General features: G+C 68.5%; 50 protein-coding genes (2 of these 50 running past the window's edge). 15 read left to right on the forward strand and 35 right to left on the reverse strand.

All coding sequences use genetic code 11. The annotated features are described in order from the left end of the window. From hslU to OXU32_05100, 17 genes are all read right to left on the reverse strand, one after another. Nucleotides 1-713, reverse strand: partial view of an ATP-dependent protease ATPase subunit HslU gene (hslU, locus tag OXU32_05020; GenBank protein ID MDE0073329.1) — the beginning only. Its footprint begins 799 nt before the window's first position; 713 of the gene's 1,512 nt are visible here — the first part of the coding sequence; it begins with the start codon at nt 711-713; the stop codon falls past the left edge of the window. Continuing rightward, nucleotides 713-1,273 (reverse strand): ATP-dependent protease subunit HslV, encoded by a 561-nt coding sequence (gene hslV, locus OXU32_05025; protein MDE0073330.1) that lies wholly within the window; start codon nt 1,271-1,273, stop codon nt 713-715. The genes hslU and hslV overlap by 1 nt, the downstream gene beginning before the upstream one ends. Before the next feature lie 188 nt (nt 1,274-1,461). Further along, entirely contained in the window at nt 1,462-2,373 is a 912-nt protein-coding gene (locus tag OXU32_05030) for a tyrosine-type recombinase/integrase (GenBank protein ID MDE0073331.1), read from the reverse strand. 22 nt (nt 2,374-2,395) lie between these two features. Then, nucleotides 2,396-5,065 carry a type I DNA topoisomerase gene (topA, locus tag OXU32_05035; GenBank protein ID MDE0073332.1) on the reverse strand — a complete coding sequence of 890 codons (2,670 nt, stop codon included), beginning with the start codon at nt 5,063-5,065 and terminating at the stop codon, nt 2,396-2,398. Continuing rightward, nucleotides 5,062-5,649, reverse strand: a complete 588-nt coding sequence (locus OXU32_05040) for a shikimate kinase (protein ID MDE0073333.1) — start codon at nt 5,647-5,649, stop codon at nt 5,062-5,064. Before OXU32_05040 ends, topA begins: the two co-directional genes overlap by 4 nt. After that, nucleotides 5,642-6,841 (reverse strand): chorismate synthase, encoded by a 1,200-nt coding sequence (gene aroC / locus OXU32_05045; protein ID MDE0073334.1) that lies wholly within the window; start codon nt 6,839-6,841, stop codon nt 5,642-5,644. The genes OXU32_05040 and aroC overlap by 8 nt, the downstream gene beginning before the upstream one ends. A 132-nt stretch (nt 6,842-6,973) precedes the next feature. Beyond that, a complete protein-coding gene (locus OXU32_05050) occupies nt 6,974-8,428 on the reverse strand; it encodes a hypothetical protein (GenBank protein ID MDE0073335.1) in 1,455 nt (484 codons plus the stop codon). Further along, entirely contained in the window at nt 8,425-8,931 is a 507-nt protein-coding gene (locus OXU32_05055) for a hypothetical protein (protein ID MDE0073336.1), read from the reverse strand. Before OXU32_05055 ends, OXU32_05050 begins: the two co-directional genes overlap by 4 nt. After that, a complete protein-coding gene (gene pilO / locus OXU32_05060; protein MDE0073337.1) occupies nt 8,928-9,542 on the reverse strand; it encodes a type 4a pilus biogenesis protein PilO in 615 nt (204 codons plus the stop codon). Before pilO ends, OXU32_05055 begins: the two co-directional genes overlap by 4 nt. Further along, nucleotides 9,539-10,165, reverse strand: a complete 627-nt coding sequence (locus tag OXU32_05065; protein ID MDE0073338.1) for a PilN domain-containing protein — start codon at nt 10,163-10,165, stop codon at nt 9,539-9,541. Before OXU32_05065 ends, pilO begins: the two co-directional genes overlap by 4 nt. Then, nucleotides 10,162-11,199: a type IV pilus assembly protein PilM gene (pilM, locus tag OXU32_05070; GenBank protein MDE0073339.1), complete on the reverse strand. Its 1,038-nt coding sequence runs from the start codon at nt 11,197-11,199 to the stop codon at nt 10,162-10,164. Before pilM ends, OXU32_05065 begins: the two co-directional genes overlap by 4 nt. 4 nt (nt 11,200-11,203) lie before the next feature. After that, nucleotides 11,204-12,331, reverse strand: a complete 1,128-nt coding sequence (locus OXU32_05075; protein MDE0073340.1) for a hypothetical protein — start codon at nt 12,329-12,331, stop codon at nt 11,204-11,206. Then, a complete protein-coding gene (locus OXU32_05080; protein ID MDE0073341.1) occupies nt 12,328-13,005 on the reverse strand; it encodes a hypothetical protein in 678 nt (225 codons plus the stop codon). The genes OXU32_05075 and OXU32_05080 overlap by 4 nt, the downstream gene beginning before the upstream one ends. Nucleotides 13,006-13,057: 52 nt before the next feature. Next, nucleotides 13,058-13,432 (reverse strand): hypothetical protein, encoded by a 375-nt coding sequence (locus tag OXU32_05085; protein ID MDE0073342.1) that lies wholly within the window; start codon nt 13,430-13,432, stop codon nt 13,058-13,060. Next, on the reverse strand, nt 13,429-13,857 hold the full coding sequence (locus OXU32_05090) for a type II secretion system protein (GenBank protein MDE0073343.1): 429 nt from the start codon (nt 13,855-13,857) through the stop codon (nt 13,429-13,431). The genes OXU32_05085 and OXU32_05090 overlap by 4 nt, the downstream gene beginning before the upstream one ends. 99 nt (nt 13,858-13,956) lie before the next feature. Beyond that, nucleotides 13,957-14,955 carry a DUF5715 family protein gene (locus OXU32_05095; protein MDE0073344.1) on the reverse strand — a complete coding sequence of 333 codons (999 nt, stop codon included), beginning with the start codon at nt 14,953-14,955 and terminating at the stop codon, nt 13,957-13,959. Nucleotides 14,956-15,224: 269 nt separating this feature from the next. Further along, nucleotides 15,225-15,839, reverse strand: a complete 615-nt coding sequence (locus OXU32_05100) for a superoxide dismutase (protein ID MDE0073345.1) — start codon at nt 15,837-15,839, stop codon at nt 15,225-15,227. 146 nt (nt 15,840-15,985) lie between these two features. Between OXU32_05100 and OXU32_05105 the strand changes: the two genes are divergently transcribed. After that, nucleotides 15,986-17,188: a DNA polymerase IV gene (locus tag OXU32_05105; GenBank protein ID MDE0073346.1), complete on the forward strand. Its 1,203-nt coding sequence runs from the start codon at nt 15,986-15,988 to the stop codon at nt 17,186-17,188. Between the two features lie 25 nt (nt 17,189-17,213). Here OXU32_05105 and OXU32_05110 read toward each other — a convergent pair whose 3' ends face one another. The 6 genes from OXU32_05110 to sprA form a co-directional block, all read right to left on the reverse strand. Then, nucleotides 17,214-18,845 carry a sodium:alanine symporter family protein gene (locus OXU32_05110; GenBank protein ID MDE0073347.1) on the reverse strand — a complete coding sequence of 544 codons (1,632 nt, stop codon included), beginning with the start codon at nt 18,843-18,845 and terminating at the stop codon, nt 17,214-17,216. A gap of 263 nt (nt 18,846-19,108) precedes the next feature. Then, nucleotides 19,109-20,020: an archaetidylserine decarboxylase gene (gene asd / locus OXU32_05115; GenBank protein MDE0073348.1), complete on the reverse strand. Its 912-nt coding sequence runs from the start codon at nt 20,018-20,020 to the stop codon at nt 19,109-19,111. 9 nt (nt 20,021-20,029) lie between these two features. Then, on the reverse strand, nt 20,030-21,097 hold the full coding sequence (locus tag OXU32_05120) for a type II secretion system F family protein (GenBank protein ID MDE0073349.1): 1,068 nt from the start codon (nt 21,095-21,097) through the stop codon (nt 20,030-20,032). Between the two features lie 87 nt (nt 21,098-21,184). Continuing rightward, nucleotides 21,185-22,324, reverse strand: a complete 1,140-nt coding sequence (locus OXU32_05125; GenBank protein MDE0073350.1) for a type IV pilus twitching motility protein PilT — start codon at nt 22,322-22,324, stop codon at nt 21,185-21,187. Beyond that, nucleotides 22,321-23,001, reverse strand: coding sequence for a helix-hairpin-helix domain-containing protein (locus OXU32_05130; protein MDE0073351.1), 681 nt, complete (start codon nt 22,999-23,001; stop codon nt 22,321-22,323). Before OXU32_05130 ends, OXU32_05125 begins: the two co-directional genes overlap by 4 nt. Before the next feature lie 125 nt (nt 23,002-23,126). Further along, on the reverse strand, nt 23,127-29,219 hold the full coding sequence (gene sprA / locus OXU32_05135; GenBank protein MDE0073352.1) for a cell surface protein SprA: 6,093 nt from the start codon (nt 29,217-29,219) through the stop codon (nt 23,127-23,129). A 96-nt stretch (nt 29,220-29,315) separates the two neighbouring features. Here sprA and OXU32_05140 point away from each other — a divergent pair, with 96 nt between their 5' ends. Together OXU32_05140 and OXU32_05145 are read left to right on the forward strand one after the other, a co-directional pair. Further along, nucleotides 29,316-30,740, forward strand: a complete 1,425-nt coding sequence (locus OXU32_05140) for an LptF/LptG family permease (GenBank protein ID MDE0073353.1) — start codon at nt 29,316-29,318, stop codon at nt 30,738-30,740. Continuing rightward, nucleotides 30,737-31,849 carry an LptF/LptG family permease gene (locus OXU32_05145; GenBank protein ID MDE0073354.1) on the forward strand — a complete coding sequence of 371 codons (1,113 nt, stop codon included), beginning with the start codon at nt 30,737-30,739 and terminating at the stop codon, nt 31,847-31,849. The genes OXU32_05140 and OXU32_05145 overlap by 4 nt, the downstream gene beginning before the upstream one ends. A 77-nt stretch (nt 31,850-31,926) precedes the next feature. On the opposite strand, the gene OXU32_05150 is transcribed toward OXU32_05145, so the two are convergent. Both OXU32_05150 and OXU32_05155 read right to left on the reverse strand, forming a co-directional pair. Beyond that, nucleotides 31,927-33,984, reverse strand: a complete 2,058-nt coding sequence (locus tag OXU32_05150; protein MDE0073355.1) for an Ig-like domain-containing protein — start codon at nt 33,982-33,984, stop codon at nt 31,927-31,929. Between the two features lie 84 nt (nt 33,985-34,068). Further along, complete coding sequence (locus tag OXU32_05155; GenBank protein MDE0073356.1) at nt 34,069-34,374, reverse strand: hypothetical protein; 306 nt, start codon at nt 34,372-34,374, stop codon at nt 34,069-34,071. 384 nt (nt 34,375-34,758) lie between these two features. Here OXU32_05155 and OXU32_05160 point away from each other — a divergent pair, with 384 nt between their 5' ends. Beyond that, nucleotides 34,759-35,985 carry an ATP-binding protein gene (locus OXU32_05160; protein MDE0073357.1) on the forward strand — a complete coding sequence of 409 codons (1,227 nt, stop codon included), beginning with the start codon at nt 34,759-34,761 and terminating at the stop codon, nt 35,983-35,985. A gap of 10 nt (nt 35,986-35,995) precedes the next feature. Beyond that, a complete protein-coding gene (locus OXU32_05165) occupies nt 35,996-37,315 on the forward strand; it encodes an ArgE/DapE family deacylase (GenBank protein MDE0073358.1) in 1,320 nt (439 codons plus the stop codon). A gap of 57 nt (nt 37,316-37,372) precedes the next feature. Here the strand turns inward: OXU32_05165 and OXU32_05170 are convergent, their stop codons facing one another. From OXU32_05170 to OXU32_05190, 5 genes are all read right to left on the reverse strand, one after another. Then, on the reverse strand, nt 37,373-37,945 hold the full coding sequence (locus OXU32_05170) for an NAD(P)H-dependent oxidoreductase (protein MDE0073359.1): 573 nt from the start codon (nt 37,943-37,945) through the stop codon (nt 37,373-37,375). Between the two features lie 43 nt (nt 37,946-37,988). Beyond that, nucleotides 37,989-39,044: a proline racemase family protein gene (locus OXU32_05175; GenBank protein ID MDE0073360.1), complete on the reverse strand. Its 1,056-nt coding sequence runs from the start codon at nt 39,042-39,044 to the stop codon at nt 37,989-37,991. A gap of 301 nt (nt 39,045-39,345) precedes the next feature. Beyond that, nucleotides 39,346-40,779 (reverse strand): sodium/solute symporter, encoded by a 1,434-nt coding sequence (locus tag OXU32_05180; protein ID MDE0073361.1) that lies wholly within the window; start codon nt 40,777-40,779, stop codon nt 39,346-39,348. Nucleotides 40,780-40,891: 112 nt separating this feature from the next. After that, a complete protein-coding gene (locus OXU32_05185; protein ID MDE0073362.1) occupies nt 40,892-41,602 on the reverse strand; it encodes a hypothetical protein in 711 nt (236 codons plus the stop codon). Next, a complete protein-coding gene (locus OXU32_05190) occupies nt 41,593-42,822 on the reverse strand; it encodes a membrane dipeptidase (GenBank protein ID MDE0073363.1) in 1,230 nt (409 codons plus the stop codon). The genes OXU32_05185 and OXU32_05190 overlap by 10 nt, the downstream gene beginning before the upstream one ends. A gap of 245 nt (nt 42,823-43,067) precedes the next feature. Between OXU32_05190 and OXU32_05195 the strand changes: the two genes are divergently transcribed. Together OXU32_05195 and OXU32_05200 are read left to right on the forward strand one after the other, a co-directional pair. Further along, nucleotides 43,068-43,652 (forward strand): TRAP transporter small permease subunit, encoded by a 585-nt coding sequence (locus tag OXU32_05195; GenBank protein MDE0073364.1) that lies wholly within the window; start codon nt 43,068-43,070, stop codon nt 43,650-43,652. After that, complete coding sequence (locus OXU32_05200; GenBank protein ID MDE0073365.1) at nt 43,653-44,975, forward strand: TRAP transporter large permease subunit; 1,323 nt, start codon at nt 43,653-43,655, stop codon at nt 44,973-44,975. It begins immediately after the preceding gene. Here the strand turns inward: OXU32_05200 and OXU32_05205 are convergent, their stop codons facing one another. The 3 genes from OXU32_05205 to ilvA all read right to left on the reverse strand — a co-directional run bounded on the left by OXU32_05205 (nt 44,976) and on the right by ilvA (nt 48,964). Beyond that, the gene (locus OXU32_05205) at nt 44,976-46,094 is read right to left on the reverse strand and encodes a TRAP transporter substrate-binding protein (GenBank protein ID MDE0073366.1); all 1,119 of its coding nucleotides are present in this window, start codon (nt 46,092-46,094) and stop codon (nt 44,976-44,978) included. A 265-nt stretch (nt 46,095-46,359) separates the two neighbouring features. Next, complete coding sequence (locus OXU32_05210) at nt 46,360-47,628, reverse strand: serine hydrolase (GenBank protein MDE0073367.1); 1,269 nt, start codon at nt 47,626-47,628, stop codon at nt 46,360-46,362. A 124-nt stretch (nt 47,629-47,752) separates the two neighbouring features. After that, nucleotides 47,753-48,964, reverse strand: coding sequence for a threonine ammonia-lyase (gene ilvA, locus OXU32_05215; protein MDE0073368.1), 1,212 nt, complete (start codon nt 48,962-48,964; stop codon nt 47,753-47,755). A gap of 254 nt (nt 48,965-49,218) precedes the next feature. Between ilvA and OXU32_05220 the strand changes: the two genes are divergently transcribed. After that, complete coding sequence (locus OXU32_05220) at nt 49,219-50,475, forward strand: hypothetical protein (GenBank protein ID MDE0073369.1); 1,257 nt, start codon at nt 49,219-49,221, stop codon at nt 50,473-50,475. Nucleotides 50,476-50,641: 166 nt separating this feature from the next. Then, on the forward strand, nt 50,642-50,938 hold the full coding sequence (locus tag OXU32_05225; GenBank protein MDE0073370.1) for a hypothetical protein: 297 nt from the start codon (nt 50,642-50,644) through the stop codon (nt 50,936-50,938). Between the two features lie 5 nt (nt 50,939-50,943). On the opposite strand, the gene OXU32_05230 is transcribed toward OXU32_05225, so the two are convergent. Next, nucleotides 50,944-51,732, reverse strand: a complete 789-nt coding sequence (locus OXU32_05230) for a nucleoside-binding protein (GenBank protein MDE0073371.1) — start codon at nt 51,730-51,732, stop codon at nt 50,944-50,946. A gap of 213 nt (nt 51,733-51,945) precedes the next feature. On the opposite strand from OXU32_05230, the gene OXU32_05235 reads away from it, so the two are divergent. Then, a complete protein-coding gene (locus tag OXU32_05235) occupies nt 51,946-52,989 on the forward strand; it encodes an endonuclease/exonuclease/phosphatase family protein (protein ID MDE0073372.1) in 1,044 nt (347 codons plus the stop codon). Between the two features lie 84 nt (nt 52,990-53,073). Here OXU32_05235 and OXU32_05240 read toward each other — a convergent pair whose 3' ends face one another. Next, nucleotides 53,074-53,343, reverse strand: a complete 270-nt coding sequence (locus OXU32_05240; GenBank protein MDE0073373.1) for a hypothetical protein — start codon at nt 53,341-53,343, stop codon at nt 53,074-53,076. A 194-nt stretch (nt 53,344-53,537) separates the two neighbouring features. On the opposite strand from OXU32_05240, the gene OXU32_05245 reads away from it, so the two are divergent. The 5 genes from OXU32_05245 to OXU32_05265 all read left to right on the forward strand — a co-directional run. After that, complete coding sequence (locus tag OXU32_05245; protein ID MDE0073374.1) at nt 53,538-54,638, forward strand: hypothetical protein; 1,101 nt, start codon at nt 53,538-53,540, stop codon at nt 54,636-54,638. A 6-nt stretch (nt 54,639-54,644) separates the two neighbouring features. Further along, nucleotides 54,645-54,866, forward strand: a complete 222-nt coding sequence (locus tag OXU32_05250; protein ID MDE0073375.1) for a hypothetical protein — start codon at nt 54,645-54,647, stop codon at nt 54,864-54,866. 92 nt (nt 54,867-54,958) lie between these two features. Further along, entirely contained in the window at nt 54,959-56,203 is a 1,245-nt protein-coding gene (locus OXU32_05255; protein ID MDE0073376.1) for a hypothetical protein, read from the forward strand. A gap of 71 nt (nt 56,204-56,274) precedes the next feature. Continuing rightward, entirely contained in the window at nt 56,275-56,847 is a 573-nt protein-coding gene (locus OXU32_05260; GenBank protein ID MDE0073377.1) for a nitroreductase family protein, read from the forward strand. A gap of 77 nt (nt 56,848-56,924) precedes the next feature. Beyond that, nucleotides 56,925-57,671: the 5' end (the start) of a HAMP domain-containing sensor histidine kinase gene (locus OXU32_05265; GenBank protein MDE0073378.1), read on the forward strand. The gene runs 891 nt beyond the window's last position; 747 of the gene's 1,638 nt are visible here — the first part of the coding sequence; it begins with the start codon at nt 56,925-56,927; its stop codon lies beyond the right edge, outside the window.

Raw genomic sequence — 57,671 nt, forward strand, 5'->3', positions numbered from 1 at the left:
GCCTGGCTGACCTCCACCTCGACTTCCCGCTCCTCGAGCTGCCCGTCCCGCAGCAGGCTGCGGAGCTTCTCGCGGGTGCGCTGCCGACGCATGATGAGGCGCTCGTCCTCCTCGCTCAGCTCCTCGCCGGCGGCATGCTCCTGCACGCCATGAGGACCGGCGACGAAGACCTTGGGAACGCCGTCGGCGACCACCACGGGTCCCGCCGGAGGGGTGCGCCCGTCCATGGGCGGAAGCAGCAGGTCGAGAAGCTGTTCCTCGACCCGGCGCTCGGCTTCTTCCTGGACGCTGTCCTCGCGCTCGGCGCGCACCATGTTCACCGAGGTGTCGACCAGGTCGCGGATCATCGATTCGACATCCCGGCCCACGTATCCCACCTCGGTGAACTTGGACGCCTCGACCTTGACGAAGGGCGCGCCCGTCAGCCGGGCCAGGCGGCGGGCGATCTCGGTCTTTCCGACACCGGTGGTGCCCATGAGGATCAGATTGTTGGGCAGGATCTCGTCCCTCAGTTCGTCCTCGACGCGCTGCCGGCGCCAACGATTGCGCATCGCGATGGCGACCGCGCGCTTGGCCTCCTCCTGGCCCACGATGTACTTGTCCAGCTCCGTCACGATCTGGCGGGGCGTGAGCTGCTCGAGCCAGTCGGGCACGGCGTCGGTCTCGGCCGCGGCTGCGGAAGGCGCCGTGGGCTCCGTCGTTGAAACAGCCATCACAACCTCTCGGACTCGGACCCCAGGTCCAGAACCGTAATCTCTTCGTTGCTGTAGACGCAGATTTCGCCGGCGATCGCCAGGCTGGCGCGCACGATCTCCGAAGCGGAAAGCGGGGCATGCGCCCTGAGCGCGCGAGCCGCGGCCAGGGCATAGGCGCCTCCCGAGCCGATCGCCACCACCTCGTCGTCGGGTTCGAGGACGTTGCCGTCTCCTCCGATCAGGAACAGGTGTTCGGTGTCGGCCACCACCAGCAGGGCATCCAGGCGACGCAGCGCGCGATCCGTGCGCCAGTCCTTTGCCATTTCCACGCAGGCGCGCGTCAGGTTGGAGGGGAACTGCTCCAGCTTGGCCTCCAGCGTTTCGAAGAGCGTGAACGCGTCCGCGACCGCCCCCGCAAACCCGGCGAGGAAGCGGCCGTCCTTGAGCGTACGGACCTTGCGGGCCGCGGTTTTCACGATGGTGTCCCCCATCGTGACCTGACCGTCGGCCCCCATGGCGACCTGGCCCCCCTTGCGGACCGCGAGCACGGTGGTGCCGTGGAAACTCTGCGTGGTCATGTGTTCTCGGGTCTGGTGAGGGAAGGAAGCCGCGAAGCCCCATGTGCGAATGGGAGGATCAGCGAGCGAAAGATGCATCCAGTCATGCCAAGAGTACACCCGGACGAGGAGCGGGTGCGGTCGATGGCATCCGGGAATCCGCGCGAACGGGGGTCCCGACGGGTCAGGCGGGCTCGGGTCCCGCCGCGTCAGGCACGCGGGTGCGCGCCGCGGTAGATGCGCTTGAGTCGTTCCCTGGATGTGTGCGTGTAGATCTGCGTCGTGGAAAGCGAGATGTGGCCCAGCAGTTCCTTGACCGACACCAGATCGGCACCGGAGTCGAGGAGATGGGTCGCGAAGCTGTGCCGGAGCGAGTGAACGGAAAGCCCCTCCGCCTCTGCCCCGCGTTCCAGCGCACTTCGCACGACATACTGGATGGAGCGCCGCGAGAGGCGGCGGCCGTGGCGGCCTACGATGGCGGCGCGGCGGTCGCCGTCGTTCAGCGATACCACGCGCTCCCGGTGCGGTTCGTAGCGCCTGAGCGCCCGGACCGCGGCCCCGGTCAGCGGGACGATGCGCTCCTTGCGGCCCTTCCCCATCACGCGCACGCGGTCGGAGATCAGGTCGATGCGGTCGCGATCGAGCCCGTGGAGCTCGGCCAGGCGCACCCCGCTTCCGTAGAGGATCTCCAGGATGGCCAGGTTGCGGGTGCCGAGAAAGGTGTTCTCGGCCGCGCGCGCCTCTGCAACACGGAAGACGGCCTCCGCGTCGGCCTGCGACATGTGTCCGGGAAGGCGCTTGTCGGCGCGGGGCGTGCGCAGAGCGCGCGCGGGATTGCTCTCGATGTGTCCTTCGAGGTGCAGGAAGCGAAAAAGGGAGCGGAGCGCCGAGAGCTTGCGCCCGGAGGTGCGCCGGGAAAGCCGGCGGCGGCGGCAGTGTCCGAGGAAGCCCCGGAGGGCGAGTCGGTCGACGTCGGTCCAGTTCCAGCCGGCATGCCCGGTGTAGTCGGCGAAGAAGCGCTCGAAGTCCCGAATGTCGCGCCGGTAGCCGGAGACCGTGTTCGGGGAGAGTTGTCGTTCGTCGGCCAGCGACCGCAGAAACTCGCCGGCCTCCGGACTCACGCTCACGCGGCCCCGCGCCTCCTCACCGCCGCCTGCGGGTCCGGGCGGTTCTGGTGCGGCGGCCGCCCTTGCCGGCGGCCTTGCGCGCGGCGGCCCGGGCCAGCAGATCGAGCGCCTCGTCGACTCCGAGGGACTCGGGACTCCGGCCCTTCGGGATGCTGGCGTTCACCTTGCCGTCCGTGACATAGGGCCCGTAGCGCCCCCTGTAGATGTTCAGGGGTTCGTCCGTCTCCGGGTGCCGGCCTGCGACCGCGAGCACGGGCCTGCGCGGCCTGACCTCCAGGAGCTGGAGCGCTTCCCCCAGCGTGATTTCGAACGCCCGCTCCACCGAGTCGAGGTTGCGGTAGGTCTTCGCCCGGTTGACGTAGGGACCGTACCTGCCCAGCCCGGCCTTCACCGGCTGCCCCGTCCCGGGATCCTCTCCCAGCATGCGGGGAAGTGACAGCAGCCGGAGAGCGAAGCCCAGATCGACCTGTTCGGGTGACATTCCCTTCGGGAGGCTGGCTCGCTTCGGCTCCGCATCGTCTTCACCCAATTGAACATAGGGGCCGAACGGGCCGTTGCGGGCGTAGACGTTGAGTCCGGTTTCGTCGTCCCGCCCGAGCGGGCTCCTGCCGCGCAGCCGCGCCTCGATCAGTTCCGAGGCCTTTTCGGGAGTCAGTTCATCGATGAGCAGGTCCACCGGGAGCGTCGCCCTTGGGCTGTCCTTCGCCTTGCCGCGCTGGAGAAAGACATGCTGCTTGCCGATGCGCACGAGGAGGGGATCGCCCGTAGCCGGGTCGTCGCCCACGGCCAGGGCGGGATAGTCGATGCGGGGAAGTTCTTCCTCGATCCGCCTCTCCAGGCCGGGCGCGCCGTCGCCATCGCCCCGGAAGAAGTCCGAGAGGAAACGCACGTGATCGACGGATCCGCCGGCGATGCGGTCGAGGGCATCCTCCATTCCTGCCGTGAACTTGAGATCCACGTAGTGCGGGAAGTGGTCGCGCAGCAGATGTGTGACGCACAGGCCCACGTAGGTGGGCACCAGGACGCCCTTCTTGCGGATTGCGTAGTTGCGCTCGCGGAGCTTGGCGAGTGTGGGTTCGTACGTGGAAGGTCGCCCGATGCCTTCCTCCTCGAGCTTGCGCACCAGCGTCGCCTCCGAAAAGCGCGAGCGTGGCTGCGTGCGGTTGCCCAAGGGCTTGACTTCGATGACGTCGATGCGCGCAGCCGGCTCGTCCCCGGAGGGAGGGTTCGCCGGCGCGGGCTCATCTCCGCCCACGGTCTGACCCTCCACCAGCCGAGGCAGGATGACGTCCTTGCGACTCGTGCCCCACACCCGCAGGAACCCGTCGAAACGCACCACCGTGCCGACCGACTGGAAGACGTGGCCGTGTTCGCCCGCGTCCACCCTGAACTCGATGATGGTGCGGGCTATGCGGGCGTCGGCCATCTGCGAAGCCACGGCGCGCCGCCAGATCAGCCCATACAATTTGAGCTGGTCGGCGTCCAGTATCCCGCGGAGCGACTCGGGAGTGCGGCGGATCGAGGTCGGGCGGATGGCTTCGTGCGCTTCCTGTGCGCTGCGGGAGCGGGTCGCGAACTGACGCCGCTGATGGTAGCTGGCCCCGAGCTTTTCGCGGATGAACCCGGCAGTTTCCGCCAGCGCGGCCTGGCTGAGGCTCACGGAGTCGGTGCGCATGTAGGTGATCAGACCCTGGCGGTCGCCCCCACCCAGATTGACCCCCTCGTAGAGCTGCTGCGCCAGCCTCATCGTCCGCCTGGGCGTCAAGCGCAGCTTGGAGCTTGCCGCCTGCTGCAGGGTGGAGGTTATGAAGGGGGGCGCCGGGCGCCGCCGGGACTCCTTCTCCTCGACGCGCCCGACCCGCCAGGGACGGGTCGCCGTCGCCTCCCGGGCAACGCGGGCCGCCGCAGCTTCATCCAGCACCACCACGCCCGCGGAGCGCCGCAGCGCACCGGTCCTGGCGTCGAAGTTCTTCGCGGTGGCCACGGTCTTGCCACCGGTGCGGATCAGATCGGCGGCGAAGCCGGCGTCCTCGCCGTTCCGCCCCGCGGTCACAGCTTCGGCGAGGGTTGCCTTCACGGCCCAGAACTCGGAGGACCTGAACCTCTGGCGCTCCTCTTCCCTCTCCACCACGAGACGCAGCGCGGCGCTCTGCACGCGGCCGGCGCTCAGCCCGGCTCGCACCTTCTTCCAGAGCACGGGTGAGAGCGAGTAACCGAACAGGCGATCAAGGACGCGGCGGGTCTCCTGTGCGCGGACCAGCTTTCCGTCCACCTGGCGCGGATCCTCAAGAGCGGCCCTGATGGCGCTCGACGTGATCTCGTGGAATGCGATGCGTTGAACCGGGATGCGCGGCTTGAGGACTTCGAGGAGGTGCCAGCTGATGGACTCTCCCTCACGGTCCTCGTCGGTCGCGAGGATGATTTCGTCCGCGCTGTGGACCTTCTTGCGAAGCGCGCTGATGTGCTTCTTCGACTCCGGGGGAATCACGTAGACCGGCTCGAAGTTTCCGTCGACGTCAACGCCCAGCCTGGCCCATGGCTGCGAGCGAAGGCGCGCGGGAATCTCCTTGGCGGTGCGCGGCAGGTCGCGGATGTGGCCGAAGCTCGCAGCCACTTCATAGTCCCGGCCAAGAAAGCGCTCTATGGTCTTGCCCTTCGCGGGCGATTCGACGATGACGAGCTTCATGATGGGTGGGCTGGCGGCGGGCTGGAGGCTGGTTCGATCCCCTGGCGGGCGAGACGCGCGATCCGGTCCGCCAGTGCGGCTACGGAAACGTCCTCGCTGTCGAGTGTCAAGCGGGCGAGACGGTAGTACGGTTCCCGGCGGGCAAGCAAGCGCCGGGAGTGCTCGACGGGTCGGGGGACATCGAGGAGAGGTCGATCGACGCCCTGCCTGCGGGCCCGCTCCACCGCGGTCTCCGCAGTGACCTTGAGCCAGACGGACAGCGTGTCGGCGGCCACCCCCTCCATGTGCCCGGGCTGGGCGGCCCAGCCGCCCCCCGACGCGAGGACGGTCCGGTCGCGGCGGAGCAGGCGGCGCGCCACCCGCGCCTCGATGGCCCTGAACTCCCCCTCGCCGCCGCGGTCGAAGATGTCCGCGATGTCACGCCCCGTGTGGCGCCGGATTTCCACGTCGAAGTCGACGAACCGCCAGCCGAGCAGCCGCGCCACCTCGCGACCGACGGCCGACTTCCCGCTGGCCATGAAGCCAATCAGGAGGATCCGGGAAGGAGGGGGCGGGGCACTCCCGCCGTCGGCCGGGTCATTCATGACGCTGCCGCCGGTCGCGCAGGTAGGCGGTGTAGCCCTCGTAGTTCCGGCGCATCTCGGAGAGGCTGTCGCCCCCGAACTTCTCGATGAGGGCGTCGGCCACCACGAGGGCGGCCATGGCCTCGCCCACCACCGCCGCTGCGGGCACGGAGCAGACGTCGCTTCGCTCCACGGCGGCGTCGGCCACCGACCCGTCCCGCAGGTCCACGCTGGGCAGCCGCTTGCGCAGCGTCGAGATGGGCTTCATGGCGGCGCGGATGACGAGAGGCTCGCCGGTTGTGACCCCGCCCTCCAGGCCGCCGGCCCGGTTGGAGGGGCGTGCGTACCCGCTCGGTGGCCGGTCGCCGGGGGCGGGCTGAATAGGATCGTGCACGCGCGACCCCAATCGTCGGGCGCCCTCGAACCCGAGGCCCAGTTCGACCCCCTTGATGGCGTGAATCGACATCATCGCCCCCGCCAGGCGGCCATCCAGCTTGGTGTCCCAGGAGATGTAGCTCCCCAGGCCCACCGGCACATGCCGGACCACGACATCGAAGATGCCGCCGAGCGTGTCTCCTTCCTCCTTGGCCCGGTCGATGGACGCGATGACGCGGTCCGCCGCGTCCGGATCCAGCATTCGTACCGGCGAGGCGTCCGCAGCGGCGTTGAGGTCGGCCGGAAGCTCGCGCGGGAGAGTGGCCTCGATATCCCCGATCGAGGTCACGTGCGACCCCACCGTGATCCCGAACTCCCGGAGCAGGGTCCTGGCGACGGCGCCGCACGCCACCCGGGCGGCCGTCTCGCGTGCGCTCGCCCGCTCCAGAATGTCGCGGGTGTCGTGCCGGTCATACTTGAGCACCCCGACCAGATCGGCGTGTCCCGGGCGCGGCAGATGCATGCGGCGCAACGCCTTGGGGTTGCCTTCGGGATCCGGCCGAGCATGGCTCATCGCCGTAGTCCAGTTCTTCCAGTCGCGGTTCCAGAGCAGCATCCCGATGGGAGAGCCGAGCGTCTCGCCCAGACGCACGCCGGAGATCAGTTCGATGCGGTCCGCTTCGATCTGCATGCGGCGGCCGCGGCCGTAGCCGGCCATGCGACGCTTCATGTCGGGGTCGACATCGCGCTCGGTCGAGAGCGGCATCCCTGCCGGCAGCCCTTCCAGAATCGCCAGCAGGCCGCGTCCGTGGGACTCGCCGGCCGTCCGAAAGCTGATTCGCCTCATGTGGTTGAATCTCCCCGAGAGTGGTTTGGCGGAGTCATAGCCAACCCTCCCCCGGTCGTCAACCCGGCGCGTATGCCGCGACCCGGGCGGAAGCCGGGCTCGCAGCCTGCGCCCGAGCTGCAATCAGGTCTCGATGTACGGCGTCACCAGGATGACCAGATCGCGCTGGATCGTCTGCCTGCGGTCGACGCGGAAGAGGGCGCCGAGCACCGGGATCCTCATCAGCAGAGGAATGCCCGAGCGGCTCTCGATCTCCTCGGTCACCGCCAAACCGCCGATGACCACCGTTTCGCCGTCCTGAACCAGCACGCGGGAAGACGCTTCCTGCGTATGGAAGATGACTCCGGCGTCGGACGCGGCCGGGGTAAACTCCGCAAAGGAGCGTTCCGCATGCAGGTCGAGCAGGACATGGCCTCCCTCGGCGACATGCGGGGTTACCTCGAAGACGATACCCGTCTCCTGGATTTCCACGGCAGCCGTGGGCACGACCGGAGACTGCAGTCCTCCCGCGCTTCCGGCACCTGCGTCCAGCACCCTGATCGGCGTGCGTTCGCCCACCAGGATGCGGGCGGTCTGGTTGTCCAGCACGGAGATGTACGGGGCCACCTCCATGCGAGACAGGTTGAGTGTCTCGAGCGCTTCCAGGAAGGCCAGCAGCGTGTGCCGTCCCAACACCAGCGAGGTCAGCACGGAGAGCGCGGACCCCGAGATGCGGGTTGCTGCGTTGCCGAGTGCGGAGATGGAGCTTCCGTCCAACAACACCATGTCGCCGCTGACCGCTTCGCCGGCTGCCTCGCTCCCGGGGGCCTCTGCGCCCGTCCCCCCGGTGTCTTCGCCGGGATTCGCTGCGCCGGACGGGAGCAACGAAAGGTGGCCCCGCGAGTCACGGAGATCATAAGCGACCCCGAGTTCCTCCAGACCGGTTCGGTTCACGAAGACGATCCGCGCGGAGATGGTGATCTGGGGAGCGCGGATGTCGAGTTCCTCGACGAGCGCTTCGACCTGGGCCAGCGCTCTGGGGACATCCGTCACGATGACGCTGTTGGTGGCCAGCGAGAGGGATGCGCTGCCGCGGTCGCTCAGGAGCGATTGCGCGGCGGGCAGCAGGTCGGCGGCGGTCGCGTAGCTCATGTGAAACACCCCGGTCTCGAGGGGTTCAACGTCTTCGCGCCGATTCAGGTTCTCAATGTAGTCCACCCTGAGTATGCCGTTTTCGAGCTCGCGCGCGGCCAGCCCGTGCGAATCGAGAATGACGCGAAGGGCTTCGTCCCAGGGCTGGTCCCGGATATCGGCCGACACGATGCCGGACACGTCGGCCCCGGGGACGATGGAGATGCCCGCGAACTCCGAGAATGTGAAGAGCACGTCCCGGAGGGGAGCGGAGACGAAGGTGGCGGTGATGCGCGGTTCCCCGGGCGGCGGCTGAGCAACCTGCCGTGCGAGCATTGCAGGGGTAGCCTCGCCGGCGAGGTGAACATCCCGGGAGCCGGGCGCACCTGGGGACGCCTCGCCGTGGACGACGGAAACACTCATCCACGGCCACCCAAGGCACAGCCACGCGGTCAGCATCGGTCTCATCGCCCCAACCTCCCTGGTGGCCGACTCAGGTGCAGCTCCCGCTGCTCTCCAATGCCGAACCGGCGGATCTCTACGATCACGTACTCCGGCTCGACCCGGAGGACTCTCATTTCGCCGAGAACCACGTCCTGGCGAAGGCGATACGTGCGTTCACCGGTGGCGCCCGCGGCCGCCGGGACCGCCGTCCCGGAACTGACCAGAGCGATGCTCTCCCCGGCGTTGGGGGAATGGATGACGCCGATGAGCCGAAGGTCCTCGAATCTGGTGCCCGCCGAGTTAGCGGGCAGAGGCCGTTCAAACGGGTCACGCCGGTCGCCTGCCGGGTAGACGAAGACTTCGCGGTCGAGACCCGGTTCGCCCGTCTCGTCGCTCAGGTTCGCGTCGGACTGCGTCCCGGAGACGCCCTCGCCGGAGGACGCCGAAGGTCGAGCCTGCTGGATGATGGTCCGGGGGACAAGCAGCGGGACCACCAGGGCGACCATGAGTAACGGTTTCACATTCATCGGACGACCTCCGCTGGCGTTCCGTTAGACCCGCCGAGGGCGGGCTCCGTCCCTGCCGGCGGACGGACGAATGTCTCGATCCGAAAGTGGGCGCGCACCGCCGGACCCTCCTCCACGGCCGGATCGGGGATCGAGATCATCTCGAGTTCCATCGGCGTAACGATGCGCGGCAGTGACGCGACCGCGGTGAGAAAACGGGCCACCTCGTGGTAGCCGCCCACCACGGACATTTCGTAAGTCCGGCTCGTGTAGAACGGATTCGCTTCCTCCTCTCCGGGGCGCATGAAGGCCAGGTCTCCGAGCCCTGACCGCCGGGCCTCGGCCGCCAGTGACTCCAGAAGCGCCGGGACCTCCTCGGTGCGGGGGATCAACTGCTCGAGCCGCGCGATGTGATCCGAGTAGCGTCTCAGCCGGCTCGCAAGTTGCGCGGTCCCCTCGGGCAGCAGGTTCCGAGCGCGTTCGTTTCCGGCCTCCAACCGCTCCAGACGGCGCGTCAGCCGCTGCACCTCCCCGTCCCGGCGGCGGTGCTCGCGGTAGAACAGAGCCGCGGCCAGCGTCACCAGCACGGCCGCCAGCAGCGCGGGCCGCGAACCCGGGATCGCGATCATCATGCCGGGTTGCTCACCGATGCGCGGGGCTGGTAGGAAACACGGAGCACAAAGGCGCTGAGGACCCACTCCGCACCGTCCGGCAGTCGTTCCGCCACCTGCTCGGTACCGACCAGGCTGACGGAAGTCAGGAAGGGAGAGACCTCCAGCCGGTTCATGAAGCGCGTCAGGGCAAAGGTGTTGGCGGTTCGTCCCTCGATCTCCACCTGGACCCTGTCCCCACCGCCCGCTTCCGCGATACGCGTCAACCAGGTGAACTCCGGCATTGCAGCCGCCACTTCATCGAGGATGTGGGACCAGACGTACCGCCCCTGGTCGAGCTCCCGGATAACCCGCACTCGCGCGGCCACGGAATCGCGTCCGGCACGCAATTGGTCCGCAGAGGAGATCAGACCGGCCAGTGCGGTCGAGTCGCCCATGGCTTGAGTGACTCGATCCTCCAGAACTCGCTGACGATCGCGGGCACCCGGGTGAAGCAACGCCAGCACCAGGAGGGTGGCCAGCCCGGGAACGCTCGCCGCCAGGTGCCACGGCGACGCGGCTTTCGAAGGCGACGCATTCGCTGACGATCGCCGCCTGCGCGCGGCGTGGCCCGTCCCCCCGGGCATCAGGTTGATTTCGATCACCGGTCGCGACTCCGTGGGAATGAGCGCAACGCCAGACCCACCGGCAACAACAGCATGGGCGCGACCTCTTCCAGCTCGACATCAACGCAGGCATCGGGACGGACGGGAATTCGTTCGAAGGGGTTGGCGACGTGTGTTTCGACGGAGAGGATGCGGCCCAGCGCCTCGGCCAGACCCGGGATCCGGGCACCCCCGCCGCTCAGGTAGACGCGCCCTAGACCAAGGTCGGCGGACCTCGTCTTCAGGAAGGCCGACGCCCTCCCCAGTCCCACGGCCATTTCGTCCGCGGCGGACTCGATGACCGCCCGTAGGCCGGGCGATACCCGCTGACCGCGAATCATGGCTTCCGTAGACCGTGCCCCCAGGCCCGTCTCCCGCTGGGCGGCCTTGCACAGGGAGCGCACGCCGAAGTGGAAATCGCGCGTGACAGCGGGGATTCCTTCCTCCACAACGACCACAGTGGTCGTCTCCCAGCCAATGTCGGCGGCCATAACGACACCCTCGGCCGCTTCGGGATGGTTGTGGATCAAGGCATTTCTCAGCGCAAAGCCATCTACGTCAAGGACTTCGACCGTGAGCCCGGCAGTGCGCACGACTTCGGTGGCCTCATGCACCAGGTCGCGCTTGGCTGCCACCAGAAGGACGTCCATGGGATCCCCGGGGGTGAGGATCTGGAAGTCCAGTTCGACGCTGGCGGTATCGAAGGGAAGATGCTGTTCGGCCTCCCAGCGGATTACCTCCCGCAACTCGGACGGCTTCATGCGCTCCAATTCGATCCGCTTGGCAATGACACCGTGACCCGCGACGCCGGTCACTACTCGACCCTGCTTCAGTCCGGAGTCCCGGAACAGTTTGACGACCGCTTCAACCACGGCAGTGCCGGCGCGTGCATCATCGCTTCCCTCCGTCAACGCGCGCATCGCAATCCGGGAGACTTCGGGAGCGTGCCTCGCATGGCTCATCTGTACGACCTTGAGGTATCGGCTCCCGACATCGAGCCCAAGGGACACTTGCCCGCGCCTGAACCAGCCCATCGGCCTAGACGGGCTCGAGCCAGGAGCCTGCCGGCAGGGCCCGCATCGTCCGGAGTCCGGCATGGCTGAGCGCGCGCAGGCCGGCGCAGGCGGACGCCTCCACCAGAGCCCGTCCTTCCAGGAGGACGCGGTCGCCCGAGCGGATCCACCCGGCAACGCGGGCATCGTCGGCAAGGCGGACGGCCTGCGTCGCCAGCACCAGCCCCGCGAAGGTTGCGTTCGCCAGGAAGCTTGCGCCCCCGTCCACCACGAGCACCCCCTGTCCCTCGCCGCCGGTCACCTCCAGCGACCCGCGGACAACGACGACCGGCAGGTAGGCCCCGCAGCTTCCGCCGGGACTCAGGGGCGTGCCCCAATTGCCCGCCGCAGTTGCGGGACAACCGCTGCCGAGATGGACGCGCGTACTGCCGCCAGCGATGCCGAGCGTGATGTCGGCCAGCTCCGCAAGATCCTGGAAGGAGAGGACTCCCAGATTCAGGGACGGCGGATTCAGGTCGAGAGCCAGCCGCTGCCGCCGGGCCGACTCGGGGGTGGCAGCCGGGGGCACCCAGCGCCCGCTCTCGGCTACTACGCCGTGCGGGAAGATCGAATCCGCCACCGGAAGCTGCGGTGCGCACTCGGTAGCACCCCAGGCCAACGGCGCAGCCGTAACGCGGTCACCCGCAATACGCGCCGAATCCGTTACCGTGATGCTGGCCCGAGCAGCGACCGCCGCCGGGAACGTGCTGATGCGGGCGCCTGCGTCGAGCGCCCAGGTCAGCCGCCCGACCTTCGCGCGGGCTGCACCGTTCACCAGGCCCTCCCCCGCAAGCAGGTGGATCTCGCGTGTAAGGCGATGCGCGGCCACGCGATAGGCACCTCGCTGCCCGTGCGCACCCTCGACCACCGTGCTGTCCCCGACCGGCACCGCCGCGAGCAGCCCCGTCGCCGTGCCGGTCACCGCGCGCACTCCGCCCTCCGCGGCGAGCCGTGCGATCAGCAGGTCGCGTTCCGCTCGAGCTACCGTCAGTTCCTGGTGCGCCAGGTAGTGGAGGAGATGTCCGAAGGCGGTCGCGGCGAGCAGCACCATGAGGATTAACGGGATCGCGAATCCCCCGGCGCCCGCGTCTTCCGGGCCGGTGACGCTCCTCACGGCCAGGTCTCCCGCGGCCACACGCGCGCCGAGTCAATTGTGGTCGCAACGGGAGCCTGGCCGAAGGCCAGCCGCAGATCGAGTCCGGCCCCGCGGCCCGACACCCTCGAGCCGACGCCTGCGCCTGTTCGCAGGACCTGCGCGGTGAGCGGCTGGCGCCCCCCTCGGCCCGGGCGGTAGCGGAAGGCACCCGCAGCGACGTGGTAGCTGCCCCGTTCGAATACTCGTCCCACGACCGCCTCCGGTACCGCTGGGTTCAGTACCCAAACCTCACCCGCGGCGCCATCGCCGCATGCGCCGGTCCGAACCCGGACGAGTTCCGCGACACGCCACACCCCATCGGCGGCGAGGACGAGCACGGAGTCCTTGGCGGGGTCGGGTCGGCGCAGTCCGGTGTAGCGCACCGCCCAAAGGGGCTGAGGGACGGTGGCGCAACCTACCCCCGTTCCCCGAAACGCCCTCAAGGCAACGGAATCTCCGGCGCCTGCCACCCAGTCGATGCCGGCAAGCCCCGTCCTCAGTTCCTGCGCGAGCGTGTACCGTGTGATCCTTCTCGTTTCGCGCACCTGCGCGTCTTCTGTCACGCTCCAAAGGGCATGTCGAAGGGTCGTCAGCGTCTGCAGCGCCGCCGCCATGACCGCTACCAGGAGCACCATGGCGGTAAGGGCCTCCACGATCGATGATCCCTGGCGAGAAGCGGCTGCCCGCGGGTGTGGCGCGCCCATGTCAGGGTGCCGGCACGATTGTCGTGACGCGCAGCAACTCCGCTCTTGTGGTGTCGTGCGCGCTGGCCCGGATGACCACCTGCAGGAGCCTCCCTCCCAGGGGAACCGGATCGTCCCAGACGAGCGCCCCCCACGGGTATTGGCGCGTCGCGCCGCCCGATGCCCCGAAGAGCCCGAGGGAGTCGGCGATCTCCCCCGCCGCCACCACCGCGGCGGACAGTTCTCCGGCGCGCCGCCAGGAATGAAGCGATGCGGTGCCGAGCGCGGCCGCTGCCAACAGACCCGTGCACAGGAGCACGATGGCCAGCATGGCCTCTACGAGCGTGAATCCCGCGGACACGGCCGCCGCAGGAGGCGCCCAGCTCGACCCACTCATCGCCGGGATACCCGCCCGTAGGTGGAAATCACCAGCGACGCATGTGTTGCGCCCCGCCCGAAACGAAGCGTACGGGCAGACATCCGGCCAAGTCCGAGCGCATTGAATTCGATGGTCGCGAGAGTATCCCGCCCCGACATGTCGAGCGAAACCCCGTAGCGGTCTCCCAGGTCGACACGCTCCCGGAATGTGCCCCCGAGGCTGCGCTCGATGTGCCCGCGGCCCGGCACAATCGTGACCTGCGAGGCACCGGACCCCAGCGCGTCGATCCGGGCGCGGGCGAGCAGCCCCGCGCTGGCTTCGCGCGCCTGAGTCACGGCCCAGCGATCACGGTGCAGTTGCAGGGCAGGCATCCCCAGCGCGATCCCGATGCCGACGATGGCCAGCACCACTAGGCACTCGAAAAGTGTGAATCCCCCGTTCATGCCATGAAAGATGGCGTCCGGGGATCCTGCCGGGGATGGCGTTCCGGGACTACCGAATGTCGAATCCGGGACTACCCGGCTCCAGAGCCGCTCCGGCCGCTACCGGAACTGCGTGGGGATGTTGAGCACCTGACCCGGGTAGATTCGGCTGCCCCGCAGGTTGTTCGACCGCCGCAGCGCAGCGATCGTCGTGCCGTGCGCGCGCGCGATGTCCCACAGGGAATCCCCCCGCTGCACCCGGTAACTCAGGTGCATGGCCTGTACGCCGACTCCGCCACCCGGCGGGATCGTCAGGACCTGACCCGGATAGATCCGGCTGCCCAGAAGGTTGTTCGACTGCTGGATCGCCGCGATCGTCGTCCCGTACGCGCGCGCAATGTCCCACAGTGCGTCTCCGGAGCGCACGCGATACGATCGGCTGCCGGCACCCGCTGCCGCGACATCCTCCGCCGACGCAGCCTCCGCCGCATCCGTCGCGGCCGCCACCCGGGTCTCTGTCGCCTGGACGGCTCGCGTCCTCAGGCCCTCGACGTAGCGGGTGTATGGTTCGGGATACAGGGCGATGTGGTAGTGGGGGGGGCGGGACTCGCGCGTGGCCTCCAGGACCCCGTTCGCTTCCAGGGAGAGCAGGACATCCTCCAGCCATGCGCGGCAGGGGCGATGGTTGGACCGGCGCAGGTCGACGGCCATGCCGGTGGGATGCACCGAGCGGCTGGAGGCGTTGGGGGGCTGCCGGTTGAGCGCGCGTGTCAGGCTGGTGACGACCATGACTTCCCCGCAGGCCCTGCGATACTGCCCCGCCAGCCGTTCCACGAAGGTGCGAACCTGGGGACGGGCGTACGGGAAGCTGACCTCGTCATCGATGTCATAGTCCCGGTTGCCGTACAGCGGCACCAGGTAGCCCAGCTCGACAAACCGCCGCACGTGAGCGGCGTCCCGCAGGTAGGTGAAGTCGTGGGCCCGCGCCTGCGCGTTCTGGGCGGTCAGCGAGCGGGACGACCCGCGGAGGCTCTGCGCAGCGGATGAGGAGGGCGCGAGCCCCGCGGCCAGCAGTGCGCCGCAGACCAGGACTCCTGCCCGAATGCCGTATCGTCCCATCGTCTCCCATCCAGATCCAAGCTGTAGCGGGAGGGTGACCGGATCGCCCCACTCCGACCATCTCCAAACTTCATTTGTTTAGAGTGCGCAGCGTGTATTCTATACGCCGATTCTCCCCCGTCCGCAAGGGTTTACAACGACATGGCGGGCCCGGAGCCGGAAGCATGGGGCCGTGTCCAACGTCAGCTGGGAAGGCACTTTGCGACCGAGGTGCGAGAACGGCGACGCCGGTGCGGAGCGCGGAATGCGACGACGTCTGGCGGGTGGCCTTACCCGGCGGCGGCGAAGTTGGCGGCCACGACGTCCCAGTTGACCGTGCTCCACCACGCGGTGAGATAGTCGGGCCGGCGATTCTGATAGCGCAGATAGTACGCGTGCTCCCACACGTCCACGCCGAGGATCGGGGTCTGGCCATCCATGAGCGGGCTGTCCTGGTTCGCCGTGGAGCGCACCGCCAGTCCGGAATCGGTGGCGACCACCCAACCCCAGCCGGAGCCGAAGCGGGTGATGGCCGCTGTGTTGACCCGGCTCTTCAGCTCGTCGACGGAGCCGAAGGCAGCCTCGATCGCGTATGCCAGGTCACCACTGGGGGCGTCCGCGCCGCCGGGCGTCATCAGGTCCCAGAAAAGCGCGTGATTGACGTATCCGCCGCCGTTGTTGCGCACCGCGCCGCGAATGGCCTCGGGGACGTCGCCCATGTTGCCCAGCAGGTCTTCCACGCTGCGGTCCTGGAGGCCGGGATGCGACTTGAGCGCCGCGTTGAGATTGGCGGTATAGGCCGCGTGGTGCTTCGAGTGGTGTATCTCCATCGTGCGCGCGTCGATATGCGGCTCGAGCGCATCGTAGTCGTAACCGAGGTCCGGAAGCTCGTGGGGATAGGCCATGGTCGCAGGCTCCGCTGTATGAAGGGGACGTTCTCCCGGGCACCTCACCGGGACGAGGCGTGGTATGTCGGGGAATCGGCATCGTATCTTACAGGCAAGTGCCCCGGAGTTCCACCACTGGCCGCGGGAGAACCTGGACGCTGAAGATGAACCCGCCGCGCATTCTTCTGGTCGACTGCGACAGCTTCTTCGTGCAGGTGGCGCGCCTCGAGGATCCCGATGGCGCGGGACGTCGGCGACTGCTGATCGTCGGGGGGACGCCGGAGGGTCGGGGCGTGGTCGCGTCGGCCTCCTACGAGGCGCGCAAACACGGCGTCCGCTCGGCGATGCCCACCGCGCAGGCGCTCCGCCTGTGTCCCGGAGCCGCGGTGGTTCCCGTGCCGAGGGCTGCGTGCGTGCGGCGCAGCCGGGAAGTTCGGCGCGCGTTGGAAGAGTTGTCGCCCGTGGTCAGACCGGCTTCCATCGACGAATTCTACCTGGATCTCTCGGGCACGGAGCGGATGCTGGCCGGGGAGTCCTTCGAAGACACCGCCCGGCGCATCCGCGATACCGTGTTGGCGCGCACCGGCATTTCGGTTTCCGCGGGAGGCGGCACCCGGCGCCTCATCGCCAAGCTCGCCACCGGACTCGCCAAGCCGGCGGGCGTCTGCATCGTGCCTCCGGGAGAGGAAGCCGAGTTCATGCGGCGTTTCGACCTCGAGGACATCCCCGGGATCGGCCCCGCGTTCCGCGCGGCGCTCGAGCGCCGGTCGCTACGGTCCGTTGCCGACGTGCTGCGGGTCCAGCAGGAATGGCTCGAGCGCTGGTTCGGAGCCCGGCGCGCCCGCTGGCTGCACGACCGGGTGCGGGGACTGGACGGCGAGAGCACCCTCCCGGTGCGCGAGCGGAAGTCGGTGAGCGTGGAGCGGACGTTCGCCGCCGACCTCTCCGACGACGATGAGCTGGACGGCGTCCTGTCGCGACAGGTGAACTCGGTCGCGCGGCGCGTTCGCCGACTCGGTGGGGGAGCGCGCACGATCACCGTCAAGATCCGGGACCGGGATTTCGCGACCCGCCAGTGCAGCCGCACCCTGCCCCGGCCGGTGGAATCGGACCAGGCCATCCTTCGCGTGGCCCGCGAGCTTCTCGCCGAACTACGGTCGCGGCGCCGAACTCCTGCGCGCCTCCTCGGCGTCGCCGCCAGCGGATTCTCGAGCGAAGGGAAACGCGCGCAACTCGCCTTCCTTCCCGAAGCCGACGATCCGGATCCGGACCGCGCACGCCGCATCTCCCGGGTGATGGACGTCGCCCGGAACCGGTTCGGCGATGGCGCCCTCGGTCCGGGGCGCAGCCTCGGTTCCCGGGAGTAACCCCGCTCGGCGAACCGCTGTTTCCCTACTCGCGGGATGATCCCCGCTGCCGCAGCCACGGCTTGCGCGCAAAGTAGCCGTTGGCTTCCTCGGCCACCTTGGGCGCAAGCATGAAGAGCGCGATCAGGTTGGGAACGATGACGATCGCCAGGAAGATGTCGCCCAGGTTCCAGATCACCGTCAGGGGCAGCACCGCGCCGACGAAGTGCATGATGACGAAGACCAGCTTGTACGGCAGGACGGCGTTCGCCCCCAGCAGGTAGTACGCACAGCGGTCGCCATAGTAGCTCCACGCGATCGCCGTCGATATCGCAAACAGGAGCACCGAGAAAACAACGATCATGTGGCCCCAGTCGCCCAGCGCGCTCAATCCTCGGCGGAAGCCTTCCATGGTCAGGGGCGCGCCGCTCTCGAAGGCTTCCCCGTGGAGGGACTCGTAGGTCTGGCCATCGTCTGTCCGGGCAAGGCCTTCGTCCGGCAGGACGGTTCCGGTGAAGGGTGTGGTATGCGCTTCGTCCACATACAGCATGTCGACGTACGCGTCGTGCCACGCGATGTGCACGCCGCCCGGATCCGCGGGCACTCCGTTCTCGAAGCGGATTTCGGCCGGAGCGTCCGCGCCCTCGTTGTTGCCCATGGCATCCACGGTGACATACCCCAGGTCGCCGCCCCCCAGGGTGACTTCCGTGGGGATGCGGGCGTTCCATACGCCGGTGGTGATGATCACGAGTCCCGTCATCGAGCAGATCACGATCGTGTCGATGAAGGGCTCGAGCAGCGCGACGACGCCCTCCGACACCGGCTCGTCGGTCTTGGCCGCGGCGTGCGCGATGGGCGCCGAGCCCTGGCCTGCCTCGTTGGAGAAGAGGCCGCGGCGGACACCCCACATCAGCGTCACGAGGAAGGCGCCCACGCCGGTCCCGGCCACGCCCGCGGTGGGATTGAAGGCCTCGCGGAAGATGAGACCGAGTGCGGGAACGATGTCGGCCGCGTTGAAGAGCAGGATGACCAGCGCGCCCAGGCAGTAGACCGCGGCCATGACCGGCGCCAGGATTCCGGTAACCCGTCCGATCCGGGTAATCCCTCCAAGGATGACCAGTGCGACCACTCCGGAGGTAACCAGACCGCTCACCGTGGCAGGGATGCCGAAGATGGTGCGCATCGAATCCGAGACCGTGTTGGCCTGAATCGCGTTGCCGGTGAGGAAGGCGGTCAGCCCCAGCATGATGGCGAAGAAGACGGCCATCCACTTCCAGCGCGCTCCCAGCCCACGCTCGATATAGTACATGGGACCGCCGCTTACCGTCCCCTCCCACTTGTGGGCGTCGTGATCGGGCGCCTCGACCTGACGATACTTCTGGGCGAGCGTCACCTCGGTGAACTTGGTGGCCATGCCGAGGGCGGCCGTGACCCACATCCAGAAGAGCGCACCCGGGCCTCCCCAGTGAATCGCGATCGCCACGCCGGCGATGTTGCCAATGCCGACGGTTGCGGACAGCGCCGTGGTCAGCGCCTGGAAATGCGAGACGTCGCCCGGCTCGTCAGGATCGTCGTACTTGCCCGAGGTGACGGCGAACCCGTGGCCCAGCCTGCGAACCTGCACGAACCCGAGCCGCAGTGTGAGGAAGACGCCCACGCCAAGGAGCAGGATCACCATGAAGGGAACCGTCTCGTCGCCGACCGAGATGCCCAGCTCCACGATGTAGCGGTTCCCCAGGTCGGATAGTGTCTGAAAGAGTTCCACGGAGGCTCCTCGGCTGCGGGGCGGATCGGGTGTCGGAATCGGGAAGGATGCCCCGCGAGCGGACCGTGGTCAACATGAGCCGATCCCGGGATGGGCTCAGTGGCGTGCGTCGCGTCCCGCGGGGAACCGCGCGGAGGACCGGCCGAAAGACGCTCGGTGGATCGGGCCGACCCGGGTCAAGGCAACGGCCGCGCGAGCGCTTCCCCGAGGCGGATTTCCCTCGCGGCGGTCAGGCCGGGCACCCATTCATGGCTGTCGCGCTCGAGCAGCATGACCACGCACGACCCCAGGTGGAAGGCCATGATTTCCTCCCCGCGCGCGATGGTGAGTGCGGGCTCGTAGGTCCGGTGGCGCCCGGACGGCGGGCGGCGGTTGGTGACCCAGCCGCCCTCCCCCCCACCCCACCCGGGATCGAACGCGGTGGAGATGCGCCCGACGTTGTACGCCCCGACCGCCACCAGCGCGATCCGCCCGGCACCCCCCGCGAGCGAGCAAACGACGCGCTCGTTGGTCGCGAGCAGATCCGGGATCTCGGCCACCGCGGCGGCATTCACCGGGAAGAGCCCACCCGGGACGTACGTGGCCGTGCACAGCCGACCCGCCACCGGGGCGTGGATGCGGTGATAGTGCCTGGGGGCGAGGTAGATGGTCGCATACAGCCCGCCATGGAAGCGGGCCGCGGCATCCTCGCCGGCCAGCAGGGCGGCCGCAGTGTAGCGGCGACCCTTCGCCTGCACGAGCTGGCCGTCCTCCACCGTGCCGAGCCGGGTGAGCACGCCGTCCACCGGCGACGTCACCAGCGAAGCATCCGACGGCCACTGCCGGGCGCCGGACGCGAGCCGCCGCACGAAGAACGCGTTCAGGCTGGCGTAGTCGGCAGGCGCCTGCCCGGCTTCGTCCATCCGTGCGCCAACCATGCGCGCGAAGCCTCCGATCAGGGGCGCCCGCAGTGGGCGGGGGATTACCGCGTCCGCAAGCCGGCCGAAGCCGCGGCTGGCGACCGCCCTCGGAAGCCGCGACAGGAGCGCGAGCAGGAGGCGCCCGCCCCACGAGGCCCGTGGCCGTCCTTCCCGTGCTGAGTTCTCCACTCGCCCCCTTCACCCCACGACGTTGATCATGTCGAAGATGGGAAGGTACATGGACACGATCATTCCACCCACCACGACGCCCAGGACGGTGGCCATCGCCGGCTCGAATGCCGCCAGCAGGGCCTCTATCGAGCGCCCGGTCTCATCGTCGTAGAAGTCGGCGATCTTCGCCAACATCTCGTCCAGACCGCCGGTCTGCTCGCCGACGTGGATCATCTGCAGCACCATGGGCGGGAAGATCCCGGATGCCCGGAGAGGCTCGGCGATGGTGTTCCCCCCCGCGATCGATCTCCGGGAGTTCATGACGGCGTCGTGCACCACGCGGTTGCCCGTGCTCGCGGCGGTGATTTCCAGCGCCTCCAGAATCGCCACGCCGGAGGCCACCAGGGTGCCCAGCGTGCGGGCGAATCGGACCATTGCCATCTTCAGGCACAGCGGGCCGACCACCGGGGAAGCCAGCAGCAGGCGGTCCAGAACCAGGCGGGCGCGAGGGGTGGCGCGGGCGCGCCCCAACCCGACCCACGCGCCCGCGGTGAAGAGAGGTGGAAGCCACCAGAATGCCCGCAGGCTCTCGGAAAGACCGATGACCAGCCGGGTGGGTAGCGGCAAGGGCAGATCCGATGCCGCGAACATCTCCTGAAAGGTCGGGATCACGAACTCGAGCAGGACCAGCAGGGCACAGGCGGCCACCACCACCACCACCGCCGGGTAGATCAGGGCGCCGCGCACCTTGCGCGAGAGACGGTCGGTTCGTTCGAGCGAGTCGGCCAGGCGCGCCAGCACTGTATCCAGCACGCCCCCCGCCTCCCCCGCGGCGACCATGCTGACGAACAGTTGACTGAATACCGCCGGATGCTCACCGAGCGCTCCCGCAAGGGTCCGGCCCGCCTCGATGTCGTGACGCACGTCGCCCACCACCGCCGCCAGCCTCGCGTTGCCGGCCTGCTCCGCGAGCACCCCCAGACTGGGCGCCAGGGGCAGGCCGGACTGGATCATGGTGGCGAACTGGCGCGCGAACACCGCGATGTCGCGCGACGGTACGCGGCCTCGGAACGGTGAACGGATCCGCCGCCACATCGCTCCGGCACCCGGGCGCCGTTGCGAGAGGGAGACCGCTCGGGATCTGCCCGCCCGCTCAAACGCCGGGAGTTCTCCCACGGGCCGCTAGGAGAGCCGCGGGTCGCCGAGCGACCGGAGCAGCTCCGCGGGATCCGGGGAACACCTCGTCGCGGCCTCCGTGGACACCTCTCCGCGCATGCGGAGCTGGCGCAGTGCATCGTTCATGGTCTGCATGCCGTGCTTTCTCCCCGCCTGCATCATCGAGGGAATCTGGTGGACCTTGCGGTCGCGGATGGCGGCGCGCACCGCCGGTGTGCAGATGAGCACCTCGCACGCCGCAACGCGCCCGCGCCCACGCGCCCGCTGCAGCAGGTTCTGGGTCACCACCCCCTCCAGCACCAGGGCCAACTGGGCACGCACCTGCGCCTGCCGTCCCGACGCGAAGACGTCGATGATGCGGTGCACCGAGGCCGCGGCCGAATTGGTGTGCAGCGTCGCCAGCACCAGGTGCCCGGTTTCCGCAATGGTCAGCGCCGCCGAGATGGTCTCGGGATCCCGCATCTCGCCGATGAGGATGACATCCGGATCCTGCCGGGTCGCCGACTTCAGAGCGGCCGCGAAGCTCATCGTGTCGGAACCCACCTCGCGCTGGCTTACGACGCAGCCCCTGGACGGATGAACGAACTCCACCGGGTCTTCGATGGTGACGATATGGCCCTTCCGGGTCTCGTTGATCCGGCTGAGCATGGCGGCCAGGGTCGTCGACTTCCCGGAACCGGTAGGCCCGGTGACCAGCACGAGGCCGTGGGGCCGCTCCACCAGGCGGCGCACCACGCCCGGAAGGCGCAGGTCCTCCAGCCTGGGGATCTCGTGGGGGATTCTGCGCAAGGCCATGGCCGGCTGGCCCCGCTGGCGATGGCAACTGCAGCGAAAGCGCGCGATGTCCGGCAGATTGAATGCGAAATCGACCTCGCCCCCCGCTGCAAGCTGCTCTCTCCGAGCCTGCGTGAGCACCGAATCCACCAGCTCCGCCGCCTCTTGCGGACCAAGCGCGCCGCCGCGGCGCGCGTCGGCAAGCTCGCCATCGATGCGAAGCCTGGGCGGGATTCCGGCCGTGACGTGCAGGTCGGAAGCGTCCCTTTCCACCATCTCCGCCAGCAGCGCACGCAGCGTGGGCGGGAAGCCGCGCCCGTCCTCAAACGGGTCCGAGGCGGGTACCGGTAAGGCCGCAGTCGTGTCCGTCATTGTCGCACGAAGAAGCGGCCGCGCATGGATTCGAGCGTTGCCGGCCCGATCCCGCGCACCTCGATCAGGTCTTCCACCCGCCCGAAACCACCCACTTCGTCACGGCGCGCGATGATTCGCGCCGCGAGCGCGGGACCGATGCCACGCACCTGCTCGAGCTCCTCGGAGGTGGCACGGTTGAGGTCGATGGCGGGCGCCACCTGATGGTTCGCAGACGAAGCGGCGTTCCGGACCGGCCGCGGCTTTGCCGTGACCACCCCGCGCACGCGCCTTCCTCCACCGCCCGCCTCCAGAGTCAGGTGCGGCGCGAGCCGCTCGATCGTCGCCGGCCCGATGCCGCGCACCCGCGTGAGCGCCCCGACATCCCCGAAGGGACCCTCCGCGCTCCGTGATTCCACGATTGCCCGGGCCGCCGCCGGCCCGATGCCGGGCAGCCGGTCGAGCTCCTCTTCGCTCGCCGTGTTCGGGTCCAGGCGCTCACCCTGGGCAAGCGGGGCCGACCGCCGCTCCTGCTCGTCGACCATCTCGCGCGAATCCGCGGCCAGCGCGTCGGCCGAAACGGTGTCGGCCTCGAGGGCGAGGGGAGGCCGCACCGCTTCCAGCCCCGCCCGCGCGGCGCCCGCCAGAAAGAGGACGCCGGCCGTGATCGCCAGGGTGCGTGATTCGTCGCGTGTCATGATACGACGATCATTCCACGGCGGGGGCGAAGGAATGGCGGTTTGGGACCTTCTTTCCTCGAACGCGCGTCACCCGTTCCGGGAGCGGATCGCCGAATGCAGCCGCAGGCCCGCTGCGGCCATCCTCAGGGAAGTCCCGCGAAGGCTCCCGCGTTGTACACGAACTGGCCCCAGAGGCCGATCTGGAACTGGGTCGAACCCAGCCGCTGGCCGATGTTCGACTGGCGGTTGGTGTAGCTGGCCTGAAAGCCGACCTGCAGCTCGGAAACGACGGTGTCCAGCGTGAGGTTGAAGGTGGCGTTGCTCTGGTCCACGAAGGGCACGCACTCGTCGTTGCCGGAGGTGATGCGACAGTCGCTCTGCCCCGCCTGATTGTAGCGCAGAGAAGCCTGGATCGGCCGTTCCAGCCGCGCTCCCAGTTCGCCCGGAGGCGTGAAGCTGCCGCTCATGGTGAAGACGTGGGTGTTTCGGCGACGGCGGGTGTCGCCCGTGGGATCGGTGCCTTCGCCGCGGGTCATGGTGGTCCGGTAGCTGGCCGAAAAGCCGCCTCCCCAGCGCACCGACACGTCGAGCGGGATGGTTGCGTCCTCCTGCAGCCGCTGCTGCTGGGTTCCCGTGCCGAAGGAGAGTCGGCGGGTGTCGACCCGGTATCCCGAGTTCACGGTGAGGCGCTCGACCACCGGCTGCATGAACGACGGCAACGGAATCGACGACGCCCTCAGGACGATGTTGGGCCAGCTGCGGGTATTCGCCGCGCGGTCGCTGCGCGTGTCGAAGGTGGCGATGTCGGTGACCGAGTAGTCCACGCTCGCGGTGATTCCCGGCAGGAGCGTGACCCCCGAACCCGTGGCCCAGCCGTTCCGGTCCACGAGCGTGGCCGCGGTGGCCCCGTCCACCACCCGGAAGCCGTCAAGATCGCTCAGCCCGAACTGATACCGCACATCCGGGTCCAGCACCTCGCGGTTGAAGCGCGAGGTGAGGCCGTCCTGCCAGTTGACCGTAATGGGCGAGAGCGCGCCGGCGAGACGGCGCATCGTCCCCTGGGGCGCAGCGTCGGACACGCCCGGCCTGGGCGGGCCGCCCCGGGCGAGCGTCCCCGGGTCGAAGATGACGGAAGCGCTCGCGCTCCGCTGTCCGCCCACGTTGCGCTGGAGGTCGCGCAGCGTGTCCGCCTCCGCCACCTGGCGCCGCACGAGGGTGGCGTTGCGGTCGGAACTGTAGGTGGTCGTCCAGGTCAGCGTCCACTGCAGCCAGTCGGCGGGTCGGGGTCCCCAGCGCATGTTGGTGCGAACCCGGCGATTGGTCTCCCAGCCCAGATCGATGCCCCCCGGTGACCACCGCTCCCGCGCCAGCAGCGGCCGCACCGCCGGATCCCTGACCGCGAGTTCCGGAGCCAGCAGATCGCGGGTGGAAGTGAAGTCGGTGGTCGCGGTCACGGACTGAAAAGGCCGAAAGATGATGCGCGCATCCGTATCCACGCCTCTCCGGGGAGACCGGGTGCGGGTCGCGGCGGAGTCGCCGGGCAGGCGCAGGATCTGCTCGTAGCGATAGGTCTGGTTGCGCTGGTTGGCGTAGGATGCCCCGAACCCGATCCGCTCCGGGCTCCAGCGCAGACGGCTCGCCAGCACCCGCTCCTCCAGCGATTCCGGAAGCAGGGCACGCACCACACCACCCAGAAAGCCCGGAACCACCGGCAGGGTGCGCGGCTCCAGCGCCCGGTCGTAGCCCACCCGCGCGTCCACCACCCGCGAATCCGAGTCCGAGGTGGCGGTCGCCGACTGCGACGACGAGTACCCGGCGCGCGCGCTCAGCCCGTCCAGGAAGATCGCCGCCAGCGGGTTGCTGGAGGGCGTCCGTTTGCGGAACGACAGCCCGACGCGGGTTCGGTCGAAGGCGACCTTGCGCAGCCCCTCGAGCCGGTCGGCGCGGATATCGCTCCTCAGCAGGAAGGTGGGATCCTGGCCGGAGGTGGTATGCGAAACGGTCAGCGGCAGCTCGATTCCCCAGGACGCGGGGGTGAAGCGGCTCAGCTGCAGCGTCGAGTTCGCCGTCCACTGCTGGTCGCGCTGGTAGCTGGGATCGCCTTCCAACTGGCGGAACAGGGCGCCCCGGTCGGAGACCGAGATGCGCGTGGTCATGAAGTCGGACGCGTTCAGGTCCACGTTCAGGTGGCTGGCAAGTCCGCGGTCGGTGACGGCCCTGGAGAGACGGAAATCATTGATCCACACTTCGCCGTCGTCGGGGAAGTCGCCCTCGTTCCAGACGCCCAGCGACAGCTCGCGCACCTGCGAGAGATTGGGGGCGCGCGCCCGGCCCTGAAGCACCACCGCGTAGGTCGAGTCGGCGCTCCAGACCACCAGCGCCGGCGCGCCCGCGGTCGGCGGATCCTCGATGAGCCGCTGCTCCGCCTCGCTGCGCAATTCGAGCCAGCGGTCGAAGTCCACCAGAACCTCCGGGAGCCAGTCCTCGGCCCGGGTTCCGTCGGGATCCACAGCCGGTTCCAGCGGTGTGCGGTAGAGATAGAAGTTGTCCTCGTCGCTCCCGACCTTCAGGAAGAAATACACAGGACGGCCCATCCCCCAGTCGCCTCGGCGCGCCAGTGCCCAGATGCGCGCCTGCCTGTAGGTGAGGAAGTTCCTGGGACGCTGGGGAAAGCGGTGATAGACCTCCGCCCTCTCCCCGGGGGGAAGCCCCCTGTAGGTGATGCCGAGCGCCTTCTCGCTGAACTCCACGCCCTGCGCCCCCAAGGCGCTGACGGGATCGTCGAGCTGTTCCACGACGCCGGGCGGCGGATGGTAGGCGGCACCCACCTCCACCGCGCCCACCGGGCTCACCTCGATGGCGCCTCCCGTCCCCGGGTCATCGCCGGTCATTCCGGTGAGCACCCCCTCGCCCGCGCGCTTCACCCAGCGCGAGCCCACCAGGCGCATGCGCGCCAGCACGGCCGCGCCGTCGCCGTTGCCGGTGATCGTGAGACGCAGGTGCTTGACGGCGCGAAAATCGCCGTCGGTGAAGATCCCGCCGGGATTGATCGCCTGCGGCCCGCGCAGCGGAATCCGGTAAAGGCGGAACTGGGTTCCGGTCTCGATGGTGTCGCGCACCAGGTAGGGGGAGGATCCGTCGAGCTCCACCAGGTAGCGCATGTAGCGCTCGTCGATGTCCAGATTGCCGTCCCCGTCCAGGTCTTCCGAGTCCGGACGTCCGTTGCCCCGGGTGCAGTTGACCCTGGGGTCGCCGATGCGGTAGACGACCGCCCGGGTCGCCAGGCACGCCTCGTCCCACAGCCCGCGCTGGTCAAGCTCGTCGTTCCATATCTCGCCCTGGCGCGGGTCGGCTTCCTGGTCGAGCGCACCGAGTCCCCACGTGTTTCCGCCCTCGCGGGTCCCGCCGGTGAGCCCGTTGGCGTCCACGAACAGCGCATCCTCGCTCACCGTCCCCAGGTCGAAGACGAGGGTAAGTTCCTCACCCCCCGCGATGTACAGATCCAGAAACTCGGTCCGGGTCAGGTCGAGGCCGGTGCTCGCGAGATTGGCGGTGATCGAGCGCCAGCGCCTGCGGTCGAACCGTCCCCCGGCGGCGCCGTCGCCGACCCCGAAGGTGAGCAGCAGCCCGGGTTCGCGGAACTCGTTGCCCGCAAAGTTGATCTGCCGGTCGATGTCGTTGCGGGGGAGAAAGCCCTCGAAGACGCCCGTGCTATCGCCGCTTGCCCCTTCGGTAATCCAGGTATGCTGCCACTGGAGGGAGGCGATGTCGCCGGCGCCGAGCTCCGGCGGAAGGGCCTCGAGCGCGCCGTCGCGAAACTGCGGCGCGCTTCCCAGCCGCCAGCCCGTGCTCAGGCTGGAGAGCGGAAGGTCGCTCGTGGAATCGAAGTCGTGCAGGTAGACGTCGCCCGCGGTGTTCGGGCTCGGCAGAGAGAGCGCCATCTCCCCGTTCACGCTCAGCCGCGAGATGCCCGAGTGCGCCAGCCCGGGGATCCGGTCCAGCGCCCGGTCCAGGGCCGGCAGTTCCAGGTCCATGCGTCCGTTCAGGCCACCCAGAACGATCGAAGCCGGCTCGACGCCAAGCTGGGGCCGGCGCAGGAGCCCCCTCTCGCGCTGGTACAGCCCGAGGAAGTTGAGCTCTCCCGCATCCCCGAGCGCGGTGCTGGCGTTCATGCCGAAGACCGAGGTCGGAGCGATCTGAAAGAGCGCCTGCTGCTCCCAGGTGGCGCGCAGGTCCCCCTGCGGGTCGCTGGCGAAGAGATTCTCCGCGTCGAGCAGCTGCACCTGTCCCATGTCGTAGTCGATGACGTAGTCGGTGCGCGCCTCGAGCGCGCGGTCTCCGAAGAACAGCCGCTCGCTGCCGTCGCGGATGCCCAGCGCACCCAGCGAGAAGGACGAGATGAGCCCCTCGCTGCGCACGCGGAAGGGAATGGTGAGCCAGTAGAGCCCGGCGTTCTCACGCTCGTAGGGATCGACTGCGTCGTAGATCTCCGGGTTGGCGTCCCCCGCAAGGATCTCGGAGGTCTCTTCGGCGGAGAGCCCCAGCGAGTATATCGGCGGTGGCTCGGCGAAGGGCCTGAGGGTCGGGAAGATGATGAAGGTGCCGGAAACCGCGGGCTGTTCCTCGAAGTCGTCGGCGGCGGGCTTGTAGACGTAGGCACGGTCGATGACATCGACGGGAGACTCCTCGTCGAGCCCGAGCAGCTTCAGGTAGGTGATGTCCTCTCCGGCGAGGCCGCGGGTGAAGGTTCTTCCGGCGCTCAGCTCGCCGACGGAGATGTCGAGCGATACCGACGGGATCTCCACGTCATTCGAGCCCGATACCCGGTAGACCTGGTGCATCTCCAGGTCCCAGGTGGGCCGGCCCGGCTGGTGGTTGGGCTCCGATGCGCGCAGCAGCGAAAGGCGGGGACGTCCCCCCTCGTTGTGAATGCGCTCCGGGTTGTAGTCGCCGATGGTGTCGCCGGCCGCGGTGACATAGGTGACCGCCAGCATCTCGTCGCGGCGCAGCGGGCTGCGGAGCGCGATCCACAGGCCGCTCGGATGGACGAAGTAGTCGACCCCCGCCTGCAAGTAGCGGAACCACCCTGATTCCGTCACCGTGTCGTCCCCGAGCGTGGCCGAGGCGTCGGCCTGGATATAGCCCTCCACCTGCTGGCGGGTGACGGGGTCGTTCTCGAAGCGGTAGAGCTGAATCGGTTCCGCGCCCGGGATGGCGGAGGAGGGTACCGTGCTGGGATCCGCCCCAAGGACGTCGATGTGCGGGTAGTCGAAGAGGTTGCGCGGGTCGGCGAGGAAGAAGAACTGGCCGCGCACGTAGTCGGCATTGTCGACCACGATGGTGTCCTCCTGCACGAAGGCGCGGTCGGTGCCCGCTCCCGCCAGGCGGAACTCCCGCGAGGACAGGTCGCCCCGCTGTTGCGCGAACACGGTCTCGAAGTCCACCGGGCCCAGCTGGCCGGTGGCCCGCAACCCGAAGTTGCCGGCCGGAATGCCCTCGGTGAGGAAGCGCGAATCGGGCAGCCCGAAGGTCACGTCCCCGACCTCGACGCCCTGGAGAATCTCGTCCTCCACGCCCTCATAGAAGACGTTGATGTTGTTGGTGGCCGAGAACTCGCGGGTCTGGTCGTAATCGACGTTCACCACGATCCGCTCCGAGATGGTGCCACCCATCTGGACTCCGAACTGGAGTTCAGGCACGAGCCGGGGCAGAAGTCCGGGCTGGCACCCCAGCTGGATGCCGGCATCGCAGGGACGGAAGCGGGTCCAGTCGCCCCCGAACTCGGCCCTCCCCCGGATGCGCGCGTCCAGCCCCCGCAACTCGATCGGCCCGGCCCCGGGGATGGCGACGGCCTCCGGCTCGGGAGGGAGTTCGGGAAGGAAACCCACCGGACCGGCATCCGCCGGGTCCGCTTCCGGGGAGGGGCGGGTGATGCGGCCCGCGAGCACAGCGCCCGGCCGCAGGAGGGACGCGGCGCCGGGGCCCGGTTGCCCGAGCACGGCGGGCCGGAACCATGGCGAGCCGGCGCCCGGCACGGGATCGAAGGCGACCGGGAAGAGCAGCGGGACGCGCGCCAGCCCGAGGGAGGCCAGCACCGGCGGAGGGAGAGGCGTGGAGGCGAGCTGGGGCGGCGGCGGAAAGAGCCCCCGCCAGTCCACGGCGTCCGGGCCGGGGGCGGCCTGGGGGGCGGCGGCCGCCGGCACGAGGAGCCCGAGCGCCGGAAGCATCGCGGCCATCCGCCAACCCATCCCACCGGGACCACGGACACGCTGCCGGTGTACGGTGCGAGTTGAGGGAGGCTCGCTCAACGCCCAACCCGCAACCGGCTACGGATGAACATACTCACGCGTTATCTGATCCGGGCGCACGTGGCGCCGTTCTTCTTCTCGCTCACCGTGCTCACCGGCCTCTTCTTTCTCAACCTGGTCGCCCTGCGGATGGGCGCGCTGATGGGCAAGGGACTGCCGTGGCAGGTCTATGCCGAGTTCATGCTTCTCTCGCTCCCCCACACGCTCGCGCTCACCATTCCCATGTCCGTGCTGGTTGCCGTGCTCTACGCCTTCTCGGAGCTGGCGGAAGCCAACGAGATCACCGCGATGTCCGCGGGCGGCGTGCGCCCCGCCCGCGTTCTGGTTCCGATGCTCGCCGCGGGCACGATCACGGCCGGCGTGGTCTTCGTGCTGCACGACCGGGTGCTCCCGGAGTCCAATCATCGTCTCAAGAACCTCATGGTCGACGTCCAGGGAAAGAGCCCCACGTTCCGCCTGCGCGAGCAGGTGATCAACGAGATCCAGGCCGTGAACGGCGCCACTCGCTACTTCCTGCAGGCGCACAGCATCGACCCGCTTACCAACGAGCTCGAGGATGTCACCATCTTCGACGTTAGCGAATACGACCAATATCGCACCATCTATGCCAACCGGGGCACGATGGCGTTCGACGAGAGCGGCACCGATCTCTTTCTGACCCTCTTCGACGGCAATGCCTACGAGGTGAGCGACGTGCGGCCGTCCGGCTTCCGGCAACTGGCCTTCGCCCGGCAGATCATCCCCATGCGCGGCGTCGCGGACGTGCTGGAACGCAGCGACAGCGAGCAGCGCGGCGACCGCGAGATGTCCACGGCCATGCTGGCGGAGGAGGTGCGCAAGGCCCGCGAAGAGCTGGCTGAAGTGCGGCGCGCGAGCCTGGGGCGCTCCCGTGGCGCGCTGCGCGAAGCTCTGGGACTCGAGGCGGTGGAAGGCGAAGAGATCGACGATCTGCTGCCCCCAGGCGCGCTCGAAAGCCAGCGCCGCATCATCGGCGACCTGGGCCTGACCCCGCCGGACCAGCTCACCGAGGCGGTCACCGCCAACCTGCGCACCAACGCCGTGCGCGAGGAGGGACTGCTGCTCAATGTGAACCGCTACCGGGTGGAGTGGCACAAGAAGTGGGCGATCGCAACCGCCTGCTTCATCTTCGTGCTCGTGGGGGCCCCGCTCGCGATCCGCTTCCCCCGGGGCGGGCTCGGTACCGTGATTGTCCTCTCCGGCGCCATCTTCGCCATCTACTGGACGACCCTGATCGGAGGTGAGTCGCTCGCCGACCGGGGCCGCCTGGAGCCGAATGTGGCGATGTGGATCTCCAACGTCATCTTCCTGGCCGCCGGCGTGTGGCTGTCCTCGCGCATGGGACGCGCCGTGTCCGCGCCACGGGATTCGGGCCGGGGCGTCATCCGGCAACTGCTGGCGAACCGGGTGAGGAGGAGCGCGGACGCATGAGGCTCCTCGACCGGCTGGTCGCCGCCAGCTTCCTGCGCATATTCGTGGCCTTCGTGGCCGCCGTGCCGCTCCTTTTCGTGGTCGGCGACCTTACCGAGAACATCGACGAATACCTCGACCGCGGGCTCCCGATGGTGGACGTCTTCCGGGCCTACGGATTCCAGATGCTGCAGTTCGTGTTCTGGTCCTTCCCGATGGCGACGCTCATCGCGGCGGTCTTCACGATTCACGCCATGACCGTGCACCGGGAGATCGTGGCCGCCAAGGCGGGCGGCGTCTCCTTCCATCGCCTTGCGGTGCCGGCGCTGGCCCTGGGCGTCGCGCTCGCCGGGGTCTCGTTCTACATCAGCGACATCGTGCCCCGCGCCAATCGCGCCGCCTTCGACATCCTCGAGGAACGCAACTTCAGCCGCGACTGGCGCATCAACTTCGTGTACCAGACCGAGGACGGGCACAGCCTGTCGGTGCGCCGCCTGACCGTGATGGCCGGGGAGCTGCAGGATGTCGTGCTGGAACACCGCCCGGTCACCGCGGCGCCGGGCACGGGACCCTCCCTGCACGCGGTCGCGGACCGCGCGTACTTCAACGACCAATCGGGCTGGACATTCAGCGACGGATACATGCGCCGCCTGCTCCCGGATGCCCGCGAACAGACCTATCAGTTCGGCAGCATGAAGACGCGCGGGTTCTCGGAACGGCCCGATGAACTGCTCGAGGCATCCCGCACCGGCAACCGCATGTCCGACGCCCAGAACGACCGCCTGGCCCAGATGACGCGCGCGGACATCGACCGGCAGGTGGGGATCATCGAGCGCAGCGGGGGCAGCGCCTCCGAGTACCTCGTCGAGCGCGAACAGCGCGGCGCTCTCGCCCTCGCCACCTTCATCATGGTCCTCTTCGGCCTGCCCCTGGGGACCTCGTCCCAGCGCGGCAGCGCGGCCTACGGCGCCGGCGTGTCGATCGCCTCCATCACCCTGTACCTGATTCTCTTCCGGGTCCTGGGCGCGGCGGCGGGCGCGGGTGTCCTGTCACCCACCATCGCGGCCTGGACCCCCAACGCGGTGTTCCTGGCGATGGGCGCGTTTCTGATGGTTCGGGTGCGAACGTAGACAAGCAGCCCCGGAAGGGTTGGGTCCCCCCCGGGGCTGGCGGATGTGCCTCCGGGCCGCAAACGGGCCCGGCACATTCAGCTGACCGGGCGCTCCTTCGGCAGGATCTTGACCGACCACAGCCCCGAGTTGATGTCGGCGAAGAAGACGTTGCCCTTCCAAGGCATCACGCCCCACGCCGCCGGCGCGTTGGGGATGTAGCCGAGCGGATCGTGCGCCTTGAAGACCGAGATCTCGCGTCCCTGGGTATAGAGGTTCCCCATCAGGTCGCCGGAGATGTCCACCATGCGGAGGCCGCCCTCGTAGTAGGCTTCATAGAGGATGTCGTCCTCGACCCACATGTTGTGGGTGCCGAACTCGGACACCTCGTAACGGGCCACCATCTCGGGTGATTCGGGATCGGTGAAGTCCACGATCTGGATGTAGCCCGCGGTGGCGCGCGGATAGCCGCCCCTGCCCGTCTCGGGGTCGTACTGGATTCGGTGATCGGGGCCGGTTCCCGCCCAGGCGAGCCCCTCGCGGCCGACGATCTCGTCGCCGGCGATGAGATAGAACTTGCCCGTGGACTCCTGCAGGTAGGGGAACACGGCGTGCGTCTGACCCGAGGGAAGCGGGATGTTGGTCACGAAGACGGGGTTCTCGGGGGAGCCGCCCCAGCGCCCGTTGCCCACGTCGACGACCACGATGCCGTTCTCCCACTCCGCCGAGTAGGCGATGCCGTCGTGCACCCACACGTCGTGCACGCGGCTGTCCGGATGGTCGTATTCGCCCACGTAGCGCGGGTTGTAGATGTCCGCCATGTCCAGGATGATGTACTTGTCGCCCGCAGACAGGACGAAGAGGTGCTCGTTGGTAGCGAACATGTTGTGCACGCCGCCGGTCACGCCCTCGTCCCAGGTTGAGGCGATGGTGGGGTGGGCGGGGTTGGCCAGGTCGAGAATCACGACGCCGTTGCGGCGGTTGGAGGCGCCTTCGCGCGAGATTACTCCGTAGCGGCCGTTGGGGGACGCCTTCACGTCGTTGGTAGTGCGCGCGTCGACGATGATGGAATCGGTCTTGACGATGTTGGCCGGGTCGGTGACGTCCCACACGAAGGTGACGCCGTTCCCCATTTTGGAACCCGTTAGCGCATAGTCGCGCCCGTCGACCCCTTCCCAGATCCACAGGTCGGTGGTGAAGACGCGTGACTCGCGCCCCTGCCCCACGATTTCGAGCTCCTGAACGGCGCCCCGCCGGCTTACCCGCACCGATTCGCGCGCCGACAGATGGCCGGCGGTCGCAACCACGGTATAGAGCCCCGGCCAGTCGGCCACGAAACGGCCGTCGTCGACCTGCCCCGGCCCGGCGGGCGCCACGATGCTGTCGTCGGGCATGTAGGCGAGCGACCAGGTGACCGGGGCGCCCGGCACCTCGTTGCCGGCGTCGTCCAGCACGGAGGCGGTGAACTGCACCACGTCGCCGGTGAGGAGGTCGCCTCCGCCGCCGGCGAGCTGGACGGACGTGGCCGGGAAGGCCTCCACGGTGCGCTCGACCGAACCCCGCACCCCCTCCACCATGGCCGTCACGGTGACGGGGCCGGGGCGGTGGGCGGTGACATTGCCGAAAGCGTCCACCGAGGCCACCTCGGTGTCGGATACCGACCAGGCGACCTCGGCGGTCGGGCGCGGCGACCCGTCCGCGTGCCGGGCGGTAGCCGCGTAGCGCACCGTCGTGCCGGCGTACAGCAGGTCGCCACCCGCCTGCACCTCGACGGTCGCCACCTCCGGCCAATCCACCACCACCGGAATCGTGAGCTGGGCCACCGGCGCTCCGCTGGCGGGCATCACCACCATCGCCTGCACGTCGTACTGGCCGGCCTCGAAGGCCTCGATGTTCCCGTCACGAATGCGCAGCGCCCGCCGCGGCGCGCTCACCCGGATCGGAATGTCCACCGCCGCGCCCGCGGCGTCGTAGGCGGTCACCACCAGCGGCACGACGTCCCCCACCCTGAGCGAAAGCTCGGCGGGCTCGGCCTCCAGCCGCGTGACCACGGTGGGATCGGGTTCCGGAGTCTGGGCGGCCAACTCCACCGCCGACGGGAGCGCGGGCGCCGTCAGGACGACGGCTGCCGGGAGAATGAGCCTGAAAGAACGCATGGGACCTCCTTGCTGCGGGCACGACATCCTTCAGCCGTCAGAATAGCGCGCGCGGGTGAGGTGCGGAAAGAGTCCGAGGGCCTGTCACCACCCGTCGCCGTCGATCAGGATCACCGGGGTGTACGTGATGACGCCCTCACCGTCTATCGTCGCCAGGAGCCTGCCGTCTTGCCAGAACTCGACTGTGTCGGTCTCGCTGACGAACGCGTGATACCGCATGAACGCGCCGGCGTATATGGTGCGTCCCCGGATCGCCGCCGCCTCGTCCGGCGTGACCTCGACACGCTGCACCGTGCCAGCAGGAACGATGCCTTCAAGACCATCGCCGCGCGCTGGCGTTGACGGGCCACAGCCAGCCACGAGCAGCATCAGCCACAAGTACCTGGTCATCGCTTGCCCCTGATGGAGCCGGATCGACGTTCTCCAGTGCCGACTGCCGCGCTATCGAGATGGTCGCCGTCGCGGGTGCCCGATTCGCCGTTCCAGGCTCGCAATCCACGACACCACGTTCGGCTCCGGTGCAGGTTCGCCGGCCAGCCTCCTCAGGTCAAGCATGATGCCTCGCAGGCGTGGCTGGTGGCGCAGGGCGAGTGACGTCCTTCGACTGACGATTGGACGCTATGCCAATAACGATTGGACGCTGTGTCAGTAACGATTAGACGCTATTCCCATAACGATTGGACGCTGCTAGATTCCGCTCTCGAAGCCACGCCCGCCGCGACTGGCAGGAGACCGTCGCGCCGGGGTGCCAGGCCAGCCGGCGGATGCACTGCCATGTTCCCACGCTACACCGCGCGTCTTGTCGGGGAGGCACTCGCCGACACGCCGGCCGTCTTCCTTCTCGGTGCCCGGCAGGTGGGCAAGACCACCCTGGTCAGGCGTCTCATCGACGAGAGCTGGGAATACATCACCTTCGACGATTCGGCTCAGGTTGAGGTGGCGCGCGCCGACCCGTTGGGCTTCATCCGCAACCTCCCCCCGAAGAGGATCGCGCTCGATGAAGTGCAGCGCGTTCCCGAAACTCTGCTGGCGATCAAGCAGGCAATCGACGAGCGGCGAACCGCCGGCCGATTCCTCCTGACGGGTTCAGCTAACGCGCTGGTGCTGCCCATCGTCTCCGACGCGCTGGTAGGAAGAATGGAGGCGGTCCGCCTGGCTACCCTGTCCGAATGCGAGATCGCCGGACGGGAGCCGTCCTTTCTCCGAAAGCTCCTGCGAGGCGAGACGCCGGCAGCGCGGGAACTCAGGATCCGGAACCATCTGGCAAACCGCGTCGTCACGGGCTGCTTTCCGGAACCACTGTTGCGAGGCAGCGAGCGACGCATCCAGGCGTGGTACCAACAATACGCGAACACGCTGGTCCAAAGGGATCTGGACGATCTGGCACGGATCGAGCACCTCGAAGCGATGCCCAGGCTGCTGCAGCTCGTTGCCGTGCTTTCGGGACAACTGGTCAATCTCACCGAACTCGGAGGACGGCTCGGCCTGAATCGGCTGACGGCCGGAAGGTACTTCGCCCTTCTGGAGCAACTCTTCCTGGTCGAGCGCCTGCCGGCCTGGCACTCGAACGAGTTCAAACGGCTGGTCAAGACGCCCAAGATGCACGCCGTCGACACCGGCATGACGTGCGCGTTGCGAGGGATGACACGGCGCAGGCTTCTCGCCCGTCCGGCGGACTTCGGTGCGCTGCTCGAGTCCTTCGTCTACAACGAACTCCGGAAGCAGGCGCTGTGGCTGGAAGACCCGGTCACGTTCCATCACTATCGTGACAAGGACAAGGTCGAGGTGGACATCGTGGTCGAGAGCGCATCCGGGGGCTGCTTCGCCGTGGAGGTCAAGGCGGGCGCGACGCTCACGTCCAGGGACTTTCTCGGCCTGAAACGTTTCCGCCGAGTTGCCGGGAAGCGATTCCGCATGGGTGTCCTGCTCTACGACGGAGATCACACCACGGCGTTCGGTGATGGGCTGTTCGCCGTGCCGACGGGTGCGCTGTGGAGTTGAGAGGCATCCCATGACCCCACCCACCGCCGACCTCACCCCCACCGAAGCCCGCGTGCTGGCCGCCATCGACATGGACGGGCTGCTCGACACCATCTCGCGGCTGGTGGCGATTCCCACCGACCAGGGCCGGGAGACGCCCGCGCAGGAACGGATGGCGGGATGGATGGCTCAGGCGGGCATGAACGTGGACGTCTGGGCGATCGACTTCGAAGAGTTGGCCAGGCACCCCCGCTTCAGCATCGAGATCGAGCGCGGACGATCGCTGGGGGTGGTGGGGTCGCTCGGGGGCGGGGACGGCTCGCTCAGGGGCATCGATCGGCGGGGCAGCCGAAGCTCCGGCCGTTCGCTCATCCTCAACGGCCACATCGACGTCGTTCCCGCGGGAGACGTGTCCCGGTGGACGGTCCCTCCCTGGCAGGGCACCATCCGCGACGGCAACCTGGTGGGCCGCGGCGCGCTGGACATGAAGGGGGCGCTCTGCTGCGGGCTGTACGCGGCCCGAGCGATCGCGGACGCCGGGGTGGAACTGGACGGGCAGCTCCTGCTCCAGAGCGTGATCGCCGAGGAAGACGGAGGCGCGGGCACCCTGGCCGCCATCCAGCGCGGCTACACCGCCGACGGCGCAGTGGTCATCGAACCCACCCGCCTTTCCCTCGCGCCCGCGCAGGGAGGCGCCCTCAACTTCCGCATCCACGTCAGGGGACGCTCCGCACACGGTGCCCTGCGCACCGAGGGCGTCAGCGCCATCGACGGCTTCATCCCCATCTACCGGGCACTGCAGGCGCTCGAGGCGCGGCGCAACTCAGGGGTAGCGGACCCGCTCTTCGCCCACTACGAGGTGCCCTTCCCCCTCTGCGTGGGAACGGTACGAGCGGGTGAGTGGGCCTCGAACGTGCCGGAGAGCCTCTGCTTCGAGGGCCGTTACGGCGTGGCCGTGGGGGAAGAACCCACCGAGGCGCAGGCGATGTTCGAGGAGGCGGTCGCCGCCGCGGCGCGATCGGACCCCTGGCTGGAACGATATCCGCCGGAGGTGGAGTGGTGGGGCGGGCAGTTCCATCCGGCGGCCACGGATCCATCGGACCCGATCGTGCGCACGGTCGCGGACGCCTTCCGGGACATCGAGGGACGCGAGCCCCGCATCGAGGGGATGCCCTACGGGGCCGACATGCAACTGCTGGTGAACGTGGGACACACCCCCACGGTGATGTTCGGCCCCGGGGACGTGCGCAACGCCCATCGTCCAGACGAATGGGTGCCGATCTCCGAACTCGAAACCGTCACGCGAACCCTCGCCCTGACGGCGCTGCGTTTCTGCGGGCACGGGGGCTGACAGCCCGGAAGCCGACGCTCGGGCTTCACCGGCTGGCGCCGACCGATTCGGTGTCGCTCAGCCCTTCTCCAGATCGATCGCCGCCCCGATCGCCCTCGTGTACCATTCGAGGGTCTCGATGAAGCCGGCGAACGCCTTCTCGTACCTCTCCTCTCGCGGCGTCCCGTCGTCGCCGAAGCTTCGGCCCACGGTCGTGACGGCCATGTGCGCCACCGGGAGGGCCTTGAGGCGAAGGAAGAGGAGCTGCAGATGGTTGTGGACCTGGACACCGCCGAACGCGCCAGCCGAGAGCGTGACGATCCCCACCGGCTTCCGCTCCCACTCGCCATAGATGTAGTCGAGCGCGTTCTTGAGAACCCCGGGCATGGAGCCATTGTACTCGGGACTGACGATCACCACGGCGTCAGCCTCGCGGATCGCTTCCGAGAACGGGACCAGTCCGGGCGGCGGATCGTCTCGACGGTAGAGCCGCTCCTCCATGATCGGGAGGTCGAAGTCGGCAAGGTCGAGAAGTGGGGCCTCGGCCCCGGCGCGCCGCAGCCGGTCGCTGGCGAATCGCGCCACCTTGATCGACTGGCGGCCCCTGCGCACGGAGCCCACGAGTACGGGGATTCGCAGCGGGTCGTTCATGAGGCGGCCTCCGGCCGGATGCAGGATTTCGGGGTCGAATGTCTTACTCCGCCCAGATGTCCCCCACCGTGAACCCCTCCGGGAAGGGGTCGGTGTCGTCGACGACGTATTGGGCGATTCCGGTGATCCACGCGGTGCCGCTCAGGGTGGGCACGACCGCGGGGATTCCACCCACCTCGGTCTCCTCGATCAGCTCGCCCGTCCACACGGTGCCGATGATGCTCTCGTGTCGGAACTCTTCGCCAAGCACCAGTTCCCCCTTCGCGTGCATCACCGCCATCTTCGCGCAGGTGCCGGTGCCGCACGGGGAGCGGTCCAGGCAGCCCTTCCAGCTCTCCGGCCGGTCCCAGCTCGGCCTGCCCGTGGAGACCGTGACCGCGTTGCGCCGGTGGGCATCGCCGAGGGGAGGCCCGGAGAGCTGTGAAATCGATACGCCGCCGATCTCCGGAGTCAGAGGATGCACGACGGAGAGCTGCTCGGAAGCGGCCACCCGCAGCATCTCGCCCACCCGCGTGATCTGCCCGCCGTTCTCGGGCACGAGTTCGATGCCGAGCTGCTCGGCATCGGCGATCACGTAGAACATCCCCCCGAACCCCACATCCACCGTGACCTCGCCGAATCCGGGCAGGTCCACCACCGCGTCCAAGTGGACCGCGAAGGCGGGCACGTTGCGGAAAGTGACGCTGGTGACCTTGCCCCCGCTGACCTCCGCGCGCACCCGGATGAGCCCGGCCGGCGACTCCAGCAGCAGCTCCGTCACCGGCTCCTGCGAGGGCACCATCCCCGTCTCGATGAGCACGGTCGCCACGCAGATGGTGTTGCTCCCGGACATGGGCGGGTATTCGGTGTGCTCCATGATGACGTAGCCGGCGTCCGCTTCCGGACGTGTGGGCGGCAGGATGACGTTGCAGCAGAGCGCCGGGTATCCGCGCGGTTCGCGCAGCATGCGCCGGCGCAGGCCATCGCCGTGGCGCTCCAGCCATTGCGCTTTCTCGAACATCGAGTTGCCCGGGACGTCCATCACGCCGCCGACGATGACCCTGCCGGGCTCGCCGCCGGCGTGGGCATCGACCGCGGTCACCATCTTCGATACGCGCATGTGCCATTCCGTGATTTCAGGTGGTGAGGTCGGGTATTCTTAAGGGGGGGATTCTTAAGGGATAGCGGCGCCAATTGCCAATCGTGGCGATGGCGTGCGCAGCTCGCTGTAGACTCGCCCGCCGGACCCTCTGCCAGCAGTTGCAAGACTGAAAATGCAACGATTTATTGCAAAACCAAGAAAGCAACAATTTGTTGCACAATCTGATTTGCAACACGTTGCAGAGGGGCGCCAAGGCAGAGAAGCAACGGGTCCCTGCCAGTCCTGTGCTCGCGTGCGGCCCAAACTTCCCGGGACCTGGTCAGGTCTTGCCGGGCGGTGACATGTAGGGATCGGTCGCGCTCGCGGGCGGGGGCGGCGTGAGCAGGCTCACCACCACCATCAGGAACGCCGAAACCAGGAAGCCCGGCAGCACCGGGTCGATCGCGTCCGCCGGCCCCCACCCCTCCCAAGCGAGCGCGGTGGTCACGCCGCCTACCATGGCGGCGGCTGCCCCTTCCCGGGTCGCCCGCCGCCAGTAGACCCCCACCACGACCGGGATGAAAAAGCTCGACGCCATCAGCGCGGTGAAGAGCAGCACGATGAACTGGACCAGCTCGCCCTCCCCCACCCCGCTGAGAAGCAGCACCACCGGGATGGTCCCCACCACCAGGATGCCCACCCGGTCCACCCACAGCCGGCGGCCCGGCGGGGCGTCGGGTCGGAAGAGCCCCTGGTAGATGTCGTAGGAGAGCGCGGACCCCGCGACCAGCAGGAGGGAGTCCACCGTAGACATCATGGCCGCCGTGATGGCCGCCAGCAGGATCGCGCCCAGCGTCGCCGGGAGCACCGCCGTGGCGAGCATCGGCATGGCCAGGTCGCCGGTCGGGAGGTTGGGGAAGAGCACCACCGCCGCCAGCGAGAGCACGAACACCAGCAGGTTCAGCGTGGTCACCGCGATGATGGTGAGCAGAATGCCCCGGCGGATGGTGCGCATGTCGCGCATGGCGTAGAGGCGGATCAGCTTCTCCGGGGTCGCCACCCCGCCCAGCAGGAACGAGAGCCCCATGGTGAAGAGCAGCAGGGCGGGCATCGCCTCCCAGCTGAAGGTCAGCGGGTTCACCGCCTCCACATAGGTGAAGAGCGGCTCCACCCCGCCCACCTGCCGGATGGCCAGCGGCACCGCGCAGATGGCGCCCAGCACCATGATGATGAGCTGCAGGAGGTCCGTGTACACGACGGCGATCATCCCGCCGATCACCGTGTAGGCCAGCAGTATCGCCGTGAACCCCACCATCCCCCAGCTTACGGGCACGCCGAAGACGATGTTGGCGATCAGCCCGCCCGCGACGATCTGCGCCTGGACGTACACCACCGTGGCGATGAGGATGATGACCGCCGCCAGGGCGCGCACGCCCTTCGAGTAGTAGCGCGTCTCGATGAAGGCGGGCAGCGTGAGCTGTTTCACGCGCGTGAAGCGCGGCGCGAGCACCGCCGCCATGAACCAGTAGGCGAGCGGGAGGGCCAGCACGAGCCACCCGAACGACCACCCCGCCACGTACATCACCCCGATGGTACCGACGAAGGTGCCCGCGCTGGTGTGGGTGGCGGCCATGGTCGCCCCGCCCACCAGCCAGCCCAGCTTCCCGCCCGCGATCCAGTAGTCGGCCTCGCTGCGCGTGGCCCTGAGCGCGTACCAGCCGATCGCGAACACGACCACGAAGTAGAGCAGGAAAGTGGAGAGCTGGACGTTCACCGGCGCCTCTCCTTCCGGTCCTCCAGGTACATCCAGGCCAGATAGCCGACAACGATCAGCGCGGAGACCAGGAAGAGTCCCCAGAAGACGAAGCCCGCGTCCACGACCGCCCTCACCGTGCCCTCCTCACGAAGCGCAACCCGGCCATTCCGCACGCGATCACGACGACCAGCACCAGCAGCTCCAGAACCCCCGGCAACGACAGGCCGAGGCTTCCTTCGGGACGAGCGCGCACCTGCACCACCGCGGGCAGCACCTGGAGGCTGGCCCGCGCCACCCCGGGGGCCGTACCTCCGCCTGGCGTCACGGGGAAGATCTCGCGCGCCACCATCCCCTCGGGGAGCGTCACTTCCGCCTGGAACATGCCCGGACGTGCCTCTGCCGGCGCCCAGTCGACCGCGAGCATGGGCAGCGCGACGCGCACGCCCGCGCCATCCTCGCGCACGGCGTCCGTCACCCGGTACGCCACATCCAGCGACACCTGTCCCGCGGACGCCAGTGCGTTCGGAAGCTCGATTTCGCCCTCCAGCCGGGGCGCCCCGGTGCCCGTCAGACGGACCGGCACGACTTCTCCCTCCACCTGCGCCGAGATCTCCTCCACATGCGCGGGTGCAAACAGAAGCAGCGTGAACGGGAGGGCACTCGTCCCGGGATCCAGCTCCAGCCGGTAGTTCATCGAGACGAGCGCGGCTCCGGTCTCGCGCGCATCGGCCGACACCGCCACCCGGATCACCTGCCCGCCCTCCTGGCCCGCCGCCGGCCCCGCGCTCACCGCCCCGGCAACCAGCAGCGCCGCAACAGCTGGTCCCCCCCTCAGGGCCATACCTCCCGCAGCACCCGCATGGTGTTGCCCCCCATCACCTTGCCGATGTCCTCGTCAGAATAGCCCTCCCGCACCAGCCAGCGCAGGATGTTGTGCGACGCCTCCGTGGGGTTCTCCACCCCCTTCACGTACTCCACCTCGTCGAACGGCGGATTCTTCTTCGGGCCTTCGCGAGCCGCCGCCGAGCGCGACTCCTTGATCGACAGGTTGGCCGCGTAGACGTGGTGCAGCCCCACGTGGTCGCCGTAGACGGAATCGGGGCCGAAGCTCACATGGTCGATGCCCACCAGCGCCTTCACGTACTCGAAGTGCTCCATGAAGGCCTCGATCCCGTGCACCGTGTTGTTGCGCGTGAGGGTGGTGTGCGGCGCCGCCTCGATGCCGATCACGCCCCCCTTGTCCGCGCACGCCTCCAGCACGTCGTCGGGCGCCAGCCGGTTCGACTCCCACAGCGCCCGGGCACCGATGTGCGAGAGCACGATGGGATGCTCGCTCCACTCGATGGTATCCAGGGTCGTCCGGTCGCCGCAGTGCGAGCAGTCGATCAGCATCCCCAGCTTGTTCATGCGCGCGACCGCGCGCCGCCCGAACATCGTCAGGCCCCCGTCGCCGGGCTCCTTCAGCCCCGACCCCAGCGCGTTGGCCTCACTGTAGGTGATCCCGAGCGCACGCACCCCGAACCCGAAGAGCAGGTCGATGCGGTCGAGTTCGTTCTCGATCATGGCCGCGCCTTCCATCGACGCGATCCACCCGACCTTCCCCTGCTGGTGCGCCCGCAGGATGTCGCCCACCCCCAGGCAGTGGATGAGGAAGTCCTGGTGCGCCAGGTCGCACAGCCGCATACCGAAGTCGTGGAGCACGTCGTTCCACTTCCAGCCCCCGTGCGAAAGGATGGTGCAGATGCCGTCGAGCAGGTTGTCGAAGACGGCATCCCAGCACGAGTGCCCCAGGCCCTCGAACGCGGTCGCCATCCGCCCCGCGCGCACGTACGCCGGGGTCTCGCGCACATCCCGCGGGAAGACCCCCGCGTGCTCGTGCAGCGAGATCATCACCAGCTCGGAGGCAAGCCTCTCGGCCCGCGCCTCTTCTTCCCGCGAGAGCGGCACCAGGTACGGCTCCACGCGTCCCACCTGAACCGCAAGCTTGAACGGTTTGTAGTCGAGGCCGGGCTCGAGGTACGAAAAGGACTGGTATCCATCGTGTGCCTTGTCGGCGCCCATAAGCGCTCCCGGGGGTTGGGTCGGAACAGTGGGGTGTGGTTGTCGGGACGGTGCCCGGCGAGGTCCGCGCGTCCGGCGGCACCGGATCGCAAGCCCACAACATGGAGCCTGCACGGACAACGGGCCAGCCATTCGCGAAGGCGCGGCCAGCTATTGCGAACACCCTGCGCAGGGCGTATTTCAAGCGCGCGATACCGCACGCCCGCGGGCCGCCTCATCCCACTCGCCCCTGGAATCCCTCCGAAGTGACTCGCTGGACCCGCCTCTCCCGCGCCATCGACCGGGTCAACAACCGAATCGGGCGATGGACTTCGTGGCTGTGCCTGCTGATGGTGCTCGTGACGGCGTACAACACGGCCGTTCGCTACATCGGCGGCTATCTCGGCTTCAGGCTGAGCTCGAACCTGTATCTCGAGCTGCAGTGGTACCTGTTCAGCCTGCTCTTCCTGCTTGCCGCCGCGTCGGCGCTCTGCAAGGGCGAGCACGTACGGGTCGACATCCTCTACAGCCGGCTCTCGGCCAGGGCCCGCACCTGGATCGATCTCCTCGGCACCATCGTGCTCATGATCCCGTTCTCGGCGGTGACGCTCTGGCTGTCCTGGCCCGCGATCCGCAACTCCTGGGCGGTGCGCGAGATCTCCTCCGATCCCGGGGGCCTCCCGCGTTATCCGCTCAGAACATTCATTCTCATCTGCTTCCTGCTCCTCATCGTCCAGGGCATCTCGGAGATCATCAAGAAGCTCCGTGTCCTGCGCGGCCTGAAGATGGCCGGAAACGGTTCATCCGACGACGATGCCGACAGCCCTCGGGTAACCGGAGGAATCGCGTAGATGGAGAACCTCCTTGCGCCGCTGATGTTCATCGGCGTCTTCGCGATGATCTTCCTGGGATACCCGGTGGCGTTCGCGCTGGGCGGCACCTCCCTCATCTTCGCCTTCATTGGCATCTCCATGGGGCTCTTCGAGTGGGGGCTGATGTACGCCCTGCCCCAGCGCATCTTCGGGGTGATGTCCAACCTGGTGCTGGTGGCGATCCCCTTCTTCATCTTCATGGGGGTGGTGCTGGAGAAGTCGCGCCTGGCGGAGGACCTCCTCACTACCATCGGCAAGCTCTTCGGCACGCTGCGCGGCGGGCTGGCGCTGGCGGTGGTGTTCGTGGGCGCGATGCTGGCGGCGGCGACGGGCGTGGTGGGAGCGTCGGTGGTGGCGATGGGGCTCATCTCGCTCCCCATCATGCTGCGCTACGGCTACTCGAAGACGCTCTCCACCGGGGTGATCCTGGCGTCGGGGACCCTCGGGCAGATCATCCCGCCCAGCGTCGTGCTGATCGTGCTGGCCGACCAGTTGGGTATCTCCGTCGGCGACCTCTTCCTGGGCGCGCTGATCCCGGGGCTCTCGCTGGCCGGAATGTACGCGATCTACGTGGGGCTGGTCGCCAAGGTGAGCCCCGCGTCCGCGCCCGCGCTCCCCCCCGAGGTGCGCGATGCCGCGGGGTGGAAGCTGGCCCGCCAGGTGCTCACCGTGCTGATGCCGCCCCTGGTGCTGATCCTGCTCGTGCTGGGCAGCATCTTCGCCGGGATCGCCACGCCCACCGAAGCGGGAGCGGTGGGGGCGGTGGGGGCGATCGGGCTGGCGGCCGTCAACCGGCGCCTGTCGTGGAAGGTGCTCCGCGAGGCCAGCGAGTACACCACCTCGCTCACCGCCATGGTGATGTTCATCCTGGTGGGCTCGACCGCCTTCGCGCTGGTCTTCCGCGGCCTCAACGGCGACCTCTGGATCGAACACCTGCTCACCACGCTCCCGGGCGGGCGCATCGGCCTGCTGATCGTGGCCAACCTGGCGATCTTCGTGCTGGGCTTCTTCCTCGACTTCTTCGAGATCGCCTTCATCATCATCCCGCTGCTCGCCCCGGCGGCCGCCCTGCTGGACATCGATCTGGTCTGGTTCGGGGTGATGATCGGGATGAACATCCAGACCTCGTTCCTGACCCCGCCCTTCGGCTTCGCCCTCTTCTACCTGCGGGGCGTGGCTCCACCCGAAGTGCGAACATCGGAGATGTACCGGGCGGTCATCCCCTTCATCGTGATCCAGCTCATCGGCCTGGTGCTGATCATGACCTTCCCGGAGATGGTCACGGGGCTGGTGAACCGATAACTACTGCCCGAAGGCCGCGTTCGCGTAGGCCCACTCCGCGCGGCCGAACCACTCGAACGCCTCCGCGCGGAACGCCGACCAGTGGTCGTACACGCGCCGGTAGGTGGCGTCGGCGGCGGCCCGCTCCTGCAGGATCTCCTGCGAAGCCACACGCGACACTTCCATGATCTCGGGAGAGAAGGCGCGCAGTTGGACCCCGCCTTCGACGAGACGCCGGAGGGCGGCCGGATTCCTTGAGTCGTACGTGGTCTCGACGCCGTGCGCGGCCGAGCGCACCGCCACGCGGAAGGCCTCCTGGTACGTGGAGGGAATCGAGTTCCACGCGTCCCGGTTGACCTGGAAGGTGGTCGAGGGCCCCGGCTCCCACCAGCCGGGGTAGTAGTAGAAGCGGGCGGCGTTCTGGAAGCCGAGCTTCTCGTCGTCGTAGGGCCCGACCCACTCGGTGGCGTCGATCGCGCCCCGCTCGAGCGCCGGATAGATCTCCTGCGCGGCGAGGTTCTGGACGGTCACGCCCAGCCGGTCCATGACCTCCGCGCCCAGCCCGGGGATGCGCATCTTGAGTCCGTTCAGGTCCGTCGGGGTGTTGATCTCGCGGCGGAACCAGCCACCCATCTGCGCGCCCGTGTTGCCGGCCGGCAGGGGGATGATGTTGAAGTCGGAAAAGATCTCGCTGATGAGTTCGAGCCCGCCCGCGTCGTACAGCCAGGCGTGCTGCTGGCGGGAGGTGAGGCCGAAGGGAACGCAGGTGTCGAAGGCGAGCACCGGCGCCTTGCCCGTGTAGTAGTAGCTCGGGCTGTGGCCCACCTGGACGGTGCCCTGCTGCACGGCGTCCATCACCTCGAAGGCCGGCACCAGCTCGTTCGCCTCGTAGACGCGAAGCTGGAAGCGCCCGTCGGTCATCGCCGAGAGCGACTCGCCGCAGCGGGTGGCGGTGTCGAAGATGGCGTCGACGGTGCGCGGATAGCTGGACGCCAGGCGCCAGCGCACGTTCGGGTTGGTGATCACCGCGGGCGCGCCGCCACCCCCGGTTTCCTGCTCCCCGCCGCCGCACGACGCGGCCAGCACCCCGGCCGCCGCGGCTCCGACGGCCGCCTTGCCGAGGAACGCCCTTCTCTCCAGGGTCGGCCCCGCTTCCGACAGGTTGCCGCCCTCGTGATCCGCCGCTGCGATCTCTGCGCCCGGTCGGCCGCCTTCGACCGTCCCGCTCCGGGAGTCCTTGTCCATGGGTACCCGATCCTTTGTGGTTCTGCGTGTTTCACTTGCGCGCTCGGGCGGCTTCTCGCCTCCGGAGCACGCGCAAGTTAGCCAGAAGTCATGCGGGACGCACCGCTTGCGCGAGCCTCGCCGCTTTCAGGCCGCCTCTTCTCTTTCCTCGCCTCTCTCCTCAGCGCCGCTCCTCGGCGACGACTGACGACGCGATCACCATCCCCAGGAACTCGTCGATGGCGCCGCCCTGGATCCAGCGCGCAACCACCACCAGGTCGTTGTCGCGATCGACGTAGACCAGGTTGGTCCCCGCGCCCCGGTGGCTGAACGACGACTCGGGCGTGCTGGAATACGAGCGCTGGCCGGTGTTCAGGAAGAAGTTCATGAAGCCGTACATCTCGTTCACCGAACCCGGGGTCTCGGCCATGTCCAGCCATTCCTCCGAGAGCAGCTGCTCGCCGTCCCAGCTGCCCTTGTGCAGGGTGAAGTAGCCGAAGCGGGCCTGGTCCTCAGCGCTCAGGTTCATTCCGCCGCCCCAGTGGGTTCCGCCGCTCACCGACTGCATCATCTCGCCGTCGACGTTCACCCACGAGTTCTCGTAGCCGTACCAGCGCCAGGTGTTGGAGGCGCCGATGGGATCCATGATGTGCTCGCGCAGCACCTGAGGCAGGGGCCGGCGCCAGACCTGGAGCGCCGCCAGCGCCAGCAGGTTCACGCGCACGTCGTTGTACTTGTAGGCCGTGCCGGGCTCGTTGCGCGGGCGGTTGCGGTTGGCCGCGACGTCGCGCCCCGGCCGGTCGCCCCAGTCGGGCTTGCCCCAGAGCGTGCCCTCCCAGTCGCTGGTCTGCCTCAGCAGATGATCCCAGGTGATCTTCTGGTTGTGCTCGGAGTCGAAGAGCGACACGGGGGTCGGCACGCCGCGGCCGTCCGCCTCCATGCCGGGCTCGCCGTCGCCCACCGGCAGAATCAGCGGGGGCATGTACTCGTGCACCGCGTCGTTGACGTCGCGGATGAGTCCGCGGTCCCAGGCCAGCCCCACGGTCGATGAGAGAAAGCTCTTGGCGACGCTGAACGTCGGATCGACGCGCCTGGTCTCGCCCCATTCGGCGACGATGTAGCCGTCCTTGACGACGATGCCGCTCTGCGGACCCCGCACTTTGAGCGGGCCGATGGCCTCGTCGAAGGGCTCGGTGTTCCAGCTGAGCGCGTGCGCCACCTCCAGGTCGCGCGGCGCGGTGCTCTCGCTCGCGATCGCGAAATCGACCGCCTGCTGCAGGAGTTCCGGGTTCATGCCCATCGACTCCGGGGACCTGCGCTCCCAGTCGCCCGGCGGCGGGAAGTAGGCGTCCTGCGCCTGCAGGCCGGCCGCGCCGAGCAGCAGGATCGCGCCGGCGATGGCGGAGAGGAGGGTGGACGTGACCGGCTGGGGCCGCTGTGATGACTTCATGGGAATCACCTCGTTGGGGGGCGATAGATCGATGGATGGCGCCGGAGGGACGTTCGCTCGTCGATGACGATATGATACGTCCCCGCGCGCGGGATGCGACAGGTGGCCGGAAGAACGAGCGGGGTCACGCCACCTCGCCCACCTGGTGTCCCAGCTCCCTCAGTTCGGCGACGATCTCGGCGACGTGAGCGCGTCCGCGCGTCTCGATCTCCATCTCGATGCTGACGTGGCCCACGGAGATGTCGCCGAAGGCGCGGGTGTGTTCGATGTGGAGCACGTTGGCCCCATGGATGGCGACCACGGCGGTGACTTCGTTCAGGTAGCCGGGCCGGTCCTGCACCACCACCGAGAGGCGCGCCAGGCGACCGTCCGCCCACAGCCCGCGGTCGATGATCTTCGAGGCCACGTTCATGTCGATATTGCCCCCGGAGAGGATGCACACGGTGACGTCGCCGGGGCCCAGGCGGACCTTCTCGCCCAGAATCGCCGCCACCCCCACGGCCCCACCTCCCTCGACCACCATCTTCTCCGACTCCATGAGGAAGAAGATCGCGCGCACGATCTCCTCCTCGTCGACCACGACCACGTCGTCCACGAGGGCCTGGATGTGCGGGAAGGTGAGGTCGCCGATGCGCTTCACCGCGATACCGTCGGCGAGGGTGTCCGAGCGTTCCAGGTGGACGGGCTGGCCCGCCTCCAGCGATGCGACCGCCCCCGGCGAAGCCGCCGCCTCCACCCCGATGACGCGGGCGCCCGGCCGGCGCTCCTTCACCACCGTCGCGACCCCCGAGATCATCCCGCCGCCCCCGATGGGAACCACCAGCGTGTTGACGTCTGGCACCTGCTCCAGAACCTCCAGCGCCATGGTCCCCTGCCCCGCCATCACCGTGGGATCGTCGAAGGCGTGGACCACCGTGAGGCCCTCCTCGTCGGCCAGCTTCGCGACGCGGGCCATGCCGTCGGTGAGGGTCGCGCCGGTCTGGATGACGCGGGCCCCGTAGCCGCGCGTCTTGGTCACCTTGATGAGCGGTGCGGCGTCGGGCATCACGATGGTGCACGGAATTCCCAGGCGCGCCGAGTGGTACGCGAGCGCCTGGGCGTGGTTGCCCGCGCTGGCCGCGACCACCCCGGCCTCCCGCTGGGTCGGCTCCAGCAGGAGCAGTCGGTTCAGCGAGCCGCGGTCCTTGAACGAACCCGTCCGCTGCCGGAACTCGGCCTTGAAGTGCACGCGCCCCAGCCGGGAGCGGTCGAGCCCGAGGGAGCGCGGGCAGTCGGTCTCAACAACGCCGTCCCCGATGCGCCCGCGGGCCGCAATGATGTCGTCGCAAGAGAGCATGTTCACAAAGCTGCGCCTCACGGAGAGAGCTCTTCGGTTGCTCCGAGGGAGCGTTCTGCCGATTGCGCCGGGGCGGGATCGGCACGCGAGCCACTCTCGTTACTCTCGCCTCTCCTGGATTGTTGCCTTCGCTTGCCCTCCCAACCAGCCGTCGAACCGCCTCCGCAGCCCACGCCAGCGGCCTTGCGCACCCGCATCTACGACGATTATCGTAGATCGTCCTGGAATAACCTGAGTCAAGTGGAGGCGGGAAGGTGCATCGGAATCTGCGATTGCTGGCCATCGGAGGAATGTGGATCGCCGGAGGGCTCGCTCCGGGCTCGGAGGCCATCGGTCTCCTCGCCCAGGAGGTTGTCGATCTACCCGAGGAGGATCTGCCGCTCTCACCGGACTTCGAGCTGGTGTACCGCATCGGATCGACGGAGGCGGAGGCCGAATGGGAGGAGTTCTTTACCATCCGGAGCGTCGGCTTCGACGGTGCCGGGAACCTGTACCTGCTGGACGGTGCGGGAACGGATGGCGGCCGGCGAGTCGTCGTCGTGGACGCTGCCGGAAGCCATGTAGGGGACTTCGGGCGCCCCGGTGACGGTCCCGGTGAGTTCCAGATGGCAATGGAACTCATCGTATGGGACGACGGACGCACCCTCGTGCGCGACATGATGAGGGGGTACCACGTCTTCGGTCCGGGCGGTGAGTTCGAACGCACGGTGCGGGAAGCGGGCCGCGGGATTGGAATCGGAACCCGTGCGGGCCTTCGGCCGGAGCGGACGGGATCTCGGACGGTGGTGGCCCGGGACGAGCGCTCGATCCTCCGCATCGACATGTCTTCGGCGGAAGTTGAGGACCGCGTCCTCGTGGAGGCCTGGGCTCCACGAGCGCCGACCGAACTCCCGGCTGGCGCAGACTTCGAGGACGTGCTCGACATGATGGGCGACGAGTGGGGGTTTGAACCGGAGCTTCTGTTCGACCCGCTTCCATCGGGCGGAGTCGCGTTCTCGGACTCGTCGGCCTATGCGATCAAGGTCACCGACTCATCCGGCCGGGTCTCGCACATCCTGCGTCGAGCGATACGGCCGCTGCCCGTGACGGAGCGCATGAGGCGCACGGAGCGCGAACGCCAGCTTGAACGGGAGGCGAACCGGCAAGTCACGCAACTAGGGGGAGGGGGGGAACTGCCCCCTGAGATCCGGGAGATGTTCAACCGTTTCGGAGCAACTCGGCGGGCGGCGCTCGAGAACATGCGGTTCTACCCCGAAGTCCCGGTGGTCGCCGCGGTGCACGCCACTTGGGAGGGGAGCCTGTGGGTGCAGCGCAGCACGGAGCCGGGCACGAGTGAATCGGGCCCGATCGACGTGCTTGCGCAGGACGGCTGCTACGTGGGCACCTTCCCTGTCGGGCGGCTCGAAATGCCGGACGCCTTCGGCCCCGATGGTCTCGCCGTCTTCGTCGACACGGACGAGTTTGATGTCCCGGTGATCACGGTCAGGCGATTGCCGGAGCAGATCCGCTGAAGGTCTCGCCCTCCACACAGCACCCCGGGGCGGGCGCCCCGATCGTTGAGCGTCATCCCGGCCCACCGCGCCCGTCGCCCCAGGTTCCCGGTTTCGTTACCTTCCTGACGAACTTCGCCAAGAGCCTTGCGCCAACCCGCGCGATCCTTACCGGAGGCTACGAAAAGTGACAAGCATCGAATGGATCATTCCGTTCGCTCTCTACCCCACCCTGGCCGCCCTCTACTACGGCGGCGCCCCCATCCGCTTCGAAGGCCCCGACAACGCGCGCCAGCTCCTGGGAGTGGCTCTCGGCCTGGTCATCTTCCTGGCGGTGTGGGGCGTGCTCAAGACGGTCCTTCAGCCGATGACCGGGCCTATGATCGGCCTCGCGGCCGCGTCAATCCTCGCGAGCTTTGCGTTGCGCCCGGGCTGCAGACTGGGATGTCGCCTGGTCGGCGTTCGCGTGGTAGACGACCAGTAGTCCGCTCAATCCAACTGCCAGACCACGAGTAGCTGCACCACACTCTCGTCGCGGGTCGTTCCCAGCTTGTTGGTCCAGAGCTGGTATTCCACGCCCACGTGGAGGACGTTCGCGGCCCGGGTCAGCGCCTGTCCCACATCCCATCTGAACTGGGGTTGGGCGAGGATGCTGGCCGGGTATTCGTCCCCAACCTCGTTTGTAACGGCGCCCATGTACTCGGCGTGCCCGGTGAACGAGAACGACTGACTGCCCAGCTGGAAGACGGAGAGCCAGCTCACGTCGAAGTTGAAGCTGTCTCCCGTGCTCGGCGCGCCGCCGCCGTCAAGCCCGCTGCTGGCGTCGATGAAGCCCCCGAGAATCGTGTTCACGAAGATGAATCCGGGGATGTTCCAGCCCAGTTCCACGCCGGGCACGTACTTCACGACCTTTGACTGGATGCCGAGGTTGACGCCCGCGACCAGCCGGACATCGTTCACCGGCCCGAAACCGACGCCTCCCTCCGCCAGTGAACCCAGGCTCAGCGTCGGATACCATTCGCCATACAGATCCCGGTCGTTGAAGCCGTCCGCGACGCCGTCGGTGGAATAGTCCAGGAAGAAGAAGGAGCCTCCCGCGCGCCATCCTCCGGCGTGTTGCAGCGTGAAGATGTGGGTCGGCTCGCTGGCGGCGGAGAAGGGGTTCAGGATGCTGCCGCGCTGGTAGTGGAGCTCCAGTTGGGCCGACGCCGGCGCGGCGATGAGCCAGAACGCAGCGGCGACCGTCGCGGACGCGAGCGTTGGAAATCGACGACTCATCGCAGACTGGCCCTCCCCGGATTTCGCTCTATTCCTGAATTCCTTCCCCACATCATCGACGCGGAATTCTATGGGCCGGCATGACACTCTGCCAGCGGACCGGCGAGGCCGCGTGTAAGATTGTATCCTGATGCGATGCCCCGGTACGGCTCGCCAAGCCGCTTCGGCTGACGCCTTCACGGCGTCGAGAGACGTTTTCGCCACAGACACGTCATGTTCTTCCCAGAAAGCAGCCCGGTCTCTGCGCCGCGCCGTTACATCGCCGCATCCGTCGCGCCCGCATTCTTCTTCCTGCCCGCGCTGATTCCGGCCCTGATCGCGTGCGGCGGGGACGCCGTCGCGCCGTCTCCGCCACCGGTCGAGCCCGATCCCGTCGAGCCACAGCCTCCGCCGGATCCACCGGCGATCCAGATTCCTGCCCAGGGAACATCCGCGACGCTCGACGTCGCCACCTGGAACCTCCTCTACTTCGGAGCCGCGAACCAGGGACCCGATGACGAGCCCTTGCAGATGGCGCGCGTCCGCGACGTGATTCTGGGAACCGACGCCGACCTGTGGGGGGTGCAGGAGGTGACCGACGCGGATGCCTTCGCCGCGCTGCTGGATCGGCTGCCCGGGTACCGGGGATTCCTCGCCGACGACGCGTCGGTATCCGGCGGATCCGGCGCCTACAGCCGCGGGGAACTCAAGGTCGGCCTCATCTACAAGCCGTCGGTCGCGGAGGTCGCCGGCGCCCGCGTCATCCTGACCGATCTGGACTACGAGTTCGCGGGCCGCCCGCCGCTGGAGGTGCAGCTTCGCGTGACGCTGGGGGGCGCGAGCCGGGATGTCGTCCTGATCGTACTGCACGCCAAGGCCATCGCCGACGAGACCTCATGGGAGCGGCGCATGGCGGCGGGCGAAGGCCTGAGGGAGTACCTCGACGCCACATGGCCGGACCGCGCGGTGCTCGTACCCGGGGACTGGAACGACGACGTGGACGAGTCGATCACGCGCGGGCGCGATACGCCCTATCGCGTATTCGTGGACGCGGCCCCGGAGTGGGTGTTCCCCACCGCCAGCCTGAGCGCCGCGCGGGCGCGGTCGATGCCGCGCTACACCGAGGTGATCGATCACATCCTGGCGTCGGACGAAGCGATGGCGTGGTACGAGGAGGGATCGGCCATGGTGTACCAGGTGGACGAGTTCATCGACGCCTACCTGGACACCACCAGCGACCATCTGCCCGTGATGGCGCGATTCGCGCCGGAGGGGTGACCGCGGGCCGGATCGTCGGACCCGGCCCAGTGATCCGGGCGGAAGAATGCAGGAAGGGCCGCGGGAGAAGCGCCGCCGGTGGGCCTACTCGTCGATCAGGCGGCGGTTGCGGACGTCGCTGGCGCCCATCGAGACCCCGGAGCCGACTCCGGCACCCACCAGCAGTCCGGCTCCGATGCCCACGATGGGCAGCCAGGATACGGCAACGGCGGTCAGAGCACCGGTAATGACGCCCAGCCAGCGTTTCTCGACCCACGACGTGTAGCGCAGGCGCCGCCGGACGAAACTCCGCGACTTCATGTGCGCGTAGATCCCGACGGCAGCCGCGATCCCCAATCCGATCAGTTCAAACATCACGACACTCCTTTGACAGGCATCCCGGCCCCCCTGGGCTCTGCGCCTTACGCGCGAGCGGGGGATCCGTTTCGCGCCGGGACGGGTTCGAATAAGTATGGTACAGGTTCCGGCAAGTACAGGGTTCGGCGCGCAGGCAGCGGTGCCGCCAGGAGAGCAGGGTCGATGAGCGACCGCAGGTTCGGAGTCGGGCGATGATACGGGCGGGTCGGTGGCCTGCTGCGGGGGCCAGTCGGCGCTCGATCCTGCCGTCGCTGGGGCGGCTCCTGCTCCTGCTGGTGGTGGAGGCGCTCTGGCTCACGCCCGCAGGCGGTCCTCGCCTTCCCTTGCCCGGCTTCGGCCGGGACGGTTTGTCGCAGGAGGCGCTGGCGGCCGCCTTCGCGGCACAGGAGGAGATCAGCCCGGACCTGCTGGGCATTCCGGGCGTGGTGGGAACCGCGGTCGGACTCGGCGCCGGCGACCGTCCGGTGGTGATGGTCTACCTGGAGTACGCTGCCGTGGACGGACTTCCCGCCAGCTTCGCGGGCTACCCGCTGGTGCGCGAGGTGACCGGGCGCATCACCGCCCTCGGCGATCTGCCGCTGCCGGCCGCAGCCTCCGGCCCCATCGATCCCAGGGGCCCGTTCCCACGCCCGGTGCCCATCGGCGTGTCCACCGGGCGGACGGGGGTCACCGCCGGCACCATCGGGGCGCGCGTCACGGACGGGCGCCGGACGTACGCCCTGTCCAACAACCACGTCTTCGCCAACCGCAACGAGGCCAACGTGGGCGACAACGTGATCCAGCCGGGCGTCGCCGACGGTGGGAGCGACCCGGAGCACGCCTTCGGCACGCTGGCCGACTTCGAGGAGATCGGCTTCTGCCGCGCCCTGGCCTGCCCGGAAAACCAGGTCGACGGCGCCATCGCCGAAACGTCGCCCGACCAACTGAGCACGGCCACGCCCTCCAACGGGTACGGCGCTCCCCGGACCGGCACGGAGGAGGCCTCGCTCATGCTCGCGGTGCAGAAGTACGGCCGCACCACTGGGCACACGCGCGGCAAGGTGACCGGCATCAACGCCATTCTCGACGTCAACTACCGCACGGGCAGGGCGCGCTTCGTCGACCAGATCGTCATAACCGGCCAGGGTTTCAGCGCCGGTGGCGACTCGGGCTCCCTCATCGTGACCGAGGGGCGGGGGCGCAAGGACCGCCGGCCGGTCGGGCTGCTCTTCGCCGGCAGCCCGAACACCACCATCGCCAACCCCATCGATGTTGTTCTCGACCGCTTCGGCGTGACCGTCGACCCGGGGTAGGACGACATGGCGGCGAGCATTGAGGACGCGCACCGGCGACTCTCGAGAAAGGTCATGGGACGCCCCGGCGTGGTGGGCACCGCGATCGGGGTGGCCGCCGGCAAGCCCTGTATCAAGGTGTATCTCGCAAGCGGCCCAGGCGGAGAGAAGGCCCGCATCCCCGGCAGCTACGGGGGTTACCGGGTGGTGATCGAGAAGACGGGCACCATTCGCCGCCTGTCCTCGTGACGAGGCAACCCTGACGCAGGGCCGTGCCGTCAAAGGGCGACGTGCCGCTCCGACCGGCCCGAGTCCGCCACCCACGAAGAACGGAAAGCGCGATGAGAAACCGAACCGCCCGCAGTCACCGCTTCACGCCCCTCGCCTTCATCATGGCCCTCGGGTTGTTCGGGTGCGCACAGGATGACGCTGCGGCTCCGGCCGGCGCGGTCACCAGGTACGAACTCGGCGAGCCCGAGGCGGTTTCCGGCGACTTCGGGTCCGTGGACGACATCCGCGTGCGCCGCGACGGCAGCCTCCTGGTCGCCGACCGAACAAGCGGGGAACTGGTGCTCCTGGACCCGGAGCTCGGAACCCGGACGGTGGTGGGAAGCCGGGGAGAGGGTCCGGGCGAGTATCAGGCGCCGAGCGGCATCTGGCCCCTTCCCGGGGATTCGACGCTGCTGCTGGACGTGAGCAACAACCGCCTCACCGTACTGACGCCCGATCTCTCCTTCGGAGCGACCCGGCCGATGTTCGAGGTCGACCCCGACGGCGGAATCCTGTTGCTGAACCCCCAGGTGATCGATGACTCTGGACGCATATACACCACCAATGGCTTCTCGATGAACCTCGCCGGTCGGGGTTCGGGAGACGGATCCGGTACCGATTCCGTCCCCGTAGTGCGGGCGACGCTCGATGACCTGACGCCTGACACGGTGGCCAGGCTCGCGCCCCCCGAGTCCACCTCCCGAATGGAGATGAGAAGCAGCCAGGGCAATCGGATGGTCACGATGCAGCAAACGCCCTATTCGCCTTCCGACAGTTGGGGCGTCGCGCCCGACGGCAGCGTGGCCATCGCCCGGGCAGCTGACTATCGCCTGGAATGGATCTCCTCCGACGGATCCGTCCGTAGCGGGGCACCCGTGGCATGGGAAGCGGTCCCGGCGGGCCAGGCGGAAAAGGAAGCGTGGGTCCGGCAGCAGAATACCCGGTCCGTCCAGATGGCTACCTTCGCGACGGGTGGCGGGGGCGGAGCCTCCTCGATGGCGGGTGCCGCTGCCCGTACCATGACCCTGGCGGGGGCGAGCGACGACGTTGACGACTACGAATGGCCGGAGACGCTGCCGGCCTTCACGGGGAGCATCCTGATCGACCCGGAGGGCCGTGCGTGGCTGCGCCGCCACCAGCCCGTCGGCGCGCCGTTCCTGTACGACATCTTCACGCCCGACGCCGAGCACGCCGGCACCGTGGAGATCGCCGAAGGGCATACCGTCATGGGGTTCGGCGACGGCGTCGTCTACGCGACCTTCAGGGACGAGGTCGACCTGGTGTACATCGCGCGGTATCGCCTGCCGGAGATGTAGCACCGGCGATCCCGTTACATTCGCCGGGTCCGTCCCGCAGGCACTTTCCCGTCCCCCAACCCGACGCCGACATGTCCGACCCGACCTTCCTTGCGGAGCTGATCTCCCGGCGCCGCTCCATAAAACAGTTCACCGGGCGCGAACCCACCTGCGCGGAAGTCGAAGGGCTTCTCGAGTTGGTCGCGCAGGCGCCCAACCATCGGATGACCCAGCCGTGGCGCTTCTACGTGCTGGGTCCGGCCGCCCGGCGCGCCTACGGGGCGGCGCTGGGGGCGCGCAAGGCCAAGCGGGTCGCCGACCCGGACGCGGCCCGGGAGGTCGTCGAAAGCGTGGCCGCCCGCCACGAGGCGCTGCCCGCCATGATCGCGGTGGCAGTGGTGGTGCACGACAACCCGGAGATCCGGGAAGAAGACTACGCCGCGACCTGGATGGGCATCCAGAACCTGGCGCTGGCCGCCGAGGCGGCGGGGCTGGGCACGCACATCAAGACCGGCGCGGTCATGGACGATCCCCGCTCCCGGGCGGCGGTCGGCGTCCCCGACGGGGAGCGCATCGTGGCCATCGTCAACCTGGGCGAACCGGCGGCCGTGCCGGACCCGAAGCCCCGCGTGCCGGCCCGCGACCTGACGACCTGGGTGGACTGATCGGCCGACTGCAGTCCTGACAATTCCCTTGCACCCGGGTCGTTGAGCGGAGCCGCCCGCCCGATACCTTCAAGGGTATGGCAAGGCATCGCACGACGACCCGTCCGCGCTGGACGGTCACGCTCATTCTCCTCGGCCTCACGGGGCTCCTGACCGCCGTTCTCGGCTATGAGGCCTGGGACGCCAGTCGCTCAAGCGTGCAACTGGCCGAGGAGATCGTTCGGGACCAGGCCCTGTTCGCCGCCTCCAACTTCGCTCTCGAGGCGCGTGGCGAGGTGACCTTCGAACTGCTCGAGGAGGGCATCGAGGTCATCGCGTGGAGCGCGGGGCGCCGTGGCGACCGTCCGCTCACTCCGGACCGTCTGCGCGAGGCGGCGAGAAGTCAGCGATGGGACGCGCTGGATCAGGCATCGCTCTTCTTCCGTCTCGACCCCGAAGAGGGCGAGCTCTCGGCCGCGGGAGAGGCGGATTCCGCCCAGGCGGCCTGGGCCGTGGGCGCGGCGCGGGAGCACAGCCGGCGAAACCCGGATGATTTCGAGGTGCGGACGCTGTTCACCCCGGAGGGACACAGCGCGCTCGTTCACAAGCTCACGTATGAGGGCCGGGGGCGATACGCGCTGGAGGGAATGGTCCTGTCGCGGGAGGCGTTCGCGCCCGCGTTTGGGCGCGCGTTCACGGAGGAGCCCCTGCTGCCGGAGACCTTCACGGGCGGGCGGGCCAACGGGGACATCTTCGTGGCACGCGTCCGCGATCCTTACGGCGACATCATCTACGAATCGTCCGCCGATGCGACTTCGGGAACCTCGGTAGAGTACGACCTCGAC

Source organism: Gammaproteobacteria bacterium (assembly GCA_028819075.1).
Lineage (GTDB): Bacteria > Gemmatimonadota > Gemmatimonadetes > Longimicrobiales > Gaopeijiaceae > BD2-11.

Coding starts and splice junctions, on each gene's coding strand:
- hslV (MDE0073330.1), bottom strand. CDS start 1,273: ATGACCACGCAGAGTTTCCACGGCACCACCGTGCTCGCGGTCCGCAAG.
- topA (MDE0073332.1), bottom strand. CDS start 5,065: ATGAAGCTCGTCATCGTCGAATCGCCCGCGAAGGGCAAGACCATAGAG.
- OXU32_05040 (MDE0073333.1), bottom strand. CDS start 5,649: ATGAATGACCCGGCCGACGGCGGGAGTGCCCCGCCCCCTCCTTCCCGG.
- OXU32_05050 (MDE0073335.1), bottom strand. CDS start 8,428: ATGAGACCGATGCTGACCGCGTGGCTGTGCCTTGGGTGGCCGTGGATG.
- OXU32_05055 (MDE0073336.1), bottom strand. CDS start 8,931: ATGAATGTGAAACCGTTACTCATGGTCGCCCTGGTGGTCCCGCTGCTT.
- pilO (MDE0073337.1), bottom strand. CDS start 9,542: ATGATGATCGCGATCCCGGGTTCGCGGCCCGCGCTGCTGGCGGCCGTG.
- pilM (MDE0073339.1), bottom strand. CDS start 11,199: ATGGGCTGGTTCAGGCGCGGGCAAGTGTCCCTTGGGCTCGATGTCGGG.
- OXU32_05085 (MDE0073342.1), bottom strand. CDS start 13,432: ATGAGTGGGTCGAGCTGGGCGCCTCCTGCGGCGGCCGTGTCCGCGGGA.
- OXU32_05090 (MDE0073343.1), bottom strand. CDS start 13,857: ATGAACGGGGGATTCACACTTTTCGAGTGCCTAGTGGTGCTGGCCATC.
- OXU32_05095 (MDE0073344.1), bottom strand. CDS start 14,955: ATGGGACGATACGGCATTCGGGCAGGAGTCCTGGTCTGCGGCGCACTG.
- OXU32_05100 (MDE0073345.1), bottom strand. CDS start 15,839: ATGGCCTATCCCCACGAGCTTCCGGACCTCGGTTACGACTACGATGCG.
- OXU32_05105 (MDE0073346.1), top strand. CDS start 15,986: ATGAACCCGCCGCGCATTCTTCTGGTCGACTGCGACAGCTTCTTCGTG.
- OXU32_05110 (MDE0073347.1), bottom strand. CDS start 18,845: ATGGTGATCCTGCTCCTTGGCGTGGGCGTCTTCCTCACACTGCGGCTC.
- OXU32_05120 (MDE0073349.1), bottom strand. CDS start 21,097: ATGTGGCGGCGGATCCGTTCACCGTTCCGAGGCCGCGTACCGTCGCGC.
- OXU32_05125 (MDE0073350.1), bottom strand. CDS start 22,324: ATGACGGACACGACTGCGGCCTTACCGGTACCCGCCTCGGACCCGTTT.
- OXU32_05130 (MDE0073351.1), bottom strand. CDS start 23,001: ATGACACGCGACGAATCACGCACCCTGGCGATCACGGCCGGCGTCCTC.
- sprA (MDE0073352.1), bottom strand. CDS start 29,219: ATGGCCGCGATGCTTCCGGCGCTCGGGCTCCTCGTGCCGGCGGCCGCC.
- OXU32_05140 (MDE0073353.1), top strand. CDS start 29,316: ATGAACATACTCACGCGTTATCTGATCCGGGCGCACGTGGCGCCGTTC.
- OXU32_05145 (MDE0073354.1), top strand. CDS start 30,737: ATGAGGCTCCTCGACCGGCTGGTCGCCGCCAGCTTCCTGCGCATATTC.
- OXU32_05150 (MDE0073355.1), bottom strand. CDS start 33,984: ATGCGTTCTTTCAGGCTCATTCTCCCGGCAGCCGTCGTCCTGACGGCG.
- OXU32_05155 (MDE0073356.1), bottom strand. CDS start 34,374: ATGACCAGGTACTTGTGGCTGATGCTGCTCGTGGCTGGCTGTGGCCCG.
- OXU32_05160 (MDE0073357.1), top strand. CDS start 34,759: ATGTTCCCACGCTACACCGCGCGTCTTGTCGGGGAGGCACTCGCCGAC.
- OXU32_05165 (MDE0073358.1), top strand. CDS start 35,996: ATGACCCCACCCACCGCCGACCTCACCCCCACCGAAGCCCGCGTGCTG.
- OXU32_05170 (MDE0073359.1), bottom strand. CDS start 37,945: ATGAACGACCCGCTGCGAATCCCCGTACTCGTGGGCTCCGTGCGCAGG.
- OXU32_05175 (MDE0073360.1), bottom strand. CDS start 39,044: ATGCGCGTATCGAAGATGGTGACCGCGGTCGATGCCCACGCCGGCGGC.
- OXU32_05185 (MDE0073362.1), bottom strand. CDS start 41,602: ATGGCCCTGAGGGGGGGACCAGCTGTTGCGGCGCTGCTGGTTGCCGGG.
- OXU32_05190 (MDE0073363.1), bottom strand. CDS start 42,822: ATGGGCGCCGACAAGGCACACGATGGATACCAGTCCTTTTCGTACCTC.
- OXU32_05200 (MDE0073365.1), top strand. CDS start 43,653: ATGGAGAACCTCCTTGCGCCGCTGATGTTCATCGGCGTCTTCGCGATG.
- OXU32_05210 (MDE0073367.1), bottom strand. CDS start 47,628: ATGAAGTCATCACAGCGGCCCCAGCCGGTCACGTCCACCCTCCTCTCC.
- ilvA (MDE0073368.1), bottom strand. CDS start 48,964: ATGCTCTCTTGCGACGACATCATTGCGGCCCGCGGGCGCATCGGGGAC.
- OXU32_05230 (MDE0073371.1), bottom strand. CDS start 51,732: ATGAGTCGTCGATTTCCAACGCTCGCGTCCGCGACGGTCGCCGCTGCG.
- OXU32_05235 (MDE0073372.1), top strand. CDS start 51,946: ATGTTCTTCCCAGAAAGCAGCCCGGTCTCTGCGCCGCGCCGTTACATC.
- OXU32_05240 (MDE0073373.1), bottom strand. CDS start 53,343: ATGTTTGAACTGATCGGATTGGGGATCGCGGCTGCCGTCGGGATCTAC.
- OXU32_05245 (MDE0073374.1), top strand. CDS start 53,538: ATGATACGGGCGGGTCGGTGGCCTGCTGCGGGGGCCAGTCGGCGCTCG.
- OXU32_05250 (MDE0073375.1), top strand. CDS start 54,645: ATGGCGGCGAGCATTGAGGACGCGCACCGGCGACTCTCGAGAAAGGTC.
- OXU32_05255 (MDE0073376.1), top strand. CDS start 54,959: ATGAGAAACCGAACCGCCCGCAGTCACCGCTTCACGCCCCTCGCCTTC.
- OXU32_05260 (MDE0073377.1), top strand. CDS start 56,275: ATGTCCGACCCGACCTTCCTTGCGGAGCTGATCTCCCGGCGCCGCTCC.